Genomic DNA, 57,671 nt, shown 5'->3' with positions numbered 1-57,671 from the left:
GGTCTAACCTTTTCCCAGCTTGAGATTCGGTAACAATGGCTTCTAATTCAATGCTTTTGTTCATATATTGGGTTTCGACTGTCAAAGCCTTTACGGCTGCGTTAGAATGCAAGAACATGCTAGTGTAACCGTTTGCCGGTGCAGCGCCAAAAAAATAAAGGGAATCCTTCATAATATGTTAAATAATAAATTAGGCCGAAGCGTCGTTTTTTCATCGGCTCTTGGATTAATGTTAGCGGGTTGTTCCAGCCAGTCCGAACAAGAGCAGGTAGCAAAGACACAAATTGAAGCCATGTATGAGCAAGCTCAGGAGAGTATAGCTAGTGGTAATTTGAACTTGGCAAAGGAACAGTTATCAGGCCTCAATAAGCGTTACCCTTTCGGCCCTTTTGCACTTCAAATTCAGTTAGACCTTATTTATCTGCATTATAAACTCGATAATACAGATGAAGCCTTAGCGGCCATTGATCGCTTTATCAGTCTGAATCCAAATCATAAGGATGTCGATTACGCACTCTACCTACGAGGCTTAGTCAATCAACGTGCTGAACACAATGCCATACATGACCTGGCCGGTGTCGACCGCTCCGACCGCGACTCATCCATGGCGCAAGAAGCATTTAAAGATTTTGCTGAATTAGTACGCAAATACCCTGACAGCGAATACGCAGCTGATGCTAAACAACGTTTAATTGCTTTAAAAAGCCGTCTGGCTAAGAAAGAGCTTGCGATTGCCCAATATTATATGGAGCGTCAGGCTTACCTGGCAGCGGCTAACCGCGCTCGTTATATTTTAAAGCATTTTTCAGATACGCCGGAAGTTGAGAACGCATTAGCGATGATGGTAGAAAGCTATGAGCAACTTGAATTGCCAGAGCTGCGTGAAGACGCAATGAAAGTGTTGCGGACTAACTTCCCCGATAGCCGGTTAGTTTCAGCCCAGTAAAGTATCGAATATAGCAGACGCGGCGATTTACACCGCGTCTTCGTTTTCCTCGCCGGTACGAATACGAATAACTCGCTCAATATCGGTGATAAAAATTTTACCGTCACCAATTTTACCTGTTTGTGCCGTTTCCATAATAGCTTCAACGCAACGCTCAACTTCGCTATCCGCAACCACAACTTCCAGTTTTACTTTAGGCAGAAAGTCGACCATATACTCTGCGCCACGATAGAGCTCGGTGTGCCCTTTTTGTCGACCAAAGCCTTTAACTTCTGACACTGTCATACCCGCAATGCCAACTTCGGACAGTGCCTCACGCACATCGTCTAACTTAAACGGCTTAATAATGGCTTCAACTTTTTTCATCAGTACTTGTCCTATTGACCTTGTCGCTGTAATTCATGGCGATAGTGACTGGTAATGGGGTAACGACGATCTTTACCAAAGTTACGTGGCGTCACTTTAGGTCCAGTCGCAGATTGCCGACGTTTGTATTCATTCAGATCGACCAGACGAATCACCCGGCGTACGTCTTCCTCTGAAAAACCAGCGGCAATAATATCGGTTACCGACCAGTCTCTCTCTACATACAATGCCAGAATGCGATCCAGATCGCTATAGTCTGGCAGGGAATCCGAATCGACCTGATCCGGAGCCAATTCGGCCGAAGGAGGCCTGTCTATTACTCGCTGAGGAATACAGGCACCACGGGTATTACGAAACTCAGACAATTGATAAACCAGCAGTTTAGGAATATCTTTAATTGGCGCGAAGCCGCCGCACATATCGCCGTAAAGGGTTGCATAACCCACGGCCATTTCGCTTTTATTACCCGTCGCTAACACCAGTGAACCGGTTTTATTTGATAAAGCCATCAGCAAAACACCACGGCAGCGTGACTGTAAATTTTCCTCTGTGGTATCTGTTTCGGTTTCGCCAAACAACGGCGACAATTGCTTTATAAACTCGTCAAACATGGGTTCAATAGGCACAACGTCGTAACGAACTCCTAAAGTTTTAGCTTGTAGCTCGGCATCTTCCAGGCTCATATCGGAGGTATAACGAAATGGCATCATCACCGCATGGACTTTATCGGCTCCTAACGCATCATTGGCTATCGCTAAAGTCAACGCTGAATCAATACCGCCCGACAAACCAAGCGCAACGCCGGAAAAACCATTTTTAGTCACGTAATCTCGTACGGCTAATACCAGTGCGTCGTACACATGAGCCAGGTCATTTTGTTCCGGCTGAGCATCAAATTCGCTGCAGGTAACACGATTATCTTCGTAAGTTACTGATGCGGTGGTCATCTGGCAATGTGGCAGCTCAGCAACAAGCTCACCTTGAGCATCGATAACTAGCGAGTGACCGTCAAACACCAATTCGTCCTGAGCGCCACAATTATTCAAATACAAAATGGGTTTACCCGCTTCAGCGACACGTTGCTTCAGCACCCCCAGGCGTTGCTCATGTTTATTAAGCTCATACGGAGAGGCATTCATTGATAAAACCAGGTCAATGTCATCGTCCAGCAACTGCTGCAGTGGCTGTGGGCTCCATAAGTCCTCGCATATTTGCAGACCGATACGGACCCCCTGCCATTCAAATACCTGGCTCTGGTGGCCGGGAATGAAATAGCGCTGCTCATCAAAAACACCGTAGTTCGGCAAACGTTGCTTAAAATAACGCAACAAACATTCACCACGATGCAAAACCGACATAGCATTAAACAACTCTTCACCCACAGCCTGAGGGTGGCCAACGATAACGACACAATCAGAGGCCGCCGCGCTAATTTGTTCAACCGCATTGTCTACCGCCTGATGCAAATCTTCGCGGAATAATAAATCTTCCGGCGGATAACCGGTAATAGCCAGCTCCGGGAAAACAATAATGTCGTGTTGTTCACCCTGCTCACGCAAGGTTTTTAAAATTAAGGCGGTGTTGTTATGAATGGCGCCAACCGTAAAGTCCAGCTGTGCCAGGCACAATGAAAGTTTTGCCATAACTGCTCAGTCCAAATTTGCCATTGCCGATATCGGCCCGAATGGTGGCGAATGATATAGCAGCCCGGGCCAACGCGCAAATGATGGATTAATAACGAAGGTCATCAGGAATGTCTTTATCCGTCGGTGGCTTCTTCGGACGTTTCGCCTGTCCCTGTTTAAACATTCTCAACTGATAAACGTAAGCAAGAACTTGAGCTACCGCTATGAACAATCCTTTTGGAATTTCTTGTTCCAAATCAGTCGTATGATAAATGGAGCGAGCCAGTGCCGGGGAAGCCACCAAAGGAATTTCATACTCCAGCGCAATTTCGCGAATTTTCGCCGCTGTTTCATCGGTTCCTTTAGCCAGCATTACCGGAGCTTGTACGCCACCATCATCATACTTTAATGCCACAGCGTAATGGGTCGGGTTGGTCACCACTACATCAGCCTTAGGTACTTCTTCCATCATTCGACGATTTGCCATTTCCATTTGTAAGCGACGAATACGACTTTTAACCTCGGGACTCCCTTCAGTATCTTTATGTTCGTCCTTAACTTCCTGTTTGCTCATTTTCAAGTCTTTATTATGCTTCCAGAGCTGAAATGGGGCATCAATAACAACTATCAGAAAAATAGAACAGCACAGCAGCAAAAACATCCAGAGAAGGGTATCTAACGCGTTACCAATCATGGTCGGCATTTGACCCATCGACATCTGCAGAATGTCGACAAATTGCCACTTCAATAAGAAAAAAGCAGAAACAGCCACTACCATGAACTTGGCAATGGCTTTGACCAGCTCTACCAATGCCTGAACACCAAACATCCGTTTAAAGCCGTTAAGCGGACTCATGCGGTTAAACTTGGGTGCCATTGCCTGAGCAGAAAAGTTAATTCCGCCAAGCCAACTGTTCCCGAAAAAAGTGAAAACCACAATAAAGGCAAAAATAGTCAACATTGGCCACATCACTTCACCAAAGGCTATCGCTAAGGCATCATAAATTTTAGTGGTGTCAAAAGCTTGCTGTCGGTCAATGGTGAACATCGTTTCAAACACATTGCGAACGCCCAGATATAAAGCCCGACCAAACCAGAAAAAGGCAACTGCAGCACTGACCAGCACAAACGCGGTCCCCATTTCCTTAGAGCGGGCAATTTGCCCTTTTTCACGAGCCTGCTGTTTTCGTCGCTCCGTGGGGTCTTCAGTACGTTCCTGATCAGTCTCCGCCATACTTATTGCCTTGTATCAGAGAGAATCGATTTAAGCGCATTGACTGCCTAGTATTTCACACATGGTTTGTACAACACGTGCCCACTGGTTTTCAAAATGAAAAATAAAGCCCCCCATGGTCAGCCACACAACCACAAGACCACTCACCATGGTGATGGGGAAACCAATTGCAAAGATATTTAACTGTGGAGCTGCGCGGGTCATAACACCGAAGCTTAAGTTAATCAGCAATAGCGCAATAACACCCGAAAGCATTGCAGCTAAAGCAGCGGAGAACATATAGACACCCCACTCCGCGACCGCGAATAAAGCGTCGGCATCCAGCCCGGTCATGCCGACTGGTATTGCATCAAAACTGGCAACGACCATATGAATCATTAATAAATGACCGTCGAAAGCCAAAAAAACCAAACTTGCCAACATTAAGAAGAACTGGGCAATAACCGGTACTTGCTGACCGTTGGTAGGGTCCACCATAGAGGCGAAACCAAGACCAATTTGCATGGCGATAATTTGCCCGCCTAACACAAATGTTTGTAAGAACAAAATAGAAAGCAAACCCAGCGCAACCCCTATGACCACTTGTTGCGCTGTGACCAAAAAACCTCCCACCGACATCATTTCAACGCCGGGGTTCACTTCTGGTAAAGCCGGTGAAACCGCCATAATAATGGCTAAGGACAAAAAGATTTTTACACGAGAATTAACAATGGTACCGGAGAATAGCGCCATGCTCATTATCATAGAAGACACCCGGGTCAATGGCCACAGGTGCTGTTCTAACCATTCAAGCAGAACAGAAGTGACCAGATCCATCAGCCGACCACTTCAGGTATCCGGTTAAACATCTCAATAGTGAAATCCATCACGGTTTCCGTCAGGAAGTGACCACCAAGACCAATAACCGTAAGAGTGACTAATAAGCGAGGTAAAAAACTCAAGGTCTGTTCGTTAATCGATGTTGCCGCCTGAAAAACCGCAACAACTAAGCCGACCAGGAGCCCGGGGACAATGATAAAGGCCACCATAATGACAATGGTTTTCAGCGCTTCCTGAAAAATATCGAGAAACATTTCTGGTGACATAATGCCTCCTAGACCCCGAAGCTTCCGGCCAGGGTACTCATTGTTAAACTCCAGCCATCGACCAACACAAACAGCATCAATTTAAACGGCAGGGATACAATCATGGGTGACAACATCATCATACCCATGGCCATGAGAACACTGGCGACCACCAAGTCAATGATCAAAAACGGAATAAACAGCATGAAACCTATTTGAAATGCGGTCTTGAGTTCAGAGGTAATAAAAGACGGAATGAGTACCGACATCGGCACATCCTCCGGCTCCTCAACCCCTTCTGTTCCGGATATTTCTACAAAGGTTTCTAAATCAGTTAGCCGTGTTTGCGCCAGCATGAAGGCTTTTACCGGCGCTTTCGCTCTGTCGACAGCTTCCATCGACTGAATTTCTTCATTTAAGTAAGGTTGTAAGGCTTTGTCGTTAATTTCATTTAATACGGGCGTCATAATAAAAAAGCTTAAAAATAACGCGATACCCAATAACACCTGATTAGAAGGTGATTGTTGCAAACCAATAGCCTGGCGCAAAATAGCCAAAACGATAATAATTCGGGTGAATGAGGTCATCATAATGACCATAGCGGGAATGAAGGTCAGTGCCGTCATTATCGCCAGAATTTGCAGCGTCACCGAGTACTCTTCGCTGCCATCCGGGTTTGTTTTTACCGTAACCGCGGTAAGATCCTGCCAGGCAAAAGCTTGTTCAGGCAGCAAACACAAAACGGCTAAAATACTCAGCAACAACCAACGGTTCATTGTTCTTGTTTTCCTTTCAGGTTGATATCGTCAGGGAGTTCTTTCAGGCACTCTATTCGTTGTTGGGTAACGCCAAGCAATAACTTCTGCCCGCCAACGTCAACAATCACTAACCGCTCTTTGGTTCCTAAAGATACGCTGCTCAGTACTTTCATGCCAGACGCGCCCTGAAACTTCAAATTGAAGCGCTTTAACAGCGAAGCCAAAACCACGATCACCACTAAAACGGCAAAAAGCGCCAAAACCATGGCGCCTATGTCATTGCCCGAAATAAGGCCAGCCTTTTGTTCTGCTTGTGCAACAGAAGGTAACAGCAGCAAACTAGCGAAGCTTGCGAATACGTTCAATCTGACTAATAACATCGGTTAAGCGTATCCCGAATTTATCATTAACAACAACCACCTCGCCATGCGCAACCAAGGTGCCATTAACCAAAACGTCCAATGGCTCACCGGCAACCCGTTCCAGCTCAACCACTGACCCCTGGTTTAATTGCAGCAAATTACGAATACTAATTTGGCTACGACCCACCTCCATTGAAATGGTAACCGGAATATCAAGAATGGCATCCAGCTTGTGTTTTTCTTCTTCGGTAACGGGCTTATCTTCGCTTAGCTCTTCTAATTCAGCTGCTTGCACGTTATCCATACCAGAATGACTGGACTTTTTCTCAGCGTTTTCATCCGCTTTTGATTCACCACTTTCTTCATCCTCAGCAGATTCCTGTTCAGCCATTGCTGCTTCCCAGTCATCCATATCTTTATCATCATTACTCATGTTGCAACCTCACTTTCTCAAGCAGCAATTATTATAAATCAATATCTTCTTCCAGCTGTTTTAGCTCAGCATCACCACCAATTCGGCGACCGCCACGCGTCAACATGTGGATATCTGACTTAACTGTTTCCGGACGCCTAATCTTTTCCGAAACTTTCAACGCCACGTTGTCTCTTGAGCGTCCCATTTTCGCATGGAAACTGGGTAAATCTTCAATCAACACGGTAACATTATCCGGTAATTCAAGCGGGATAACATCGCCCTCTCGCAAATCCATCACTTCGCGTAAAGACATTTCGGTTTGCGCCAGTTTAGCGATCATTTCTACCGGAACGTCCATAATTTCGTCGCGTAGAGCTTTGCTCCAGCGCATATCGGTGTCTTCTTTATCAGACTGAACACCGGCATCCAGCAATTCGCGGATAGGTTCAAGCATGGAATAAGGCAGAGCAATGTGGAAATCTCCACCGCCACCATCCAACTCAATATGGAATGAGCTAATCACGATAACTTCGGTCGGACTGACAATATTCGCCATTGACGGGTTAACTTCAGAATCCAGGTATTCAAAACCCACATCCATAACCGGAGCCCAGGCTTCTTTGTAATCTTCGAAAATCAGCTTCAGCAACATCTGAATAATGCGTCGCTCAGTTGGCGTAAATTCCCGCCCTTCAATTTTCGCATGGTAACGCCCATCGCCACCAAAGAAGTTATCGACCAAAATAAAGACCAGACGCGCCTCCATGGTGATCAACGCCGTCCCCTTTAACGGCCGGAAACGCACCATATTTAAGCTGGTTGGAACGAACAGGGTGTGTACGTACTCACCAAATTTAATCATCTGGACACCGTTAATCGACACCTCTGCAGTGCGCCTCATCATGTTAAATAAGCTGACCCGCATATGGCGGGCAAAACGCTCATTAACAATTTCCAGCGTTGGCATGCGCCCTCGGACAATTCTATCTTGCGATGAAAAGTCATAATCGAGCGCATCCTCAGAGGCGGGCTCTTTCTCTGTGTCCTCTTCTTCAACGTCATCAACACCGTGTAAAAGCGCATCAATTTCGTCTTGGGATAGTAAGTCACTCACAGCCATAATAGCTCACTTATTGCATTACCAAGCTGGTAAATAAAACCTGTTCCACAACTGGGTTGCCGGTCACGTCTTCCAGCGCCGTGCGAACTTCTGCCAAAGCCAGCTCACGCAGTTGCCCTTTTCCCTCAGCTCTCTTTAGTTTGTCTGCTGTTGACGACGAAAATACTTCATGCAAGGTTCCTTCGATTAACGGAATATGCTTTTTCGCCAGTTCCTCATTTTGCTCACCGCGAACCATAAGTTGGGCTTTAATTTGCACCGTTCGTTCACGCGAGTCACCCGGAACAATAAACACGAAAGGTCTCGGCATTCCGACATACAGCGCATTGCCAACTTCCGGACGCGGCGATGACGACGGCGCTGTTGAATCACTTTCGCCGGACGCTGTCTGTTGCTGGGTCGAAGACCCTCCGAACAGCCATAAAACCAACACTACCGTAATGATTAAAACAACACCGATAATGCCGAACAGGATAATTTTCTTCTTTTTCCCGCCGGTTTTTTCTTCCGTTTGTTCAGCGTCTTTATCGTCCGCCATGTTCTATTTCCTGTATTCTCGTTCTCAGACAGTTACTATAGCTTGATAGCTAATTGAGTTATACCGTTTCAAACATAGAAATCAACTTGGCCATCAACAACAACCTGGCCTTGATCTAAAGCAATTTCACTTTCTACCGCCCAGTCTTCAGACGTTTCAGCTGCCCCCGACTGCCCACCGGCCGTTCGCTCACCTTCTCTACTTTGCTCGCCAACCTGAGTATCCGACAGGCTAATACCTTGCTGCTCGAGCATCTCACGCAAGCGCGGCATCGCCGTTTCTACGGCATCTCTGGCCTGCGCACTTTGCACCTGAAACTGCACTGAGGCTTGCTCGCCATTCATGTTAACGCGAATTTGAACACTCCCCAGTTCCGGCGGATCCAGACGAATATCTGCACGCTGAATATTCCGGCTCATCATAATATTGATACGTTCTTGCAGCTTCTGTGACGCCTCTGTTTGTTGAAGCTCTAATGGTCGCTGCAAAGCTTGTAATGTATTTGCCTGTCCGGATTCATTAGCCGTTACCGTCCCCTGTGACGTTGACACCATTTGCCCCTGTATTGCCCGCGCCGCAGTGGCATCTGTCAGCGCATCGGTATTATTGCGGAAGACCGGCCCCTGCTGAGCCGAATCAGACACTTTGGTTTCGGCTTCAACCGGCGCATTTGAGCCAGTCAGTTTATTCAATTGTTGCTTGACGTCATCGCTCTTAGCAGCACTTACGTCGGTTTCTGATTTTTCTTTACCCGTTGTTTTTGTATTTGTCGTACTAATTACCGGTTCTGCCGCTTTTTCAGTACTTCCGCTTTCGCGGCGACCCTTTAACAATTGTTTTACTTCAGCCAATAATTGTTCCGCTTTGGCCAACGGCTCTTTACTCAAAGTTTGAGACTTATCGGTATCGTTATTCTGACTGGCTAAAATTTGACGAAGTTCAGCAGTAAACTGTTGCAATTTTTTCTGCTCATTCAAACTTAGGTCACTATTTTCACCTTTAGACTGTTGTACTGAAACCTGTTGCTCCAGTTGTTTAAGCAAAGTCACTAATTCTTCAGAGCGTTGCGGGTTTTGCTTGCCGTTATCCACTGATAACTGCGCAATAGCCCGATCAGCCGCTTCATTCAATGCCTGGGTGAGTGCTTTCTCATTACCCACTAGTAACTTATCGGCATCTTCTTTGGGCAACATAGGTTCAAGCAAGTTAACAATAAACTTACCGGCGTTTTCAACCGCGGCATCGGGTTTCTTGCCCGACTCAACAGCTTGTATCATCTGTTGCAGTTTAGCCTGCAATGCTTGTTTATCATTTTCGCTCATGCCAGCTAACAGTTGATCGGCAAACTTCTGCCGCTCAGCATCCGTCATCACCGGTTCACTGTCGCCGTCACTTGCTGAATCTAACTTCGCTAATAACGCCTGCAGCATTTCCGACAACTGCTTATCGTCTAATTCAAGTTCACTGCCTTCGGTCTCAATTCGCGTTTCTTCAAGAGTAATTGCCGCGTCTTCAGTGTTTACATCGGCGGTTTCCTGCTTCATTTGTTGCAGCAGCTCCCATAAATTCCGGGTGACGGGTTCACCGACATTTTTGCGATCGATATCCCCCCCCTTACCTTCACTAGTGTCCGACTGATGCGCCTCTATCCTGGCGGCCAATTGTTGCAGCTCCTTATCACCGGAGTTTTGCTTTAACATCAACCGCGAAAATTCACTGCTATCGCCTTCAGCGGTCTTCAATGATAAGTCTTTGCCCTTACCCAGGCGCGCAAAGGTATCGGAGGATTCGGTTAAATTGAGCAGCTGTTGCATAATTTTTTTCCTGAATTAAGTGCCTATTGACGCTTCGCTTAATCTTCTTGCTCAATAAGCAAGCAATTTTTGTTCCAACTATTTCCTGTCACGAATAAATCGCTGACTGCTAAAGTCATCGAGGTTTTTCTGCTCCTTCCTGGCCTCAACTTTTTGCGCGCGCTTCTGCCTTTCTTTAATTAAGAAATTCACCGACTCGCGTTTACGTCGCTGGGCCAGCCAGCGCTGTTTGCGTTGCTGTAACACTTGTTGCAATTTAACAATGTCATGATGCAACTGCTCTACACCTTCATCCAGCTTTCCGACAAAAGCGTGATACTGACCAACCTGTATTGAAGCAATACCGCTCTGGCCGCGTTGCTGCAGCTGATTCAGATAATCGAGTCGATATTTTGACATACCGTCCAGACGCATTTGTTGTTCCTGCACTTGCTGCTGCACCTGGACAAAATCCTGAACCGCTTTCTCTTCCCGCCGTTGTTCCAACTCAAGCAGCATTTGCAACTGTGTCAAATCAGCCATAAATTACAGGCCTCCGGCTGGCGATTGTTTTTGATTCGGATTCAGTAATTGGTTAAGTAGCAATAAACTTTCATCATAACTCACAATCTGTTGCATCTTTTGCTGCAAAAACTGGCTCACCCGGGGTTGCATGGCAATGGCCTGATCAATCGCAGCATCACTGCCCCGTGTGTACGCGCCGATAGAGATAAGATCGCGGTTACGACGATAGTTCGAATACCATTGCCTGACCTGAATGGCCTGTTGCATATGCTCTTCTGAAACGACCTGCGGCATAACCCGGCTGATCGAGCTTTCTATATCTATCGCCGGGTAATGTCCGCTGTCCGCCAACTCGCGGCTTAAAACAATGTGTCCATCCAGTATTGCCCGGGCAGAATCTGCAATCGGGTCCTGTAAGTCATCGCCTTCGGTTAATACTGTATAAAACGCCGTCACTGAGCCCTGCCCGTCGCCGCCGTTGCCGGCTCGTTCAACCAAAGCCGGCAGCTTAGCAAACACTGAAGGCGGGTAGCCTTTCGTTGCCGGCGGCTCACCCACAGCTAATGCAATTTCCCGTTGCGCCATGGCATAGCGGGTCAATGAGTCCATTAACAGCAATACATTCAGCCCTTGATCACGAAAATACTCCGCCACCTGGGAGGCAGTTTCACAGCCGCGCAAACGAATTAACGGGGACTGATCGGCCGGAGCAGCAATAACCACCGCTTTTTCACGACCCTCCTCACCCAAAATTTCTTCAATAAACTCTTTAACTTCACGGCCACGCTCGCCTATCAAACCCACCACAATGACGTCTGCGGAAGTTCCCCGAGTCATCATGCCCAACAACACACTCTTACCGACACCACTACCGGAAAACAAGCCCATTCGCTGACCTTGCCCCACGGTTAAGCAAGCGTTTATTGCGGTTACACCAACGTCCATAGGTTGTTTTACCTGGCGTCGATTTAACGGATTCATGGGTTTGCTGCGGTAAGTTTTACCGTCAGAAAAAATAGGGCCTTTGTCGTCGAGAGGCTCGCCGCGTGCATCAATAACCCGCCCTAGCAGCTCCATACCCAAAGGTAATTGATTCTTTCGGTTCAGCGGGCGTACTTTAGCACCCGGTATTACACCCTGGGCATCTTCTGTTGGCATTAAATAACTAATGTTTCCCTGAAACCCTACCACTTCGGCTTCAATATCGCCGCTGTCAGCTTCAACCGCCACGCTCGACCCAATCGGTGCCCGACAACCCACCGCTTCAAACATCAAACCAACCACACGCGTTAAATAACCGGATACCGCCACCGATGGTTTCTGAATCCGTTCCCGCTTTTTGCGTAATTGTTCAACCAGGCGTTCAGAAGCACTCATGGGTTACCCTTTTAATTTGGAAAATACGTCTTCCATGCGGCTGCTCAGGGTGTAATCAATCGTCGAACTTTCGGTAGTAACGCGGCAACCGCCAGGTTCCAGTAAATCATCTTTATTCAGCAGCCAGCCTTTTTCTTTCAACTGATCATCGTCATAGATTGTTTGCAGCAGGGTTAAATCCTCTTCGCTAAGATGGATGATGACCCGTTGGTCAGTCACAGGCAGAACGGTTATAGCCTCATGTACCGCATTAACCACTAACTCTTTCGAGTTTTCCGCCACGTCCAGACAAATCACGCGCGTTAATTCGGTCACCATTTCAATCAATTCTTCCTGAACCGAGTCGGTGATCCGCTCATTGGGCCTGGACAAACTTTGTAATAGAGCACTCAACTGCTGCTGTTGTTCTTGCATCGCTTCTTTGCCGGCTTCTACCCCTTGCTGTTCACCGGCTTCATACCCTTCTTTTTTACCCGCTTCGTAGCCCTCGTCGTGGCCTTTTTTAAGACCTTCACTGCGACCTTCATCAAAGCCTTCTTTATAGCCTTCTTCGCGCGCAGCCTGACGAATTTCCTCCAACTGTTCTGCCGTTAGAGGCTTAAGTTCCTCTTCTTCTTCATTATCGGCTTCCGGCGGCTCATACTGCCAACGGCGGGGCTTATTTAACGCATTCTTCTGAGAACCCTGTCTGAATTCTTCAGATGTCATGTCCGGTAAATCCCAACGATGGGTTACGTGTTTGTCATCGGTCATTATACGCTAAGCCCTTATAAGAATTCGTCACCGCCACCACCACCAAGCATAATTTCACCGGCGTCAGCCAGGCGCCGTGCGGCAGCAAGAATATCTTTTTGTGCCACTTCCACGTCACTGATACGAACAGGCCCCATAGCCTCGAGATCGTCACGCAACATATCGCCGGCACGTTTAGACATGTTCTTAAAGATTTTCTCCTGAACACCTTCGTCCGCGCCTTTCATGGCTTTCTGTAAAACTTCACCCTCAACTTCACGTAGCAAGCTCTGAATCCCCCGATCGTCCACTTCGACCAGGTTTTCGAAGACAAACATCAGATCCTGAATATTCTGACTCATCTCTTCATCTTGCTCGCGGATAGAGTCCATCAACTGACTTTCAACATTGGTATCCAGGTAATTCATAATATTGGCAGCTGCTTTCAGACCACCCATCTTCGCAGCCTGAGCACCCGCCTGACCGGCAAATTGTTTTTCCATAATTTCGTTGAGTTCTTGCAGTGCCGCTGGCTGAACTTCTTCTAAGTTAGCGATGCGCATCATCAAGTCCAGACGCACTTTTTCCGGGAACTGCGCCATAATTTCGCCGCTCTGCTCAGGGTCGAGATAAGACATAACAATGGTCTGAATCTGCGGGTGCTCGTTACGGATAATGGTCGCGACTTGTTTGGAGTCCATCCACTTCAGTGAGTCCAGACCTTTTGAGCCGCTACCCATCACAATCTGTTCAATCAGGTTACCGGCTTTATCTTCACCCAGAGCTGAGGTCAGTGCTTTACGCACAAACTCGTCACTCTTGAAGCCAATGTTAGTGAACTTCTGAATCTCGTCCAGGAACAAGTGGTGCACAGCATTCACTTTATCCTGATTAAAGTCTTCCAGGCTCGACATTGCCGTACCCACTCTCTGCACTTGCTTCGGTTCCAAATGCTTCAGAATTTGGGCGGCATCTTCTTCTGACAAACTGAGTAACAAAATAGCCGCTTTTTCGACACCCTCTAACGTATCGACATCAAAATCAACTTTGCCACCCTGGGCTTTCATCTCTTGATCAGGCATCTTCGTTCAACCACGCTTTAACCACTTGTGAAGACAGTTCAGGTTCATTGGCAACCAACGCCCGAACCGCTTTCAGCAAATCCTCATCTTTGTGCAGATCGGGTAATTGCAGGCTGCCATCAGCACCAAACCCAACTGCACTCTCATCAAATTGTGAGGATAGCAGATCAATGGTTTCATCGCCCATTGATTCCTCATCCATGAAGGCTTCAGCATCATCTTCAACGCCCGATTCTGGGTTCATCAGTTTCTTCAGCATTGGCCGAACCACCGCCAGAATCAGTACTATGATAACCGATGCCCCCATCACCAGACGGAAAGCACGCCAGAACCAGGGCTCTTCCCAGACAGGCACTTCGCCAGTACCTAAATCCGGCAGTTGAGCAAAAGGCACTGACACCACTTCGATGCTGTCCCCCCGGTTAATATCAAAACCTAAACCGCCTTGTAACAAACGACGAATGTTCGCCATTTCTTCCGCGCTGGCAGCCTGTGGCTGATTTTCACCGGCCTCGTTCGTTATCAATTTTTGATTAACGGCAACTGACACACTTAAACGCTCAATCGTTCCAGTTTGATTCCGCGTATAGGTGACCGAGTTATCAAGCTCGTAATTGCGGGTCGCTTCGCGATGGCTACTGCCAGTTCCGCCGCCGCTGGCAGAACCCTCACCGGCTTCCTCGGGAATGTCAGACTCCAATGGCGGTTGGTTGGTCAAGGCACCGGGAATTCCGCCAATTGCGCTACCTACCGAGCGATTTTCTACCGTCATTTCACTGCGAATGGCGGGCATATCAGGATTAAACTGACGCTGAGTTTCTTCGCGCTGAGTAAAATCCATGGTCACATCAACTTGGGCGGTGTAATTGTCATACCCCAGTACAGGAATCAAAATGCTGTCTATTTTTTCCAGATATTTTTCTTCACGTTTTTGTTCAATTTGGTATTCGCGTGAACTCTGTGCCGCTAATGCACTTTGCGAGCCAGAGTTAAGCAAACGCCCGGCCTGATCAGTTACAGTAACCTGTTCGGTGTTCAGACCCGTAACCGAAGACGCAACCATATCAACAATTGATGCGATTTCTTCCTCACTTAATGAGGTTCCGCCACGCACATTCAGCATGACCGATGCTTTGGGTTGCTTTTCCCGGCGGGCAAACACATTTTCTTTTGGAACGGCAAGCAACACCTGTGCTCCCGACACTTTCTTAATTTCTTCAATCGCCCGCGCCAGCTGCACTTCACGGGAGTGAATGAGTCGCTCGCGCTCCAAACGTTGACTGACTCCAAAACCTGGTTCGCTCATTAATATTTCAGAACCGTTACTGCTTGAATTGCCATAGTCCACGCCGGCACGAGTTAACTGTAGCTTAACGGCTTCGTAATTTTCGTCCGGAACCGACACCGTATTGCCACTCACCTGGTATTCAATGCCATTGGCGTCCATGTAATCGAGCGTACTGATCAACTCCTGGGTTTCCAGTTTACCCAGCGGACGGTACGTTGATTCTTGCGCCCACAACATAATGAAAACAGCAATTGCAACGCAGATAGCCAACGCTAACACGACAATGACCTGACGCAGCATGTCAAAATTACCCAGCATGTTCATAATGCCGGCCTTTCCACCGCCGTCTTCATTGCCTGCGCTGTTGCTGTCCGGTAAATCGGTATCTTGTACCATTAGGTCTGTTGATTCAGCCACGACTCATATCTCCAGTGCTGCTGCGGTTATACCGGCATTGACATAATTTCTTTGTACGCATCGACAACTTTATTGCGCACCTGAACCGTTGCCTCAAATGCAATACCTGCTTTTTGGCTGGCAATCATGGTCTGCTCCAGAGTGACATTGGGGTCACCAAGCTCCATGCGTGTTTTTAGATCACCTGAGGTTTGTTGCAGTTCATTGACGTTATCCATTGCATTTTTCAGCATATTGGAAAAGTCAGCCTGAGCAGTATTGCCTTGCAGGGCATTAACATTCGCTGGCTGGTCACGCTGAGAAGCCTGCGTCGCCATCGACTGTAATTGTTGGTAAAGTGCGTTTGCTTCCACTTTCATAACTAACCCCGTCAAAAATTCATCAGTGACCGTATTTAAGGTTAACTATGCAAACTAAATGCCAAGTTTCAGGTAGTGTAAAAAAAGCCCTGAAAAACAGGGCTGGCAGAGTTTCGGGGGTATCTCAAACAAAACTCAGGAGCCAGTCAGAGTCAGCCCCTGTTCACGAATTTTCGCTAATTTATAACGTAAGGTACGGGGACTTATCCCCAATTCGTCAGCAACCGGCTGACGTTTACCCTGGTGGCGTTGCAGCGCCTCTTTGATAATTTGGTACTCTTGGTGAAACAGCGATTCATCCAGGTTTTCCGATTTATCGTCAGCAGCATTCACTTGTTCCGGAAACACACGGCTAGATTCAGCCACGTCGTTCAGTTCCAGCATCAAGTCACCGGGATGGATCTCTCCCTCACGATGCAGAACTAGCGCTCGTTGCACCACATTTTCCAATTCGCGCACATTACCGGGCCACGAATAGCCCTGTAATTGCTGTACTGCGGCTGCCGAAAAAATGACAGGCGTTTTAATACCAGAACGCTGCTTATGCCGCTGCAATAAATTTTCAGCTAAAGGAAGAATATCCGCTGGTCGTTCTCGCAGAGATTTCCAGTGCAGCGGAAACACGTTCAGACGGTACATTAAATCTTCCCGTAGCTGTCCTTCGCGCACGGCTTGTTGCAAATTCCGGTTAGAGGTCGCTATTAAACGTATATCAAGCTGTATGGTTTTCCGTGACCCGAGCCGCTCTACCTGACGCTCCTGAATAACTCGCAGCAGTTTTGCCTGCAAATGCAGGGCCATTTCAGTCACTTCGTCCAGCAACAGGGTTCCGCCCTGTGCCAACTCAAACTTACCGGGAGATGCCTGATTAGCACCGGTAAAGGCGCCTTTCTCGTACCCGAATAACATAGATTCCAACATGTTTTCAGGTATCGCCGCGCAATTAATGGCAATAAAAGGTTCGTCAGCACGATCAGAGTGCTGATGAATATAACGTGCCAACACTTCTTTACCGGTACCACTGGGTCCGGTCACCATGACACTGGCATCACTGGCTGCAACTTTGCGTGCCATATTAAGAATAGCCTGACTCGACTCTGCCTCTGCAACCGGTTCAATGTCGTTAATTGCGCCTTCGGGCAAGTAACGCTGCACCAATGTCTGTAACTTTTCAATTGAAAAAGGCTTGGTCAAATAATCAACCGCGCCTTCCCTCATGGCAACCACAGCATCATCAACCTTAGCAAAAGCGGTCATCATAATGACGGGAATGTTATACTGTTGATTGTTCATACTGCGCAACAGCTGCAAGCCATCAATTCCCGGCATTTGTACGTCACTGATAACCAAAGTCACGGGTTCTTTTTTCAGCGTCAGTAGCGCTTCTTCACCGTTAACCGCTTCAACACACTGACAGTCCGACAGTTCCAGCGTATCAACAATGGCTTCACGCAAGGAGATATCATCTTCCACAACCAGTACTTGTCGCTCAGCCATAACGCACCTCACTCAACAGGTTATCAGACCATTGATGTACCGGCAGTGACAGCGTAAACCGACTGCCTTTACCCGGCTGGCTCTCCCAGTCAATGTGACCGTTGTGGGCTTTTATAACGGTTTGGACAACCGCCAGACCTAAACCCGTACCATTTGACTTTTCGGTAAAAAATGGCGTGAACACACTGTCTTGCTTTTCAAGTGCAATGCCACAGCCGGCATCAATAATAGACACGCGCCAACTAGCGTCATCAGAATCCGTTTTTATTAAGACTTCCTGACCCTGCTCACTGGCATCAATTGCGTTATTAATCAGGTTTTGTATCGCCCCCGTCAACGCCGTTTGATTAACTCGTAATACCGCACCAGAACTTTCATCGAGACAATTAATTTTCACCTGGTTCTGGTCAGCGTGATTTTCGGTATTTGTCATCACTTGCTGAATCAAACTGTGAGTATTAAGCTCTTCCAGCATGGGTTGTTCACCGCTTTTGGCAAACAGCAGCATGTCATTGACCTGTTGCTCCAGTGAATGCAGTCGGGATAGCAGCTTCCCCGAGAAACGCTGTTGCTTCACAGTGGAAATAGTGCCCTGCTTCAAGTTTTGGGCATAAAGGATAGCAGCTGACAAGGGCGTCCGAATTTGGTGAGCCAGAGAGGCGACCATTTTGCCCATAGACGATAAACGCTGCAGATGACTGATACGATTTTGTAACCGCCGGGTTTCGGTTAAGTCCGTTAGGACAATTAACTGCCCCGGTTTTTCATTGACTACCGAAGTATCCAGCCGAACCCGGCGTCCGTTACGAAGAGACACCTCATGCCAGTCATCGGCTTTGGGCGCAAAAAATTCACTGACCAGCTCGCGCCACAGGTAACTTTTCAGCGGGTGTCCTAACAGGCTTGTTGCATTGTCATTGCAATAATCCACAACTCCATGACTGTCCAGTAAAATAACGGCATTAGGCATGGCATCAATAATTTGATGATAAGTGGCCATACTGACATCTCCAATTAACGACTATAGTCAAGTTAATGCAAAATAGATGCCAGAATATTTTCTATATTTATCAGTTGATTACGGAGCTTTTATGATTGTCAAAAGACTGACGTTACTGCTTTAGTCTTTCTGAATTCCATATTTTTTCATTTTCTCTACTAATGTGGTTCGTCGCATACTCAATAGCTCCGCAGCCTTAGCGACAACCCAGTCCGACTTCTCCAGAGCCTGAGCAATCATGCCTGTCTCAATTTCAGTCAGCATGTCTTTCAGGTTAACACCGTCATCCGGTAATTCAGAGTCACTGGTTTCCGGTGCCTCTTCGTCATCGGATTCATTAAAAATAGCACTGAGCGCTTCTCGTTCCAGCATTTCTTCCGGATAATCAGGGCTTGGAGCCGTATGTTCAACGTGCTGATATTTAGGCGGTAAATCGGGCACATCGACCAGACTGTCCGGGTGCATAATGGTCAAACGCTCAATCAGGTTAGTCAGTTCCCGTACATTGCCCGGCCAACGATGATACGACAATGACTCTAGTGCCCGCTCCGTAAAACGAACACCGACCCCACGTTCTTTTTTAAAACGTTGAGTCAGCTCCTGTAATAACAATGACACATCTTCCTGACGCTCCCGCAGCGCCGGAACTTCAATCGGAAAAACGTTTAAGCGGTAATACAAGTCTTCACGGAACTGACCGTCAATAATCATTTTTTCCAGTTCACGGTGGGTTGCCGCAACCACGCGCACATCAGCAATAATGCTTTTGCTCCCCCCTACCCGTTCAAAAGTTCGCTCCTGCAAAACCCGCAACAGTTTTACCTGCATAGGCATGGGCATATCACCTATTTCATCAAGAAATAAGGTTCCGCCCTGAGCCAGTTCAAAACGACCTTTTCGTGCGCCGATAGCGCCGGTAAAAGCCCCTTTTTCATGCCCAAACAATTCACTTTCGAGCAAGTCGCCCGGTATTGCCCCACAATTAACCGGAACAAAAGGCCCGTTGCTGCGTTCCGATAAATCATGAATTCCGCGGGCAACGACCTCTTTACCCGTGCCCGACTCGCCCAGAACCAGTACATTGGCGTCGGTTACAGCGACCTGCTCAATCAGCTGACGCACATGCTTCATTGGGCGTCCGTTACCAATTAACGTTTGCTCCAGCTTGCCACTACCCGGATGTCTTTTTCCAGAAGTCTTAACCGGCATTTGCTGGTGATAAGCCTGACAGTAGTGCAACATGTTCGACAAGCTGGTGTAATCAAAGGAGTCTTCTAAGGGACCAATAACATTGGCTTTTTGCAGCGCATTTTGCTGATCACCCGTGGCGCATATAAAGGGGAGGTGCGGCACATCGGCGGCTAATTGGTGTAAGTTACCCACACCGTTACCAGCAATAACACAAAGTGCCTCTGTAGCAGAAAGTTCAAGAGTGTCTGAAGGAGATATGACTTCAACGGTTTCACCAATAAAGGTTAATACCGTTTCAAAATGCTGACGACGCTCTGGTTGCTGTTCAACCAGGTAGACTATTCTTGTTTTTGTCATAGACGAGTTTACCGCAACGTCCTATTCCACATTTCCTAATACAAAGATTTCACCCGCGCTGGAAAGATACCATTGTTCCTGCCCGTTGAGAGTCCGGGACTGCGCATGCGAAACCCACTGATAGAATACATTGCGATGTACTCTCGCTGTCAATCCTCTTTGCATCAAAATGTAAGGTACACCCTGTTTCATTGTGAGTGGATGTTCAGAACTTAGTATCAGAGTATCACCGATGTTGGTGGTTAACAGCAATAATTGCTGACCATCTTGTTTTAATTGCTGCCAGTCGACAACCACAAAAGGAGTATCTTCAACCGTGATTTTAACTTTTTCTGCGGGTGTTATTAAAAAATATTCACCCTCTTCCACCACCAGTACCGACGCAAATAGTTTAACCAGCGCCTGCCGCTTTATCGGGCTGTTTTGATAAAACCAGTCGCCGTTAGTGGCAATATGGATAGGGAGCTCGCCACAATAGGGCGGGTCCCACAATTCCGTGGGCGCATGTTGATGTTTTTCTAACTCAGAAATTAAACGGTTTAACGACATAAATCGAAGTTTAATCCACCAGTTTCTTTTGTCTTAATAAATACCACAGCGTCGCTTCTGTACGGTTTGATACTTTTATGGCTTTAAATATCGCTGACAAGTGTACGCGAATAGTGCCTTCAGTAATACCCAGAATATTAGCGATCTCTTTATTTGATAAGCCCTGTGCCAGTAATTGCATAATTTCCAATTGCCGTGGTGACAAAAAGCTTTCTGCTCCACTTGACTTATCTCGGGGCTCATTCAGATGCGGGTCATCCGGAATGTAACGATCACCATTTAACAACGCCCGAATGGCCATTTTGGCCTGCTCGGCCGAACTGTCTTTGGGCAAATAGCTGCGTACGCCTACCGACAATACCTGGCGAACTTCAGAAATCGATCGTGGGCGCGTAAACAACACAATGTGTGTGCGCGGCGCCACTTTTTTCAAGCGTTGCAGCGCAGGTCGAATCTCTGCGTCCGGCAAATCCATCTCGAGAAAAATCAGATCATAATTATCGGCCGATAAATAATTTTCCGCAATCTCGAACGACTCTGCTTCATAAATTGAAGGCTGACTCGCATAATTAGTAAGAATTTGTATAAGACCGGAGCGCATAAAAAACTGCGGGTCAATAATTAGAACTTTCATCCTGAAATCCAAAATAATGATTATTCAATTAACTTTTAGCATACCTAAAATATAACAGACAGCAAGTTTTTTACAGATATCTGACCCGCAAACAGAACCCATGTTAACTGAATTAACAAAAACTTCCGGCAACGCCTAGGCGCTTGTATAGAAAAAACGCTATAGTAGCGCCTGAGTTTTCATTAACGGAGTTTTATGACTATGCGACATATTACTTGCCTGATTATCGGCCTGAGCTTATCAGCATCGGCTATTGCCGATGCTTTATATACCAACATGAAAGGCTACACCCTGACCAGCCCGGCCGGAGAACAAGCGGTATTACAAGAGTTCTCAAGTATGCTGGTTGAGAACGGAAAAATTCAGGCAATTGGCGGCGACGCTCTGGTTCAGCGTTTTACTGAAGCCGATAACACGGTCGATATGCAGGGTAAAACCGTATTCCCTGGTTTAACCGATGCGCACGGCCATATCCAGAGTCTGGGTAGCAGCTTATTACAGGTTGACCTGCGTGACACCAACTCCGTTTCTGCCGCGGTACAAAAAGTCAGAACGTACGCCGGTGAACACCCCAAAATGCAATGGATAACCGGTCGCGGCTGGAACCAGGAGCAGTGGCAGCAGAAAGTCTTTCCCACAGCGGCACACCTTGATGAAGTTGTCACCGACCGTCCGGTCTGGTTAATGCGTGTCGACGCTCATGCAGGCTGGGCAAACACAGAGGCCTTACGTCTGGCCGGCATTGATAAAGACACAGTTGCTCCGCAAGGCGGTGAAATTATCCGTGACGAACAGGGAAATCCGACCGGGGTGCTGGTTGATAATGCCATGCAATTGGTTGCGGATATCATTCCCGAGCCAACACTTGAGCAGCAGCGAGCGGCCTACGAGTTAGCGTTTCAGCATCTCATTAAATTAGGCATTACCAGCGTTCATGATGCCGGCATTAATTCCGATGAAATTTCGATTTATAAAGGACTGCAGAATCAAGGGCGCATGCCGCTTCGGGTTTATGGCATGATAGCCGCAACAGAACCGAAATTACCTCAGTTACTGGCAGAAGGCCCTTATGAAAGTAACGACCAAAAGCTAACCATTCGCAGTGTTAAAATATACGCTGACGGCGCTTTAGGCAGCCGCGGTGCGGCTTTAATAGAACCCTACAGCGATGACCACGATAATCATGGTCTGATGGTGACCTCTGAAGAGAAAATCCGTGACCTTTATGAGTTGATTATTCCACATGGTTTTCAGGTCAATACACACGCTATCGGCGACCGCGCTAATCGCATTGTACTGGATAATATGGCTGACATTTACCAAGAGCTGGGTGGCCGTAATTTACGGAACCGTATAGAGCATGCACAAATCGTTCATCCGGATGACTTAAAGCGCTTCAACGAGCTTAACCTTATCGCTTCAATGCAGCCGACACACGCAACCAGCGATAAAAACATGGCAGAAGATCGCCTGGGCTCGGAGCGCATGGTAGGTGCTTATGCCTGGCAGACATTGCTGGAGCAAGGCACCGTTGTTGCCGCCGGTTCTGACTTTCCGGTTGAACTGGCCAATCCATTTTACGGACTTCACGCCGCTGTTACTCGTCAAAGTCGCGATAACATGCCAGCTGGCGGCTGGTATGCCGAAGAGAAAATGAGCCTGAAGCAAGCATTGCGCTCATTTACTATCGATGCTGCCTACAGCGCCTGGCAGGAAAAGTCGCTGGGCTCACTTGAACCCGGTAAATGGGCTGACTTTATTGTGCTTGAACAGGACCCCTTTGCCGTCGATTCCAGTGATATCTGGCAAACAAAGGTAGAGCAAACCTATGTTGCCGGTGAACGAGTCTATTAAGAAGGATATATCAGCATGAACGATGATTTTTTATTTTCTGAAGACGAACCCGATATTGCTGAAGAAGAAATTGCAGAGCCTTATCACGTATTGATTGTTGATGATGACGAAGAAATACACACCATTACCAAAATGGCTCTGGGTGAGTTTAAACTGGATGGCCGCCCGTTAGAGTTCCATTCAGTGTATTCCGGCGAAGACGCTATTGAGTTTTTGCAGGACCATAGCGACATTGCCATGATGCTGTTAGATGTGGTGATGGAAACGGACCACGCCGGTTTGGATGTCGCACGCTGGGTCCGCGAAACACGGAAAAACCGCTTAGTCCGGATTGTTTTACGCACCGGTCAACCCGGCCAGGCGCCAGAGGAAGACGTTATAGCCCGTTATGACATCGACGACTATAAAGAAAAAACCGAGCTGACTTACCGAAAACTAGTTACTCTGATGTACTCCTGCCTGCGCGCCTATCGCGATTTGAAATCAATTGAACGTAACAAGCGCGGTCTGGAGAAAGTGATTAATGCCTCTGCCGAAGTGTTTTCCGCACGTTCAATGCAAGGCCTTTGCCAGGGAATACTTGAGCAGTTGGTAGCATTAATTACCTTATCTGACGATGCCATGTATTGCCGCATGGATTCGCTTACTGCCAGCTCCAACACTAATGAGCCTTTTGAGATCATTGGTGGAACCGGCGAATATCAGGATGCGGCCGGACAACCGGTCAAAACTGAAATTGACTGGGAAATTGTCCGCCCAATGCAACAAAACTCGCAGAATGTTGATTTTCGCATTGTTGAGGGCAACTACTACGGACTTTATAAGACCAGCAGTTCGCGTCAATATTTGCTCTTTATTCGTGGTGTTCGCGATTTATCTGAGCTTGATCAAAACCTGTTAGGTCTTTTTGTGAATAATAGCTCCATCGCTATTGATAACCTGCAAGCCACCGAAAACGAACGGCAAGCACAGCGTGAGTTGCTTTATAGCGTGGGTGAGGCAATCGAAAAACATTCCATTGATGAAATCAGTCATCATGTTAAACGATCAGCCGAAATGGCCGGCCAACTGGTTATTTTTTCGGGAGCAACACACGAGCAGGCCGAAGCCTTAAAACAGGCCGCCTCTGTGTACGATATTGGTAAAGTCTCAGTACAAATGGAATTAGCTCAACGCGCCGATGCGTTAAGCATTCACGATTATGAAGAAATCATGCAAAAAGTTATTCAGGGGCATGATTACTTAAACCAGACAGATAGCAACGTCGCAAAACTTGCCGCTGTTATTGCTCAGGACATTCATGAGCGCTGGAACGGCTCTGGCTTTCCAAACCAGAAGTCCGGCACAGATATTGATTTTAACGCTCGCATAATGAGCATCACCAGTCATTTCGATGCTTTACGCACGCAACGCAATTATCGTGACGCCGAGGAGTCAGAGGATGCCGCTGACTATCTGCTGCAGCACAGCGGTAAGTTTTTCGATCCTGAGTTGGTCGGACTGATGCTCGATAACCTGGATGCCATGGAAAAGATACGCCATCGGTACCTGGATAAACATTAACACAGCAATTAGGGAGTGGGCATGGATTTACAAACGATGCGTCGGGAATACGGGTTGGGCAGTCTGCATCGTGAGCAACTGCTGTCAGAACCGCTTAAGCAATTTGAAAAATGGATGCAGCAGGCTGTAGAAAGTGATGCGCTAAGCGACCCTACCGCAATGACATTAGCCACGGTTAATGCTCAACAGATACCCAGCCAACGAGTGGTTTTGCTGAAAGCTTATGACCATCAGGGGTTTCGTTTTTACACCAATAAAAACAGTCAAAAGGGTCAGGACATCAGCGCTAATGCTCAAACAGCTCTGCACTTTGCCTGGCTGCCATTAGAGCGACAAGTCAGTATTATTGGCAAGGCTGTACCGCTTGATGACGAAGATAACGATCGTTATTTTCATTCACGCCCTAAAGAGAGTCAGGTTGCGGCCCTTGCTTCGCAACAGAGTCGTCCGGTAGAAAGTCGCGATGTACTCGAAAGTCACTATCAGTCACTACTTAAGGAATACGAGAACACTGAGGTTCCGCGCCCGCGTCAGTGGGGGGGGTATTGTGTCGAACCACAGCAATTTGAATTTTGGCAAGGCGGCCAACATCGTCTGCATGACCGCTATCTGTACAGTAAAGATGGCGCTAACTGGCGTATTACTCGTTTACAGCCGTAGGCAGGGTCACACCACAGAATTCAGCGCAGCGTTGCAACACCTTTAACGTTGCGCTGCTGTAACGCACGCCCTTTTGCAATTGTTCCTTTTTACGCTGCTGCGCCGCTTCTCCAGGAATACGCACCGGTTGTTCCGGATCAACGGCCGCGCTTTTCCTGCTGTCTTCCAGTAAGTCATCAACCTGCTGTAAAAACATCTGTTTGTCGCCGAAGGCTTCCGGGTCAATCACCTGCACCCATACTGAATTTGCATCACCATCCTCAGTGCCCTGCCGACGGCCGTACTGACTCAGTGCCATGGACCAAATTTCACTGAATAATGTCAGGCCATAACCTTTATAACCGAGTTGCTCGCCGCCCAACGGCGCTATCGCACTGCCCGGCGTCTCAAAGAAGCTTAACGGATCATCGGTCCATTCACCGTCTGGCTTAATCAGTGCCTTATAGGGTAACGTTGTGCCGTTGGCTTTCGCCTGACGCACTTTGCCGGCGGCGGTCATCGAAAAACTGATATCACATAACAAAGGTTCATTAGAGCTGGGCACACCTACCGCAAAAGGATTGGGCGAGAACACCGCTTCTTTACCACCAAACGGCGCCACCGCACGCTGCCCCGGTGTTGAGCACATCAAACTGACGACTAAGTCCTGATCGGTGGCTATGGTTAAATACGCCGCTAACGAAGCCACATGCTGGCTGCGGCGCACAACAACGGTTCCGGTACCCGCCTGCTTTGCCATTTCACACGCCGAGTCAATGGCCTGCGGCACCACATAGGGTCCGGGCAGGAATTGGGCATCCCAGTTAGCCACGGCAGCCCGTTCACTCAGCACTACCGGCTCTCCTTTCGGCAGACTTTTACCGTTGTGCAGCCATTGGCAATTGTTTAACAGCCGGATTAATCCATGAGTGCTAAACCCTAGCAAGTCACCTTCCAGCAGGTAGTAACTGACATTACGCGCTACTTCACCCGAAGCCCCTGCTTCGGTTAAACAGGCACATGCCCAGTCCGATAATTCCGAATAATCAAAACGTACAACATCAGTGCTCATGAAATTTCCTCTTGGTCACGGCCTGTAGGTCGTTTAAGCTACGCATAAGACATTATCAAGGAGTAAAGATTGTGTCATCTGTAAACACAATAAACCGTATCGCCATTATCACCAGTGGTGGTGATGCTCCTGGCATGAATGCCGCTATCCGCGCCGTGGTTCTGGCTGCGGAAAACTATGGTATTGAAGTGCTGGGCTTTCGCCATGGCTATGAAGGGCTGCTGAATAACGACTTTGTAAAGCTGGATCGCGCCGATGTTGAGCACATTTTGCAATATTCCGGCACCATTATTAAAAGCGCTCGCAGCGAGCGTTTCAGAACCGAGGAAGGCGCCACGGAAGCAGCAACCAATTTAGATGCGCATCAAATTGACGCCTTTATTGTGATTGGCGGCGACGGCTCGTTCCGTGGGGCTGAACATTTAGCCAACTTTTGGAAAGGCCCGATTATTGGTATTCCGGGAACCATTGATAATGATCTCTTTGGCACCAATAACACTATTGGCTATGACACAGCAGTAGAAACCGCTATGGATGCGCTGGATAAAATACGGGACACGGCTGAAGCCATGGATCGTGTTTTTATTGTCGAGGTTATGGGCCGCAATGCTGGTTACATCGGCATTAGCAGTGCCCTGGCCTGTGGTGCCGAACGGATGATTTTACCCGAGCTGCAAAAAGATAAGCCATTAACGGTGGAGGCGCTGGTTAAACACATTGAATCGGTACAACGGGTTCGCGGCGATTCCAGTTACGTGATGGTGTTATGCGAAAACCAGTGGCCCGGTGGCGCAGTGCGACTGGCGGAACAGCTTGAAGACAGGCTTAACTTACCCTGTCGACCTTGTTTGTTAGGTCACGTTCAGCGTGGTGGCCGACCCACTGCTATGGATAGAATTTTAGGTACCCGATTGGGTGTGCATGCAGTTGAACTGGTGCGTCAGAATAAAACCGGCGTTATGGCCGGGGTTACCGCAAATGAGCTCAGCGAAACGCCTTTAGCTGATACCTGGACAAAGCGTAAGAAACTGAGCGAAGAGTTAATTAATATCCAACAAAGTCTGTTTAATCCGGTTAAAAAAGACCGTAAAAAATCGACACAGTAAGAGAGGTCAGCAACAACCATGCCCCTAACGCCACTGACAGCGTCACTACCTGTACCATTAAATGACCCAAGCCGCCCATTTTTTGGCGCAAAGCACAGCACCGACTTACACCCGGGACATACTCATATTCTGGGCTTTGGTTTTGATGGTACTGCCTGTTTTCGTAAAGGCACCAAAGAAGGTCCCGACGGTTTACGCGCGGTCTCTGAAGATATTGAATCTTACTCACCGTATCTCGATGCTGACCTAGAAGACCAAACCTTCTATGACCTGGGCAACTTGCGCTTGGGCTTTGACGAAGATGAAGAAAAACAGTGGCATCACGCCGTTCACGACTTTAATGCCATTTTTGACACCTGCGACTTAGCACAGGAAAACATCAAACTGCTGACCCTAGGCGGCGAACACTCTATTTCTTATGCGCCTATCGTTAAATATTTGAAACAGTATCCGGATTTAGTGCTGCTGCATTTGGATGCGCATGCGGATTTGCGCGACGGTTTTCTCGGTTACCATTATTCCCATGCTTCCATTATTCGCCGTTCCGTTGACCACTTTGGCCCGGAGCACGAGTTAATTCAGTACGGTATTCGCTCAGGTACCCGCAATGAATATCAGTGGATGAAAGAACACAAAACCATCCGCAGTTCGCGTAAAGACTTTCTCGATAGTGTTGAGGCTATTGCCCAAGACCGTCCGGTATACCTGACACTGGATTTAGACTACTTCGACCCCTCCTTCTTGCCAGGCACCGGAACCCCTGAACCCGGCGGGGAAGATTTCCACTCTTTTATCAGTTTAATGAAGCTTCTGCGCCAGAAAAATCTGGTCGGTGCTGATGTGGTTGAGTTGTCGCCACAAATAGACCCGACCGGCAATTCCGACGTGTTCGCGGCCAAAATTGTGCGCGAATTACTCCTCGTATTACAACAGTCAGGAGCCTGAGATGTCAGACTGGAATATTGATCAAGCAGAAGAATTGTACGGGGTTAACCGCTGGGGCGCAGGGTATTTTTCCATTGGCGAAAACGGCAACATTCAAATTTGCCCGAACCACCGTTTGCCGGATGTCACCATTGATATGAAAGAAGTGGTGGATGAAATTATCTCTGAGGGCATTCAGTTTCCCGCCGTTATTCGCTTTCACGATATTTTGCGCTCGCAGGTTGAAATTATTAACGAAACCTTTGGCAAGTTGATAGATGAAGCAAACTATCAGGGCAAATATTGCGGTGTGTTCCCAATTAAAGTGAACCAAATGCGCGAAGTGGTCGAGGAGATTATGGACGCCGGTGAACCTTATAATTACGGTCTGGAAGCCGGTTCTAAGCCAGAGCTGGTGGCGGTTATGGCGTACAACGATAACCCCGATGCACTGACCATTCTAAATGGCTATAAAGATAAAGATTATTTGACCCTGGCACTACTTGGCCGTCAGCTTAAACGTAAGATGATCATCGTTATTGAAAAGTTCAGCGAGCTGGAAATGCTGATTCCGCTGGCCAAGCAAATGGGCGTTGAGCCGATGATTGGACTGCGCTCAAAAATGATGGTGAAAAGCTCAGGTAAATGGGCCGGCTCCAGTGGCGACCGGGCTAAGTTCGGTTTGAGCATTGCTGAAATTTTGAATGTTATTGAACGCCTGCGTGAAGAAGACATGCTGCACTGCGCCAAATTGCTGCATTTTCACATTGGCAGTCAGTTGTCAGACATTCGCAAAATTAAAGAAGCTGTTAATGAAGGCGCGCGCCTGTACGCCAAACTCGTACAGGAAGGTGTGCCTTTAGAGTATCTGGATATCGGCGGCGGCTTAGGTATAGATTACGACGGTACCAGTACCACCAGCGACTCTTCGCGTAACTACTCCACGGAAGAGTATATTGCCGACGTGGTCTGGGGCGTTAAACAAATTTGTGATTTAGAAGAAGTACCCCACCCGAACTTAGTCAGCGAAAGCGGCCGCGCCATGACTGCGCACCACAGCTGTGTCGTCACCAATATCGTTGGTGAAATGAAGCCCGCCGGTACGCAGTACGATATCAGCGCCAGCAGCGACGAACACATTTTGGTTAAGAACATGCGCGAGCTGCATAATTCCGGCGACCAGTTTCATCCGCAGGAACGTTACAACGACGCCGCCGGTTATAAACAAAATGCCTATGAAGCTTTTAAGCTGGGTATTTTGTCGCTAAATGAGATGGCCAAGCTGGACACCATGTACTGGCAAATACTGGCAGATATCCATCATGCGCTGGATAAAGATACCTATGTTATTCAGGAGCTGGAAGAGTTGGAAGACATGCTCGCCAGCCAGTATCTGTGTAACTTTTCAGTATTTCAGTCAGCGGCAGACACCTGGGCCATAGGGCAAGTATTACCTGTAGTGCCTATTTCGCGCCTGAACGAACAACCCGAAGTACGTTGTTCTATTGTCGATATTACCTGCGACAGCGACGGTAAGCTCAGTAAATACATTGAAGGCACCGAAATTAGCGACCATATTCCCATGCATAACCTGCGCAAAGGCGAGAACTACCATGTGGGCTTATTCCTCACCGGTGCCTATCAGGACGTTATGGGCGACATGCACAACCTGTTTGGCCGCTTAACCGAAGTGCATGTTTACTGTCACGACGACGAACCCGGCGACTTCTATATTGAAGAAGTAGTACCGGGTACATCGGCCGAAAAAGTACTGCAAACCATGCAGTATAATACCGAGTACATGGCCAAAACCGTGAAGAAACAAATTGACCGTCAGGTACGCAAAGGCTCATTGGCTCCCCGTGAAGGCGTCCGCTGGACCAACTTTTACGAGCAGTGTCTAGCCGGCAGCACCTACCTGAGTGTTGAATAATCCACCGAAACAACCGCTTAATGTGCAATTACTGAGCAAACAGTAGAAAAGGTACAAAAAGCGGTTGACTCGAAACTGAAAAAAACGTTTAATACGCCTCGTTGCCCGGATAGCTCAGTCGGTAGAGCAGAGGATTGAAAATCCTCGTGTCGGTGGTTCGATTCCGCCTCCGGGCACCACTTCCCCCTCCTAAGTGGTCCTCATTTGTACTTTAATCCCTTATTAAACAAAAGCTTTAGCGGGTTATCGGTCTTTTGCCGTCCTTTATGGTTCAGTAATATCCACACTTTTTAGTACACTGTTTAGTAACACAGAATGAAGTGTACTAAAGGCCTATTACTAAAATGGCTAGAATCACCAAACCACTAAGCGCTCGAGAAGTTAGCGAGGCTAAGCCCAAACCCAAACATTAGAGGTTTGCTAACCGTAAGCTTGTTTGAGAGGGTAGCTAACCATTTTTACGGTATCCGTTTGACCACAGGAATACAGAAACCAATCCATATCAGCATTGCCCAATTGGTTATTTACTTTACGTGGAATATTCGCTTTATATAATCTCTTAGAGACTCACTGTCGTAGCCTTTATCCGCACAGATGAGACAGGCTTGACGTGCATTGGCTATCAAGCTCTCGGCATGTCCGATGTCATTTACCTGACCATCGGACAGCTCAAAATAAACAGCCATTCCGGATCGCCGTCCGACGCTAAGCTTTCTGGTCCGATCCCTCATTCCAGACTCCCTAAGCTATTGCGTCTTATATTGTCCCACTAAACTCTCGATATCACCGGACAGCTTACTGAGATCATCGGCTATCTTACGAGCGTTATTGGTACCCTCTACCGACTCCTCGGTAATGCTGACTATGGTATGCAAGTTCTCATTAATGGATTCGGACACCGAGGTCTGCTCTTCAGCGGCAGTAGCAATTTGACTATTCATATTATTGATAGTGGATACGGCTTCATAAATTTCCTTAAGGGATTTATCCACTTCCTGAGTCTGCGACACCGTGCGGTCACTGCCGTCTCGTATCTGGTCGATGGCGCTCACCGCCTCTTCAGCACCATTTTGCAAACGACTGATCATCTGGTTGATTTCTTCGGTGCTTTCGGCAGTTCTTGACGCCAACGTGCGTACCTCATCAGCAACCACGGCAAATCCCCGGCCTTGTTCACCGGCCCGTGCTGCTTCAATTGCCGCGTTTAATGCCAGTAGGTTAGTTTGCTCGGCAATGCCGCTTATCACTTCTAACACGCCACCTATGCTCTTGGACTCTCCGCCGACTTTAGAGATCACATCCACACCCGTATTCACATTCTGCTCCAGACCGCGAACCACATTAATGGCATTATCAATGCGTTGGCTGGCTTCATGCACCTGTCGTTCCACTTCACTGGTGGCACCGGCTGCATTACTGGCACTGGATGCCACGTCCTGAGCGGTCGTTGACATCTCGTTCATAGCAACAGCCACTTGTTCGCTCTCATCATGCTGGCGTTTTACGCCCGCATCCGCCTGTTCCATGATCGTACTGAGCTCTTGACTGGATGTGGCCAGTGTTTGCACCGAGCCCCGAAGCTGCTCCACCATATTGGCCACTTTAGATGCGAAGGTATTAAAGGCCAGCGCCAAGGTTCCCAGCTCCTTCACCTCATCCTCATCCAGGCGTCGGGTCAGATCCCCTTCGCCGCTGGCGATATTCCTCATCGCCTCGACCGCCCGGTTCAATGGCGTAATAATACTACGAGCTAAAATAAGCCCCAGTCCAATAACCACAACCAGTGATACAATAGCCACTATAACCGTAAAAGCGGCACTTTTATTGGTGCTGGACTGAAGTTCCGATTCCAGCTCTGACAACTTCTGCTGCAAGTCATCGATGTAAAATCCGGTTGCAATAACCCAGTCCGTACCCGGGTATTTGATAGCTTTGGCTAGCTTAGGGCTGGCCACTGAGGAGCCCGCCTTAGGCCAATTGTATTCTACATAACCGCCGCCTTGCTTAGCCGCATCAATATATTCGCGTACCAGGTAGCGCCCCTCCGGGGAGCGGCTATCGTAGTAATTTTTACCTTCACGGCTTGGGTCATCCGCACTGACAACCTGTACTCCTTCCATGTTATAAACAAAGAAGTAATTCTGGTCATTGTCATAGCGCAGTTCACGTAAAATATCCTTTAGCTCGTTTTGGTTACTGGCCTTTTTACCAGCCGTTATCGCCAACTCCAGCAGTCTGTCTAATTCCTGGCGTTTTTGTTGATACAGAGCTTCCTGCTGCTGCTCTACACTGGTTTCGCTAATATCATTTGCTGATATTACCGAGATAAGAATCAGTACAACGCCCAGCAACGAGGTAGGTACAGCCGCTAACAAGAGAATACGAAGTTTTATCGAAAGTCTGGCCATGTTTGTGCCTCTTCGGTTAAAAGTGGAATTTGACTAACAGATTGACGTTGGACTCATGGGTAGGAAAGCCCAGCGTATCAGCAATGCCGAACTTATTGCGCCAGTACACGTATTCAATGCCCAGATACAAACGATTATCCAGCCCTATAGCTTCGCCGGCATTCCATTTAAGCTGAGACGTCCAGTTAAGGCTCGCACGCTGATCTTCAGTGCTGGAAAACCAGTCCAGAAAACCGTCGTAAAGAAATGACTGCTCAGCAATGGAAAAAGGGTAGGCCCAAGTCGCTGTCAGCTGCCAGTTATCCTCTACTCCATCATTATTACGACGATAGGTATTCAATTCCAGGTAGTTAAAGCCGTGTAGGTTCAGGTCCACACCTACGCCGTGTAAAAAGTGAGTTGCTTGTTGGGACATCTCAACAGTATTTGCAAACAACACATCTTTAATCAGCCCCTCTTCTTCAGGGCAGTAAATACCTAATTTGCAGCCACTCAAACGCGGTGACCATTCGGCATAATTTTCGCGGCTGCCGCTGCGAGAACGCAAATGATCCAGGAAAAAAAAGCTATCTCCCCAGCTGGCTCCTGCAGCGTGTTCAAAGGTCAATACTTCGCGGCGATTGTCTCCAACACGGTAGTTTTCTCCGTATAAATAAGTGGCGCTAACATCCTGCCACAATATTTTTGCCTGTGCCGGTGTGGCTAAAAAAAGTGCCCCAAAGGCAAGAAGTTCAATTCTCATTGTTTTTCACTATCCGTTTGTAAAAAGTTACGAACCTATCTCAGTTTATCGGCAGTTTTTAGCTTTTATTAACAAGAAAGCTCACAAACAGCTCAACTGCTTAAGGTCACCTTTTTGCGTCATCCAAATGCGGGGCAATGACCGGAAGAGTCAGAGCAAAACAACTGCCTTTACCTTCGTCGCTCTCCACATCAATATGCCCTCCCAAAATGCCTGTTACTAAATTAAAGGTTATATGCAGTCCAAGCCCCGAACCGCCTTTGCCTAATTTCGTTGTATAAAACGGATCAAAAATTCGTTTTTGTTTATCTGCCGATATACCGCAGCCATTATCTATCACGGCTAACCGTACCTTACCGGCTTTCTCCTGGCGGGCCAGAATGCGAATAGTGCCAGCATCACGCTCATTAAAAGCGTGGATCACTGCATTATTAATCAGGTTAATTAATACTTGTGATAACTTACCTGGGTGGCTGTCAAGATGGATTTTATAGGGAATTTCAATTTCCAGGCTATACGGCGTTTTTTGTAATGTGGGGCGCATTGACAGGCTAACTTCCTGCACTAATCCGTTTAACTCAAATTCACGCCGATGAGAGCTGGTCTGATCAACCGCCAGTTGCTTAAACGCCCCGATTAACTCAGCTGAGCGAGTCAGGTTACGTTCAATAATGTCAGCGCCTTCTGTAATATCTTCAATATAGTTTATTAAGTCACGCCGAGTCATTTTTTGGTTCATTTTCTTCGTAAACTGTTTATTGGCATCCCGTATATAGGTCGATGACATTAACGCATTGCCTATGGGGGTATTCAACTCATGTGCGACTCCTGCCACCAGCGCTCCAAGAGACGCCAACTTTTCACTTTGTACAAGCTCATCCTGTACCTCTTCTATATGTTGTAACAGAGACTTAAGTTTGTCGCCGTAAGCATTCACCGCCTGGCGTAATTCACCAATTTCGTTCATGGTTCCCGGTCTGAGTGTTCGCCTGGTTTCGCCCTCGGTGAGTTCGCGCACTTGCGTTGTTGTTTGTCGAATTTTGTAAAGCAAATTACGAAACAAGAACGCGGCGACGACACCGAAAGCGACTAATAAGCCGCCAATAGCCAGCATCAGGAAAACCCCCATATTATCGGCCATGGCAGTCATCCGGCTTTTGGGCACCACTAAGCCAATGATCCATCCAGTTTCGGGGTTCTTAATTACGTCTAAGTAAGCCGCTTCTTGCAGAATAGCGTCTTGCTGTAATTCAATCAGGTTCCTTTCCTGTGAAGCACTCGCCTGGGTTAAACTGTTTTTAAGCCAGGGTAGTTGCTGACTCAGCTCACTGACAGACAACAGTGAATCCCTCTTTTTTTCAATTTCCACCAATGACTGAGAAAAGCTTATAATGTGCCCTTCTGAATCAATAGCAAAGGCGTAGCCGCCATTTTCATTACCGTGACTCTCTAATATCCGCGTAATATCATCAAGCTTCACATCAATGGTAGCCACTCCGGCAAAATCGACACTTTCATGCATAGGCACCGTGCAAGTCACCATGGGGGTCTTAGTGTAAGGATCAATGTAAGCTCCCGACCAGAGACATTTATCGGCAGCTACATCTAAACCGGCCAGATACCAGTCTTCGTTATGATAGCCGGTACCGCTGGGATCGTTATAGTCGTCAACATACTCCAGCTTGCCGTTTTTCCGGCCCCAAAAAAAACTTCGCCGCTCCACCCCTTTAGTGAAAGCTCCGGGCTCTGGCCAAACCCCTCCTCCGGCTATGGACGCATCGCCACGATTATCCATAACTGAGGGTAGTAGGTCTTTGAATATGTCTTCGTCATGTGGAAGCGTCGTAGTCACAACCGCCAGTGTACTGGCCAGCACTTCAACCTGACCCAGGCGCGCATTAATTAAGTCGACCAGCTCGTTTTGGTTTGCAGCAATTTTTTGCTGCTGCTGTTCAATTAAATTGGGTTTCACTTTTAGCTCTACTACCGCAACAATGATCAAAATCGCCATGATCAAAACAAGCACAAGCCCAAGGTTGATTTGCTGTCGAATCATCAAAAACGGTTTACTTATCATTAATGCCACCCTCGACATAATCCAAAACCTTAGTCACATCGTAAACTAATATTAGAAATTTTGTTAAAATATAAAGTCAAAACTCAACTTTTAACCGTTAACTAATAACATTTAGTTAATTACCTGTTAAATATAATTTAAATTGAAATGATTTTAGCGTGCGTATCACTTCCTTGCTTGCTTTTAACTTTCAGTAAGCCAGAATTTCCATAGCAGCTCTAAAAATTGGTTTTGAGGGTAGAATTATGATTGATAACAACGACGAACTGATCGAGTTTGCTGACGAAGTGGAAGAAGCGCCCGGCCTGAAGTTAACGCCATGGAAAATACTCATTGTCGATGACGACCCTGATGTTCACGTTACAACAAAGTTAGCCTTAAAAGACTTATCGATCGAAGATGCTGAGCTTACTTTTGTGGATGCCTATTCGGCTGTAGAAGGACTCAGGCTTCTTCGCCAGGAAAACGACTTTTCCGTTGCCCTGATTGATGTGGTTATGGAGAATGACGACTCAGGTTTAAGTTTAGTGCAGGCCATTCGTGACCAACTTCATAATCACAGCATTAGACTCATTTTACGCACAGGACAGCCGGGGTTTGCGCCCGAAAGTGACACCATTCGTCTGTATGATATTAATGATTACAAAACCAAGTCCGAACTCACCCGTACGCGACTTATTACCAGTATTGCTATCGCAATACGCTCTTACTCACAAATTAAACAGCTTGAGGCTAACAGCAAAGGTCTGCAAGAAACGCTAGTCGCTACCGCAGCACTGAGTCGTCTCTCCAATATTAATAATTTCGCCGCTGATGTCATCACCTATCTGTGTACGTTGCTCGACATTGAAAAGGAATGCCTGATTTGTGCGGCGCTTAACCCGCCAAAGGAAGCCCCTTTTATTCTCTCAGCAGCCGGGCATTTTTCAGACTGGGAAGGTGAACCTCTGGCGAAGTTACCGGAAGAACGTGTCCGTAAACAGTTAACTCAAGTGTTAGAATCAAAAAAGCATATCTTTGATAACGGTATCTGTGTGTATTTCCCCGGCGCCAATAACCAAGCTTTAGCGGCACTGGTTGAGCCAGAGCATACCATCACAGCATCAGAGCAACGGCTGCTGGAAGTGTTTTGTAGTAATATTGCTGTGACTTTCGAAAACCTCCAGTTGTACAGTTCTATTGAACAACTCGCGTTTCAGGATTCGCTAGTTAAGCTACCCAACCGAAACGGTTTTATGACGGAAATTGGGCGCCAGCTGAACCACAGCCCACGCTCAAAAAAAGCCCTAGCACTTATCGATTTAGACGGTTTTTCTTACATGAACAGCGTGTTGGATGATGCGTTTGGCGATGAAATACTCTGTGCCGTGGCACAACGATTGTGTACACATCTACCACGCAGCCATTGTATTGCGAGAGTCGGTGGAGATATTTTCGGCGTATTTGCCAATCACAAGGATCTAACGCCTCAAATCATTGAATCCGTTTTCTCCGAGCCTTTTACGCTTCATAAAAATGAGTCGCTTCGAATTTCAGCGACCAGCGGTCTTATTTTAGTTGACGATGACTCACTCTCAGCGGCGGAACTCATCAAAAATGCGGGGGTCGCTCTCAAACAGGCAAAATATTTTAACCGCGGCAAAACCGTTTTATTTGCCACAGAGCAGGCCGATAAAGCCAGAGACAGAATGCAAATGTTAAATCGTCTGCGAGCGGCCTTTTCAAGTCAGCGCTTGAAATTGCATTTTCAGCCATTTATTCGTCTTCAGGATGGCGTCACTGTTGGCGCGGAATCCTTACTACGCTGGGAAACTGACGACGGCAAATTTATTCCCCCGGACAGTTTCATACCATTAGCAGAACAATCCGGCATGATAGTCGCTATTGGCGAGTGGGTGCTCAGCACAGCTTTGCGCTGGCGTTCAAGTCTTAGTGGAAAAGTTGATGACACCTTTCGTGTTGCCGTTAACGTATCCCTGGTACAACTCAAAGAAGACGATTTTGTTGAATCGGTCATTCAGCATATGCAGGCGCAAAGGGTTGCAGGCCATCAAATTGAAATTGAACTGACCGAATCTATTGCAGCAGAAGACATTATCAGCGTAACTAAAAAATTACAGAAACTGCGCGAGCATAACATCAGTATTTCGATGGACGATTTTGGCACTGGTTATTCATCCCTCAGCGTTTTACGCAACTTACCGTTCAACCGACTAAAAATTGATCGCAATTTTATTAGCGGCAGCGCCGCCGACCAACCCAACTACACTATTGCGCGCACTATTAAAGAGCTTGCCGGTAACTTTAAAATGCACACCATTGCCGAAGGCATTGAGACCCAGGGGCAGCTAGACGCATTGCGACAGACGGGTTGTGAGGAAGGACAAGGGTACTTTTTCGCACGCCCCATGGACGCGTATCAATTTGAAAGTTGGCTAATGCTTAGTGCTAATGAGTAAACAGGTTCGTGAAGAATGCATAGTGGGCTTCCCGGCATTCACCCGGCAATTTGTAGATTGTCAAAGTGAGCCTTTTCAAATAATAGAGTTTCACTGTACGAATGAACCAGCCTGGTCTAATTTTACATCACAACAGCATGCAGGTGGAACGCAATGAGCAGACAAAGTATTACCTTAACCGAACAAAATGATCGTTGGCTTTGCCAGCACGTACAGGAAGTGGGTGAATACAACAGCAAGAGCGAATTAGTTAATGACCTCATTCGACGTGCTCGCCGTGCTGAAGCAATTAATAAAAAGCTCGAGTCAGCAGAGGTCAGCGGATTCACCGAGCAGTCCCCTGAAGAAATGTTGCATGAGTTCAAAGCTAATTTAGCGCGTTAACTCGTGGCGTCGTATAAATTAAGTACTAACGCGAAAGCTGATATTAATCGCATTTATAATTATGGTTACCTGACGTTTGGCGAACGGCAGGCGGACAACTATTTCTATCGTCTATTTCAATCCTTCGAAACAATAGCCAATAACCCACTAAACTATCCTTCTGTCGATCACATTCGAAAAGGCTAAAGAAGATGCGTTTGCGGTGCCGATAGCATCTACTTTCGGATTAACGGCAACCAAGTAGAAATAATGGCCATTCTTGGCGGTCAAGACGCAGAACAGTGGTTATGACGACATAACACCCGAACTTTTTTCAAACGCCGGAGCAATTAAGGTTACGCTTCCTCGGCTTGCGCAATTCCCACACCGTGCGCCATAAAAGTGCCTCTTCGCCATTGTTGGTTTAACAAAATTCTTATCGACTCGTCGATTTTGCTAAAATTTAGTCGATTAAAACAGCTAAGTTAAACATCGATATTTTAACCTATTGATTTTATTTAATATTATTTTTGGCCTAATAATTGCTTTGTTGTCCATAATAAGAAGATAAGAACAACAAGGAAGCAACATGAGTGTAAAATTTGAAGACCGCCCAATAGAAAAAGTGCGTGAGGAAACCATTGACCAACTGGTCATGAATTACAGCCACGGCGAGCTATCCGCCGAAGCGTTCGAACGTCGGCTTGATCAGGCTATGGACGCCACCGCACACGCACAACTTGCTGAACTGGTCGAAGACCTGGAACTTAAACCCGATTCGTCATACGATAACATAAAAGAGCAGCAGTTTTCGCCACATTACGGCAAGGGGCGTGTTCAGCCAACGGAAAATGTGGTGTCTATCTTATCCTCCAACGAGCGTAGTGGTGTCTGGACAGTTCCGCGGGAAATAACTGTCTATGCGTTACTCGGCTCGGTCGAACTCGATTTTACTGATGCCATATTTCAGCAACCGGACGTCACCATAAAAATTATCGGAGGCCTTTCCAGTCTCGAAATTTACGTACCTGAAGAAATCACTATTAGCACCAACGTATTTAATATTTTGGGTTCAACGGAAAACAAGGCCCCTTCAATGGGTAGTCTAAAGCAAGCACCGCACCTTCGTATTGAAGGTCTGCAAGTTCTGGGGTCTGTCGAGGTTAAAATAAAACAAACCATTAAAGAAAAATTTGTCGCCTTCGCCAATAGCCTTAAGGACACCTTTCAATCTCGGTAAAGTCGGAGTAAATTGGAACTAACATTCAATTTAACAGAGAGTTAGCTCAATGAAACTTTATGAAATGGCTAAAGCCCCGAACCCACGCCGGGTACGAATGTTTCTTGCAGAAAAAGGATTATTGGACAAGGTTGACTGCATTGAGCTGAACCTGTCCAAAGGCGAAAACCTAACGCCGGAATTTGAGCAAAAAAACCCGATGAAAAAAGTACCGGTGCTGGAACTGGATAACGGCACCTGCATTGGCGAAACCATGGCCATTTGCCGGTATTTTGAAGCCGCCTTTCCCGACTCTGAAACGTTGCTTGGTAATACCGCTGAAGAGCAGGCCATTATTGAACAATGGACACGCTGGGTAGATTTCTATTTATTCCTGCCCATTGGCAATTGTTTTCAGCACACCACTGATTATTTCAAACACCGTATAAACCCCATTAAAGAGTGGGGAGAAACCAATCGCGAAGCGACCCTCAACTTCTTTGACTTTCTGAACAAGCACTTAGCCGAACATCAGTTCGTTGCACTCGAACGTTTCACCACGGCCGATATTAACGCCTTCTGCACAGTGGATTTTGCCAAGGTGATTCAGCTTCGCGTTGATGACCGCTGGCCTAATCTAAAGGCCTGGTACGAGCGTATGAAAGAGCGTGATTCATCAAAGGTTTAAGGAAAAACATGATTGAACTCTACACAGCTGCCGGAGCGTATGGGCGACCCTGACGAACCGGTCAAAAGCGCCCCAAAAATGGTGCAGCGTTAAGCCGCTGCCAGCTGTTTCAGATACTCGTCGTAACTACCGGCAAAGTCGCGTAAGCCTTTGTCGGTTATCTCGATAATACGGGTAGCTAATGACGACACAAACTCGCGGTCATGACTGACAAACAGCAAGGTGCCTTCAAACTGTTCCAGCGCCATATTCAATGACTCGATAGATTCCATATCCAGGTGGTTGGTCGGTTCATCCATCACCAGAATATTCGGCTTTTGCAGAATCAGCTTGCCGAAGATCATACGGCCTTTCTCACCACCGGATAAAATCGATACCGGCTTTTGAATGTCGTCCGAAGAGAACAACATACGACCCAGTACACCGCGAATGGCCTGCTCGTCATCACCCGGTTTTTTCCACTGATACATCCATTCGTAAACGGTAATATCCTGTTTAAAGAGGTGTGCGTGATCCTGCGCGTAGTAACCTATATTGGCGTTTTCAGACCATTTGATAGTACCGGAATCCGGTGTGTACTCGCCCATCAGACACTTCAATAAGGTGGTTTTACCAATACCGTTCGCGCCGATAATTGCGACTTTTTCACCCACTTCTATCGAGGTACTCAGGCCTTTCAGAACCGCTTCATCATCAAAACTTTTACGCACATTTTCAGTCTCAAGCGCCAGCCGGTAAAGCTTCTTCTCTTGCGTGAAACGAATATAGGGGTTAACCCGGCTAGAGGCTTTAACCTCTTCCAGCTGAATTTTTTCCATTTGCTTTTGACGCGACGTTGCCTGTTTAGCTTTAGACGCATTCGCTGAGAAGCGGCTAACGAAGCTCTGCAGCTCGGCAATTTCCTTTTTCTTCTTGGCGTTATCGCTCATCAGCTGCTCACGTGCCTGAGTGGCGGCAAACATGTATTCGTCGTAATTCCCCGGGTACACACGCAATTCGCCGTAATCAATGTCCACCATATGCGTACACACCGAATTCAAAAAGTGGCGGTCGTGCGAAATAATGATCATGGTGCTTTGTTTTTCGGCCAAAACACCTTCCAGCCAGCGAATGGTATTGATGTCCAGGTTGTTGGTCGGTTCGTCCAGCAGCATGAGATCCGGCTCAGAAAACAGAACCTGCGCCAATAACACTCGAATTTTTACGCCCGGTGCCAGCGCCGACATCAACCCAAAGTGCTGTTCTACGGGAATGCCCAGGCCCAGCAATAATTCACCGGCGCGTGACTCCGCCGTGTAACCATCCATTTCCGCAAATTCGGTCTCCAGATCAGCCACGCGCATACCGTCTTCTTCGGTCATTTCGCCGCTGCTGTAAATACGATCACGCTCTTCTTTGACGGCCCAAAGCTCTTCATGCCCCATAATAACGGCATCGACTACACTGTACTGTTCAAAAGCAAACTGATCCTGACGCAGTTTACCGATACGAATGTTTGGCTCCAGCGACACATTGCCCGCCGAAGGCTCTTGTTCACCGCTCAAAATGCGCATGAACGTCGACTTACCGCAGCCGTTGGCTCCAATCAGACCATAACGATTACCGTTACCAAATTTAACAGAAATATTTTCAAAAAGAGGCTTCGCACCAAATTGCATGGTGATATTTGCAGCAGAAATCACGTATTCAACATCCAGGACTATAGGGTAAAAATTGAGCGCGCAATGTACGTGTTTTTTGCGTAAATTACAAAGGAAGATTGAGAAATCGGTAAAAATGATGCCGTCTGACTTTATCGCCAAAACAGTTGCAATGAACTATCGAGAAGGTGGGCAGCGCCATGGATAGCACTGCCCAGGCTACGTATCTTCTAGAAGTCGTAGCTGTAACTCAAACTCACCACAGTTCCGACTTCTTTACTGCGCACCAAAATATCGGATTGGGTAATTTCCTGATCTTCACCAAGAATATTCTTTACCTTTAAGCCAATTTTGGAACTGAAAGTCGGATAGTAGTTGTACACCAAATCCAATGAGTTAAACGGCTGTTCGTAAGCATCTTCACGGCCACCGATACCGGCGGCCAGAATACGTTCACCGAATACGTTGTACACCAACGAGGTAGAGTGTTCGCCGTTTGCGGAATCATAGTTCAACTGGAAGTTTGCCACGTATTCCGAATGCCCGGTCATCGGTTTGGTCGGGTTGGTTAAGTTCCCCGCCAGCGCCGGATCAATCACCGCTTCCGAATCACTCCAGGTTAAGTTACCCGACGTAAAAAAGCCGTTTGCCAGGTAGCCTAAATCGTGCAGCCACTCGAATTCGACACCGTAAACCTCGGCAGATTCACCGTTCGTATAGGTTAAGGTGTAATCTTCATCACCCACCCTCAATACCGACTCAATCGGATTTTCTATGTCCTTATAAAAAGCCGCAAGTGTGTAGTTGTCGCCGTTATCGGCATAGTATTCAAATCGCGCGTCATAGTTGCGTAAATCGCTGCTCTCTAAACCGGCGGTACCGAACGTCCGAATGTCCGTGGTTGGGTCGAAATAGGCAACCGGCACGGTTTCGCGTAAATCAGGGCGAACAACAGTTTCACCATAACCAAAGCGAACTTGGTAGTTCTCGCCGGACATATAAGTTAGGGATAATGCCGTGTAGATATCATCCTCAGAAATAGAGCTGTTAACAACGCGCTCAGGGTTAAAGAAGTTGTTCAGGTCCTGCTGGTCAAAAATTAAGCTCGATGTCCCTAAAGACACTTGCTTAAAGTCTTCGTAACGAAGACCACCGCTAACCCGCCAGGTGTTATCGAAAATCGCATCGAATTCACCATAGTAAGCGTCAATTTTCTGAGCCGCCAGATAATCATCCGCGCTCGGGGCACTGGGTTCACGGTAAGTAATACGGAAATCGTTCTGCTCAATAACACCATCCGTCAGATAACCGGTTGCATCCAGTATATCGTCTAAATTATCAATGGCTGTCAAACGCGTTCCGGAAGCGTTATCCAGGCTAAATCGGCTGGTGTTGTAGTATCGTGCTTTATCCATAAAGTCGTAACCGGCTTTGAACTCAAGCTCCATGCCTGACAACATAATAGGCAACGAGAAATTACCGCCATACGATTTAACGTTATCTTCCATATCCACAAATTGAAAAATGGCACGGTTATCGTCACCCGTTACCCGGGTTCTGTCGAAACTACCGTCGTTGTTATAAATATCATCAAAACGATAGGAGACTTCAGTAGGAATTTCGGTTTCAGCTTTTGACTCCGTATACTGCCAGTCAAAGCCAATGCCCCAGTAATCCAAGAAGGTGTGCTGCCCACGCAGCTGATCGACATTTAACACGCGCTCTTCGTATTTAAACTCATGTTCACGGTTGGCCGTGTTACTACCTGCAATGGTCTTCAGGTTACTGCCGTTGGGGCTTTGCTTAATACCAAATTCAGACTCATCTTCGGTATCTTCCAGATAAATTTTTGTATAACTGATGCTGTGGGTATCCAGTTGATAGCCCGCAGTAAAGAAACCGTTTAAGCGTTCAGTTTCTTTTGTAACCGTTGTTTCTGAAAGTGTGTTGTAACAAGAGTTTTTCACCTTTTCCAGTGTATCCAGAGTGGTTGCACAGCCCTCCGTTGCGTTGTTACTGATAACCGCATTGCGGCGCTCAGAAACGTCCCAGTCATTGTCATAAGAGGCCGCTGCCAACACACCTATGGTGCCGCCAAAAAACGATTCATCGAAGCTGTTACCCAAAGTTGCTTTTAAATCCATATTCGGATCTAAGGACTCTTTTTTCAACACCATGTCACGCGGTAACTGTTTTGCCAGTGAGGCATTAATTGCCCGGGCCTGATTACCGGCGCTATTACCCGCACCCGTTAAGCCATCGGTATTAATAATGTTGCGTAAGCTAAAATCACCTTCGTAGCGACCAATCGCATTCTTAACTTCTGCCGGAATACCATTATCGTTACGGTTATAAGTAAAACCCTCGTCAGCGTTGCTGTTCATGCCAACGCCGGCTTCAATGTTAAAAACAAACTCATCGGGCAAAGAGCGTGTGCGGATATCAATATTACCACCACCAAAAGCCGCTGGCATGGAAGGAGAGAACACCTTCTGCACAGCCATACTTTCAATAATAGTGGATGGAATAATATCCAGCGGAACCACGTTGCGGCTTAAATCGGGACTGGGAATACTGGCGCCGTTAATACGGGCACTGGAATAACGTTCACCCAAACCTCGTACATAAATAAACTTACCATCGACCAGAGTTAAACCGGTCACACGGCGTAAAGCCGAAGCGGCGTCACTGTCACCAGAGCGTGACAGTTGCTCTGCTCCCAGAATATCAGCAACAAAAGCCTGATTTCGGCGTTCTTCAATCACTGCCGCTGCGCTGCCCTGCAAACGGCTGCCGGTAGTAACCACTTCTTCAATGGTCGACTCACGCTCAATTTCGGCTTCATCGGCTTGTTGAGCCATCGCTGCCGGAATACCGGTCAACAGGCTTAAACCAACTGCCAGAGCAACAGGTTTGAGTTTGTATTGATTGTTCATAACCAACTCCTGCAATAAAATCGGAAAATAGGCGCAACCGTGTTGCGCCTATTCATTCGCATTCCTACTCAAATTAGTCCTGCTCAGAGGTTGCTACCGCAGTTTGAACCCACTGGTACCATTCAGAGCTGGTATCGTTGTCAGAAAGTGCGCCGATGAAATCAACTGAGTTAAAGAAGTCATCATTTAATGATGTCAGGTCATTCGCTGCAATGGTGATAGAAGAGGCCATATCGGTCGAAATACCATCATCATTCAACACCATAGCTGAACCATCAAGAATTTCGTTAACACCGCCATTTTCATACCATTGTGTGTAAGTTTCACCGTCAGCAAAGAGGCTATCACCGGTATTCTGGAAGTTGTTGACACAGGCTAATACTGAGTTGAAGTAATCCAGCTCGCCGTTATCAACACCCGCTTCACCGTCTGTGGTGAAAGAGATACAGCCATCGTTCGCTGTGCCGTTTTCTTTAATGGTCAGCACGTTGTACATTTTGCCCTGGAAATTATCATCAAACTTGGCACCCAGCGACGGGTCATTATCACGAACCGAAGTACCATCTGTAGTGATAGTCGTCACATTAGCAATAATGGGTGCAGACGCTGGCGCTTGCGAGTAATCGGGACCATTGTTTTTCTCGCCATCGGCCTCAAAACCACCGTTACCCATGTAGTTGGTGTTACCGTCAACATCCACTTTGCCATGTTTAATGAAGACAAACTGAGCACGCCCCTGCCAGCCGGCATCCATATCCAGTGAATCATCCTGAGTATCGGTTACCACAATGTTTTTCAAATCAGCAGCGCCACCAAAGAATTCGATACCGTCATCGAAACCCTGGTGAATGTGAATAAACTCATAAGAAGAGCCTGAACCCACAGCATTTAGAGTCAATGAGTTCAAATCATCACCGTCGCCACCGTCACGCGGACCAGAACCAGCGTACCAAATTTGAGCATACTTCATGGAGCCGCTGTCGTCAGTGTTGTCGTTACCGCCGTAAAAACTGACAATACCCTCAGATTCACGGTTACAGGTTCCACCGTCACGCTCTGCGTCGGTACATTCGTTAGTAATACCGTTACCATTAATGATTATACCACCCCAGTCAGCGTAACGAGGCGCATTACCAGAGACATTCAAACGGTCAAACTCATTGGCAGAAGTGAATTTAATGGGTTTTTCAAAGGTACCAATAGCGTTTAACTGAGCGCCGCGGGCAACCTGAACAATGGCTTCGCCTGAGGTAAAGGCTAATGTTGCACCCGGCTCAACCGTCATTACCGGACCGTTTTGGTTAATTTCGCAATCGGTAGTGGTGTCACAGTCTTCGCCAATTTGAAGCGCTTCGTTGATAACATGAACACCACCGTCCGATAGCTCTTCGAAGGTAATGTCTTCTGTTATCTCGATAGTCGCGCTGGCAAAATCGCTGTCGTAAGAGCAGTCCTGACCGTCATATTCACCCTGAATGTCAGCATAACTTGCACAAGGGTTTGAAGCATCGGTATCTCCGCCACCTGTATCACCACCGGCATTTGAACCGCCATTGTTATTATTTACGGTAGGTGTCACATTAATATCGCCACCACAGCCTGCTAAGAAAAGTGCCGCTGTTACTGCAGAGATTTTGAATAACGTATTAAATTTCATTGGGTTCTCCCGACTTGGATGTTGTCCAGTTGTGATTTAAGTCGGGATAAGACTAAGACGATTGCATGACAAGATTGTGACAACACAAAAGTGTCACAAAATATTCACCATTCGGTAACCTAACTCTTTCGCTTTGATCTTTGCGCTTGTCGAAGAAGTAATCTATTTCAGCAGTTAAAAACTAACAAAGGAAATACCATGCGTAAATTATTACTCAGCTGCCTACTGGTGACCCTGCCAGTATTTGCCAGTACAGCAACAGCCAATCAACTCGAAGACGTAACCATAGAACACAACGAAGTCGCCGATAATATCTATATGCTAACCGGTGCGGGTGGCAACATGCTGATATCATCCGGCGAGGATGGTGTTTTTCTGGTTGACGACCAATACACTCAGGTAGCAGAAAAAATTGCCGCCAAAATTGAAGAGCTCAGCGGTGAAGGAGTGAAGTATATACTCAATACGCACTTCCACGGTGACCACGTTGGTTCAAATATGTGGTTCGCAACCAACCAAAGTTCAACTATTTTTGCTCACGACAATGTCCGCAAACGCTTAAGTAACGACGACAGCTTTGCCGAAATGGGGTTGCCGGCCATTACTTTTGACTCAGGCATTACCTTCCACTTAAACGATGACACCATTTATGTGTTCCATCTGCCGGCAGGCCACACCGACGGTGACAGTGCCGTGTGGTTTGAAAGCGCCAATGTGTTGCACACGGGCGACTTATTATTTAATAAACGCTTCCCTTTTATTGACCTTAAAAGCGGAGGTGATGTCGACGGGTACATTGCTAACGTCGAAACTTTATTAGATCGCATAACGGATGACACCGTCATTATTCCCGGTCACGGTCCTTTAGCCGACAAAGCCGACTACCGGGGGTTTCTGGCTATGCTGAAAGAAACCAAAGCGGAAGTCGATACCATGAAGCAACAGGGAATGACCCTTGATGACATCAAAACCCAGGGCCTGAGCGATAAATGGAATGACTGGAGCTGGTCTTTTATTAGCGAAGAGCGCTGGATAGCAACGCTCTATTAACTTATCGCATCAGGCACTGGTGCTAAAAATGAGCTGCTCATCCGGCGGCTCAAGGTGATATTCCATGGCCAACTCATCGCAGTTGGCCAGCCTTGGGCAAATCTCACAGTCTTTCATCACCTTTTCCGGCAAGCTGTCTTTAGAGCAGTGATTGAAACCCTGCTGTTCAAAAAAGTCCGGCACCCGGGTCAGCACGATGACCCGGTTCAGTTCCAGTAACCGGGCCTTCTTCAATAAATAAGCCACCAGCATACGGCCCTGCCCCCGCACTTCAGTATGCGGATGAACACCCAGCGACCGGATTTCAGCAAGCCCGGTGGTGTATATATAAAGTGAGGCGCAACCCATGACTTTGCCGTCCACTTCTGTCACAGCAAACTCGTTAATCGAATGCACAATATCGTCTTTCGCCCGCGGCAAGTTCTCTCCCGCACCCGCCCAGTGCTGAACCAACGCCAGAATGGCAGCAATGTCACCCAAATTAGCGTCCCGCACTTGAATTTTCTGTTGCTGCTGTGCCGCTTTCAGAGCCTCGCCCACCCGTTGCGGTGAGGTTCCGCCAGGCGCACAGCGCTTGTCCAGCAAGGCTTCCAGCGTCAACCAGTCATAAACATCTTTTTCTATAACCGGTACCACCGCCTGAAACGCCTCCAGCGGCATTTCTTCCAGCGGTTTTTGCGCCTGTATTGCCAATTGCACCAATTCGCCGACATGATGATGTGCCTGCCGGAAGGGAACACCTCTAGACACCAGATAATCCGCCAGCTCAGTGGCATTAGCATAACCGCCCTGTGCGGCTTTACGACAGGCTTCCCGATTTACTGTTAAACCCTGCAGGCTGGCTGTCACCATTGCCAACGAGGCCTGCCAGGTAGTAAACGCGTCGAACAGCCCTTCTTTGTCTTCCTGCATGTCTTTGTTGTACGCCAGCGGTAAAGCTTTTAAGGTCATCATTAAGCCGGTTAACGAGCCTACTACCCGACCACTTTTTCCGCGCACCAGCTCCAGCGCGTCCGGATTTTTCTTTTGTGGCATCAGCGATGAACCTGAGGTCACATTATCGCTCAGCTCAATAAAGCCGGCTTCCCCGGAATTATAGAAAATCAGATCCTCCGCCAAACGCGACAAATGCAGCATCGACAAGGACGCCGTACTGAGCAGTTCCACTACAAAGTCCCGGTCTGAAACCGAATCTAAACTGTTGTGCGTTGCCTCACTAAAACCCAGTTCACTGGCAATGGCTTCACGATCAATCGCATAAGCGCTACCCGCCAGTGCACCGCAGCCCAGCGGACTTTGATTCAGTCGCTCAGTCGCATTTTGTAAGCGCTCACTATCACGCTGTAGCATCTCCACGTAAGCTAAACACCAATGCGCCAGCAATACCGGCTGCGCCCGTTGTAAATGCGTATAGCCGGGTATCACCGTGCCCTGTTCGCGCTCAGCTAAATCCAGCAGAGCCTGCTGACTTTGCTGCAAAGCCTGTTGCAAAGCACCCGCCTGCTCACGGCACCACAAGCGTAAATCGGTAGCCACCTGATCATTACGGCTGCGCCCCGTGTGCAGCTTTTTCGCTAAATCACCCACTTTAGCTATCAGCGCCGCTTCCACAAAAGAATGAATGTCTTCCTCGCCGCCAACCGCCACGGCGGCCGGGTTTTCACGAACCTCGCTTAACAGCTCGTTTAAGGCTTTTTGCAACTGTTGACACTCTTCGCCGCTCAACACACCCACCTTGTGCAGCGCATTGGCCCAGGCTTTCGAACCGGTAATATCCTGCTCAGCCAGAACATAATCAAACGGTAAGGAATCATTAAATTGCTGAAATGCGACATCCGGGCCTGCCGCAAAACGTCCGCCCCATAGCGCCATAACCTACCCCTTCTGCTGCTTTTGTAGCGCCGCTATCCGGCTGGGAAGAGAAAACAACCGAATAAAGCCTTCGGCGTGCGCCTGGTTATAGACTTCGTCCGCACCAAAGGTGGCAAAGTCTTCGCTGTACAAACTGTGCGGTGAACGCTTCTGAACCGCCGTGATCGAGCCCTTATAGAGTTTCAATATCACTTCCCCACTAGCGGTTGAGCACAAGGACTGCGCTGCCGCCATCAGCGACTGCTGCAGCGGGGTAAACCAGCGTCCGTCGTATAACAACTGCGCGAATTGCTCGCTCAATTGTGACTTCCAGCTGCGGCTGACTTTATCCAGCACCAGCTCATCAATAGCCTGCAGAGCGGCCATCATCACCGCACCACCCGGTGTTTCGTAACAGCCCCGGCTTTTCATACCCACTAAACGGTTTTCAACAATATCCACCCGGCCCACGCCGTTTTCTGCGGCTATTTCATTCAGCACATTCAGGCATTCAAAAGGCGACAACGCTTTGCTGTTTACGGCAACAATTTCGCCATTTTCAACACTCACAGAAACATACTCGGTTTTATCCGGCGCCTGTTCCGGTGACACCGTCATGGTCCAGACTTTTTCTGTCGGCTCACACCAGGGGTCTTCCAGCTCACCACCCTCGTGCGAAATGTGCCAGGCATTGGCATCCCGGCTGTAAATTTTGGTTGCCGACGCTGAGCACGGAATGTTGCGCTCGGCTAAATAGTCCAGCAAGGATTCACGGCTAGTCAACTCCCACTCACGCCACGGAGCTATTACCTGTAAGTCGGGCGCTAACGCGGCGTAGCATGACTCAAACCGAACCTGATCGTTACCTTTACCGGTGCAGCCATGCGACAGCGCATCGGCCCCAACTTTGCGCGCTACTTCAACCTGCGCTTTGGCGATTATTGGCCGGGCCATGGCGGTACCCAGTAAATACGTTCCTTCGTAAATGGCACCGGTTTTCAGTGTCGGATACACGTAGTCTTTAACAAATTCGTCTTTTAAAGACACCACATGGCATTCAGACGCGCCGGACGCTTTGGCTTTTTCTTCAACGCCTTCAAGCTCTTCCGCACCCTGCCCAACGTCAGCCACAAAAGCCACCACTTCGCAGCCGTAAGTTTCCTTTAGCCAGGGCACTATGGCCGATGTATCCAGGCCACCGGAATAGGCCAGTACCACTTTTTTGACGTTGCTCATGAGGCTTTCTCCATAGATTCAGGCAGTACCGCTGCCGTTGGGTTGAGTAATAAGGTTAATAAGGCGTTTTGCGCGTAAAGACGGTTTTCGGCCTGCTGAAAGCAGCGCGACAAGGGCCCGTCCATTACCTCGGAGGTGATTTCATAGCCCCGGTGGGCCGGCTGGCAATGCAATACCGAGGTGGCACCACTGTGTTCAACCAACTGCGCATTAATTTGATAGGAATGGAAAATGTCTCGCACTTCATTGAGTGGCTTATCGTCACCCATCGACACCCAGGTGTCGGTGTAAAGAGCATCTGCTCCCGCTACCGCAGCAATATCGTCCGTGACCACAATGGTTGCTTCGCTTACTTTTGCCAGCGCTTGCGCCTGTTCAACAAGAGCTAAATCGGGTTCATACCCTTCAGGGCAAATAATGGTGCAGTCTGTGCCCACGGTCGCGGCGGTTAGCATCAATGAATGTGAAACGTTATTGCCGTCGCCTAAATAGACCAGCTTCAGCCCTTTTAACTTGCCGTATTGCTCCTGCAACGTCAAAAAGTCCGCCAATGCCTGACAGGGGTGAAACCGATCGCACAGGCTGTTGACCACCGGTACCGATGCGTGTTGCGCCAGCTCTTCCAGAGTGTTGTGTGACATCACCCGGGCGACAATGGCGTCGGCCCAGCAAGAAAGGTTACGGGCATAATCAGCAACGCTTTCGCGAACGCCTATACCCTGCCCTTGTTCGTTCAGATAAACCGCATGCCCGCCGAGTTTTTGCAGGCCAATGTCAAAAGACAACCGCGTACGCAGGCTGGGCTTTTCAAATAGGGTGACCACGCTTTTGCAGGCCAGGGTGTGCTGATAGTTTTCAGGGTGCGCTTTTTGTGCCTGCGCTAAAGCCAATAACTGCAACGTGTCAGCTGAAGATAACTCCAGCCCGGATAAACAATGTTTCATTATAATTACTCACTAATCTGTGTGCCTGAATGGGGGTTACTCATTAAGTTCCAACTGCCTATTCGCACACATCGTCGTAAGCGTTTTTCCGCTTCCAGCGCAGCGCGGACTTTCACTAACATGCCGTCTTTAATGACGCCGTTTTGGGTGAGTTCCTGAATGGAATCTGAAGTAAGATGACTCAAGGGGTTCCCACTGCCGTCCAGAACCGCTTCAACATCCGTCAAAAACAGCAAGTCGGCACTGTAGAGCGCTGCAACAGCAACAGAAGCATCGTCCGCATTAACATTAAACCACTCGCCGTTTTCGCTAAATCCGATAGAGCTGACAATAGGTACATAGCCCTGCGCCAGTAAGTCACTGATAAATCTGGGGCTCGCTTCACCTTCAGAAAACTGGCAAGCACCCACCTGACCTAAGGTGTCAGATTGTTGTACGCAATGAATGCCGGCTTCATAAAGCGTGATGCCAACCGGTTTAATACCCCCGGCAATGGCGTATTTCATTAAGGTTTTGTTTGCCGCCCCCGCTAAACCACCAACAATGTAGGGCATGTGCGGCTCCGGGCTGACTCTTAAACCGTCCTGCTTTTCGCTATGCAGATCGGCTTTTGCCAGCCACTGTTGCACTAGTGCGCCACCGCCATGCACCAACAGCGTGTCGTCATTGCTTTGCTTAAGCGACTGAAACAACGCACTTAAAGCCTCCGGTTGCTCCAACAGGCTGCCACCTAACTTGAGCACTTTCACAGCAAGCCCTCCTCAAGCGAACGTCCCAGCTGCAAGTTAATGCACTGAATAGCCTGACTGGCAGCGCCTTTTAGCAAATTATCAATGGCCGACAACACAATTAACTGGTTCCCCTGCCGGTGCCACCCTATATCCGCAAAAGGCTGCTGCACCACATTTTTAATCGCCGGACGTGCCTGCTTTTCAAAACGCACCAACGGTTGCCGGGCATAGCACTGGTACGTGTTATCCAGCTCTGCTTCGCTAACATCGTCTTTGAGTTCAGCATACAGAGTGGCCAGAATGCCGCGGGGAAACTGTGCAAGATGCGGCGTAAACAGAACCTCATGTTGCAGCTGCTGCGCTATTTCCGGCGTGTGCCGATGCCCAAATAATCCGTAAGCCTGTAGAGAAAGTTCAGCACCATGGCTGGTCAATGACGCTTTACGTCCGGCACCGGTCACACCGGATACCGCATTAATAATGATTTTACTGTCGCTGAGTAAGCCCGCCTGTTTTAACGGAAGCAGCGCCATTAGGCTGGCCGTAGGGTAACAACCCGGTACGGCAACTAACCGGGCCGCCGCTATCTCGCCCGGATACCATTCTGCCAGGCCGTAAGCAGCCTGTTGTAACCACTGATGTTGTTGGTGCTCAAATCCATAAAACGCCGGATAATCCTCGGCTTTTTCTAAGCGAAAGCCACCCGACAGGTCGATGACTTTTAAGCCCGCCTCAAGAAGCTCGGGAGCCAATGCCACACTGACACGATGATCCGTGCATAAAAACACAGTATCGGCCTGGTGCTTGATACGGGACTTTTCGCTATCGCTCAGGCCTTGTAAGGGGAGCTTTAAACACTGTGCGTGTTGTGGGTATAAATCACTCAACAAGGTGCCGGCATCGCTGCTATGCTCAGACACATAACAGCCTGACAAACTCAGCGCCGGGTGCTGTTGCACTAACCGGGTAAGCTCGGCGCCGACATAACCACTGGCGCCGATAATAGCGACTGTCTGAGACTCTATTGATTGAGAGTATATTGATTGAGACGGCATAGCACCAAAAAACCTGTTGCTGTTTCTGAGTAAAAATGCAGAATAACCGAATATATATACTTATGCAATAATAATGAATAATTATATTAAGGATAAACCATGATAACCGCCCGTTCTTTACCGTCTTTTTTCTCCATGTATCAACAGCTCATTGCATTGCCCTCTATAAGTGCCACCGACCCTAAGTGGGACACCAGCAATAGAAAAGTGATCTTTCTACTGGCGGAATGGCTTGAGCTTCTTGGCTTTGAGTGCGAAATCAACGAGCTGGAAAGCCAGCAGGGCAAGTACAATTTACTGGCCAGGCGAGGTGCGGGAAATGGTGGTTTACTGTTGTCCGGACACACCGACACCGTGCCTTACGACGCCAGCCGCTGGAACTATGATCCATTTAAACTGACGGAGCAGGACAACCGCTGGTACGGTCTTGGCAGCATTGATATGAAAGGTTTTTTTGCTTTTGCACTGCAGGTGCTGAATGAGTTAGATGCGTCGCAACAGATCAAACCCATTATGATTTTAGCCACGGCCGATGAAGAAACCACCATGAACGGTGCCCGCGAAGTCAGTCGCTTTGCCAACCTGAAACCTGACTATTGCGTTATTGGCGAGCCCACAGAAATGCACCCGGTCTATGCCCACAAAGGCCACATGAGTGAGGTTGTCCGTATTACCGGGCGTTCCGGCCACAGCTCCGATCCATCCTTGGGTATTAACGCAATAGAACTGATGCATGAAGTGATTTCGGCGCTGATGAAATTAAAAGAAACATTTAAGCATAAATATTCAGATTCAAGCTTTGCTGTGCCGCAACCCACCATGAACTTTGGGCACATTCACGGTGGCGATAACGCCAATCGAATTTGTGGCTGTTGCGAGCTGCATCTGGACATTCGTCCGTTACCCGGCTTATCCGTTGACGAACTTTACCTTCACCTGCACAAAGCCACCGAGGGTATTCAGGCTCGTTATCCCGGCTCTGTAGAGCTGCTTTCACTGCATCACCCGGTGCCGGCTTTTCAGCAAACCATTGACTCAGCATTGGTGCAACTTGCCGAAAAAATCTCGCAAAGCGAAGCACAGGCGGTAAACTACTGCACTGAGGCACCGTTTCTGCAGCAACTGGGCTGCGAAACACTGGTCATGGGGCCGGGCTCAATTAAGCAAGCACATCAGCCCAATGAGTATTTATCAACCAACACCATAAAACCCACCCAGGAAAAGCTAAAAAGTTTATTAAAAAGCTATTGTTTTCAGCACTAGCTGCCGATAGCAACTTTATCTAATAGATTTGATTTAACCAAGGATTACGACATGATACGACAGCTCTCTATTGGTGCTCGTGCGAGCGCGGCTTTTGGACTCATTGGAATACTCACACTCATTCTGGGCCTTTTTGCACTCAACCGCATAGGAGCAATAGAAACTCAGTTGAGTATCATTAGTGAAGAACAAGTTCCTGCCGTTGATAACGTCAACGACTTAGACCGTGAGTTTCTGCGGGTACGCATTCATTCGGCGGATATCGCGGCGTATATAGACGACCCGCAACGTTTGGAAAGATACAAAGGAGAACTAACGGCGGCGATTGATGCTTTAGAAAAAAATCAAAATGAGTATAAAGCCACAATTAATGATCCCGAAGCGAGACGGATTTTCGAAGAATACATGGCGTTAGATAAAGAATATGCGAAGCTCAATGAACAATTCAACAAACTGGTTGATGCCGGCCTTGGCGGCGCTATCGATTCCATACGCGAAAACAGTATTCTTCCGCTGACCGATAAAATCTCTGCCAAGTTAGATCAGTTGTTAGCTCGTGAAATGTCACTAATAGACGAAGCCAAGGTCGAAGCCCAGGACGTCGCATCAGCCGCTACTGTTGGCGTTGTCGTTGTGCTGGTGGTTGTTATTGTGCTGCTTACTCTATTCGCATGGATACTGACTCGCAGCATCGTCCAGCCGATAGGCGACGCCGTAGATTTTGCCAAAATCATCGCTTCTCGAGACTTAACTCAGTCAATTGAAATTGAAGGTAATGACGAACCCGCACAGTTATTATACCAACTGCGCACCACGCAAGAGCAGCTGCGTGAATCCATAGGAACCATTTCTGAATCGTCAGAACAACTGGCTTCAACCTCTGAAGAGCTCAGCTCGGTTACTCAAGAATCGACCCGAACCATACAACAACAATCTGAAGAGCTTGAACAAGCGGCAACGGCCGTTAACGAACTGACAACCGCTGTCGAAACGGTTGCCTCAGACGCTCAAAACGCCTCAGAAGCCTCAGAAGAAGCCAACAAACAAGCAAAACACGGTGACGACCGAGTCCGGGAAACCGTACGTGCCATTGAAGAACTGTCCCAGGAAATTGGTGATTCGTCAGGTAGCGTTACCGAACTTGCTGAAAAAGTGAAAAACATTACCAAAGTACTGGAAGTCATTCGCGGTATTGCCGAACAAACTAATTTATTGGCATTAAACGCAGCTATTGAAGCGGCACGAGCGGGTGAGTCAGGCCGCGGCTTTGCCGTTGTTGCTGACGAAGTGCGCTCACTGGCACATAAAACTCAGCAATCTACCGTTGAAATTGAAGACATGGTTAAAGCCATTAATGAATCCAGTGACCGCTCAGTATCCACCATGGATAGCAGCTTGGAACGTGCGACTAAAACTCTGGATGTCGCCCGTGAGTCAGGTGAAGCACTGCAACTTATTGCAACCGCAGTCGGTGAGATCAATAATCACAACACCTCCATTGCCAGCGCCGCTGAAGAGCAGGCTAATGTATCTCGTGATGTTGATAAAAACTTAGTCAGCATTCGCGACCTGTCTAACTCAACCGCCTCTGGTGCGGAACAAACCAACTCTTCCAGCGAAGAGCTCTCGCGCCTGGCTGTTAACCTTAAGGAGCTGGTTGAACGGTTTAAAGTTTAAATGGATATTGGATATCGAACCTGACATAAATGTGAGGTTACAAATCTCAACAATGAACGGGGCCAGACTGGCCCCGTTCGAATTTTAGTCACAAAATCACCCTCTACTAAAATAATCCTAATAAATATTGCCAATCAACCGCATAAATTAGACTAATGGTGAGACCAGCGACTAACCTTAATCCGTGTTAACAAACCCATAACAACGGATTTAAAAATGAACAATTTTTTTCAGTTCAGCCAACCGCTCGATAACAACGCTGAAGTGTTATTCAGCGACGAGCATCAAGAGTTTCTTGCGGAGTTAGTGGATACTTTTCAGCCACGCCTAAACGAGCTACTGGAAAAGCGCCAGCAACGTCAGTCTCAGTTTGACCAGGGCACGCTACCCAGTTTTGACCCGGCCACCAAAGATATTCGCGAAAGCAACTGGCGCATTGCCGAACTGCCCGCCGACTTAAAAAAACGTCGCTTAGAAATTACCGGCCCGGTCGATAGAAAAATGGTCATCAACGCGCTGAATGCGAATGTTGACTGTTACATGGCCGACTTTGAGGATTCTCAGTCCCCCACCTGGGAAGGCATGATCAACGGTCAAATTAACCTGCGTGACGCCAACATTGGCGGCATGGCTTACACTGACCCTGACAGTGGCAAACATTATGAAGTCGGCTCTGATCCTGCACTGCTGATTGCCCGGGTCCGCGGTCTGCACTTACCGGAAAAACACGTACAACGAAACGGTAAGGACATTCCCGGTGCATTGATGGATTTTGCCCTGTACTTTTTGCTGAACTACCAACAGCGCCTGCAGCAAGGTTCTGGTGTGTATTACTACTTGCCGAAACTGGAGCACAGCGATGAGGCTAAATGGTGGGCCGAGGTTTTCCATTTTACCGAGCAAAAATTCAACCTGAAAACCAGCTCCATTCGCGCCACCATACTCATTGAAACCCTGCCGGCGGTGTTCCAGATGCATGAAATACTGCACGCTATGAAAGATCATATCGCGGCGCTTAACTGCGGTCGCTGGGACTACATTTTCAGTTACATTAAAACATTGAAAGAACATCCGGAGCGGGTTCTGCCGGACCGTCAGGTGGTCAGCATGGATAAGCCGTTTCTCAATGCCTATTCACGTTTGTTAGTGAAAACCTGCCACCAGCGCGGTGCTTTGGCTATGGGCGGTATGGCGGCCTTTATTCCGAGCAAAGACGCGGCTGAAAATGAGAAAATCCTTGCTAAAGTTCACGCCGATAAAACCATGGAACGTGACAACGGCCACGACGGTACCTGGATAGCTCACCCTGGACTTGCCAATACCGTGCGCAAGATTTTTGTCGATGGTATTGAAGG

Annotated in this window: 52 protein-coding genes and 1 tRNA gene (2 of these 53 only partly in view); 17 read left to right on the top strand and 36 right to left on the bottom strand. The window is 47.8% G+C overall.

The annotated features are described in order from the left end of the window. Positions 1-64, bottom strand: the start of a protein-coding gene (rluD, locus tag L8G48_RS06515) for a 23S rRNA pseudouridine(1911/1915/1917) synthase RluD (RefSeq protein WP_248263790.1). The gene continues 905 nt to the left of window position 1, outside the view; the window shows 64 of its 969 coding nt (coding positions 1-64); it begins with the start codon at positions 62-64; the stop codon falls past the left edge of the window. A 111-nt stretch (positions 65-175) separates the two neighbouring features. Between rluD and L8G48_RS06510 the strand changes: the two genes are divergently transcribed. After that, the gene (locus L8G48_RS06510) at positions 176-946 is read left to right on the top strand and encodes an outer membrane protein assembly factor BamD (RefSeq protein WP_248263789.1); all 771 of its coding nucleotides are present in this window, start codon (positions 176-178) and stop codon (positions 944-946) included. A 27-nt stretch (positions 947-973) separates the two neighbouring features. Here the strand turns inward: L8G48_RS06510 and glnB are convergent, their stop codons facing one another. The 22 genes from glnB to L8G48_RS06400 form a co-directional block, all read right to left on the bottom strand. After that, entirely contained in the window at positions 974-1,312 is a 339-nt protein-coding gene (gene glnB, locus L8G48_RS06505) for a nitrogen regulatory protein P-II (RefSeq protein WP_248263788.1), read from the bottom strand. Between the two features lie 11 nt (positions 1,313-1,323). Then, entirely contained in the window at positions 1,324-2,955 is a 1,632-nt protein-coding gene (locus L8G48_RS06500; RefSeq protein WP_248263787.1) for an NAD+ synthase, read from the bottom strand. A gap of 88 nt (positions 2,956-3,043) precedes the next feature. Further along, on the bottom strand, positions 3,044-4,171 hold the full coding sequence (gene flhB, locus L8G48_RS06495; protein ID WP_248263786.1) for a flagellar biosynthesis protein FlhB: 1,128 nt from the start codon (positions 4,169-4,171) through the stop codon (positions 3,044-3,046). 30 nt (positions 4,172-4,201) lie between these two features. Further along, complete coding sequence (fliR, locus tag L8G48_RS06490) at positions 4,202-4,987, bottom strand: flagellar biosynthetic protein FliR (protein ID WP_248263785.1); 786 nt, start codon at positions 4,985-4,987, stop codon at positions 4,202-4,204. Then, a complete protein-coding gene (fliQ, locus tag L8G48_RS06485; protein WP_248263784.1) occupies positions 4,987-5,256 on the bottom strand; it encodes a flagellar biosynthesis protein FliQ in 270 nt (89 codons plus the stop codon). Before fliQ ends, fliR begins: the two co-directional genes overlap by 1 nt. A gap of 8 nt (positions 5,257-5,264) precedes the next feature. Next, positions 5,265-6,011 (bottom strand): flagellar type III secretion system pore protein FliP, encoded by a 747-nt coding sequence (gene fliP, locus L8G48_RS06480; RefSeq protein WP_248263783.1) that lies wholly within the window; start codon positions 6,009-6,011, stop codon positions 5,265-5,267. Then, positions 6,008-6,373: a flagellar biosynthetic protein FliO gene (gene fliO / locus L8G48_RS06475; RefSeq protein WP_248263782.1), complete on the bottom strand. Its 366-nt coding sequence runs from the start codon at positions 6,371-6,373 to the stop codon at positions 6,008-6,010. Before fliO ends, fliP begins: the two co-directional genes overlap by 4 nt. Beyond that, positions 6,333-6,788 carry a flagellar motor switch protein FliN gene (gene fliN / locus L8G48_RS06470; protein ID WP_248263781.1) on the bottom strand — a complete coding sequence of 152 codons (456 nt, stop codon included), beginning with the start codon at positions 6,786-6,788 and terminating at the stop codon, positions 6,333-6,335. Before fliN ends, fliO begins: the two co-directional genes overlap by 41 nt. Before the next feature lie 31 nt (positions 6,789-6,819). Next, positions 6,820-7,884 carry a flagellar motor switch protein FliM gene (gene fliM, locus L8G48_RS06465; RefSeq protein ID WP_248263809.1) on the bottom strand — a complete coding sequence of 355 codons (1,065 nt, stop codon included), beginning with the start codon at positions 7,882-7,884 and terminating at the stop codon, positions 6,820-6,822. Between the two features lie 16 nt (positions 7,885-7,900). Continuing rightward, positions 7,901-8,428: a flagellar basal body-associated protein FliL gene (gene fliL / locus L8G48_RS06460; RefSeq protein ID WP_248263780.1), complete on the bottom strand. Its 528-nt coding sequence runs from the start codon at positions 8,426-8,428 to the stop codon at positions 7,901-7,903. Between the two features lie 68 nt (positions 8,429-8,496). After that, positions 8,497-10,242, bottom strand: coding sequence for a flagellar hook-length control protein FliK (locus L8G48_RS06455; RefSeq protein WP_248263779.1), 1,746 nt, complete (start codon positions 10,240-10,242; stop codon positions 8,497-8,499). Between the two features lie 78 nt (positions 10,243-10,320). Next, the gene (gene fliJ, locus L8G48_RS06450; RefSeq protein ID WP_248263778.1) at positions 10,321-10,764 is read right to left on the bottom strand and encodes a flagellar export protein FliJ; all 444 of its coding nucleotides are present in this window, start codon (positions 10,762-10,764) and stop codon (positions 10,321-10,323) included. Positions 10,765-10,767: 3 nt separating this feature from the next. Then, positions 10,768-12,123 (bottom strand): flagellar protein export ATPase FliI, encoded by a 1,356-nt coding sequence (gene fliI / locus L8G48_RS06445; RefSeq protein WP_248263777.1) that lies wholly within the window; start codon positions 12,121-12,123, stop codon positions 10,768-10,770. 3 nt (positions 12,124-12,126) lie between these two features. Then, positions 12,127-12,876 carry a flagellar assembly protein FliH gene (gene fliH, locus L8G48_RS06440; RefSeq protein ID WP_248263776.1) on the bottom strand — a complete coding sequence of 250 codons (750 nt, stop codon included), beginning with the start codon at positions 12,874-12,876 and terminating at the stop codon, positions 12,127-12,129. 14 nt (positions 12,877-12,890) lie between these two features. Then, a complete protein-coding gene (gene fliG / locus L8G48_RS06435) occupies positions 12,891-13,937 on the bottom strand; it encodes a flagellar motor switch protein FliG (RefSeq protein ID WP_248263775.1) in 1,047 nt (348 codons plus the stop codon). Continuing rightward, entirely contained in the window at positions 13,930-15,621 is a 1,692-nt protein-coding gene (gene fliF, locus L8G48_RS06430) for a flagellar basal-body MS-ring/collar protein FliF (RefSeq protein WP_248263808.1), read from the bottom strand. Before fliF ends, fliG begins: the two co-directional genes overlap by 8 nt. 47 nt (positions 15,622-15,668) lie before the next feature. Continuing rightward, on the bottom strand, positions 15,669-16,001 hold the full coding sequence (fliE, locus tag L8G48_RS06425) for a flagellar hook-basal body complex protein FliE (protein WP_054490644.1): 333 nt from the start codon (positions 15,999-16,001) through the stop codon (positions 15,669-15,671). A gap of 135 nt (positions 16,002-16,136) precedes the next feature. Continuing rightward, on the bottom strand, positions 16,137-17,498 hold the full coding sequence (locus L8G48_RS06420; RefSeq protein WP_248263774.1) for a sigma-54-dependent transcriptional regulator: 1,362 nt from the start codon (positions 17,496-17,498) through the stop codon (positions 16,137-16,139). After that, on the bottom strand, positions 17,491-18,498 hold the full coding sequence (locus tag L8G48_RS06415) for a sensor histidine kinase (protein WP_248263773.1): 1,008 nt from the start codon (positions 18,496-18,498) through the stop codon (positions 17,491-17,493). Before L8G48_RS06415 ends, L8G48_RS06420 begins: the two co-directional genes overlap by 8 nt. Positions 18,499-18,618: 120 nt before the next feature. Further along, entirely contained in the window at positions 18,619-20,046 is a 1,428-nt protein-coding gene (locus tag L8G48_RS06410) for a sigma-54 dependent transcriptional regulator (protein ID WP_248263772.1), read from the bottom strand. Positions 20,047-20,067: 21 nt separating this feature from the next. Next, entirely contained in the window at positions 20,068-20,595 is a 528-nt protein-coding gene (locus L8G48_RS06405) for a DUF1285 domain-containing protein (RefSeq protein ID WP_248263771.1), read from the bottom strand. Positions 20,596-20,605: 10 nt separating this feature from the next. Then, positions 20,606-21,229: a LuxR C-terminal-related transcriptional regulator gene (locus tag L8G48_RS06400; protein WP_248263770.1), complete on the bottom strand. Its 624-nt coding sequence runs from the start codon at positions 21,227-21,229 to the stop codon at positions 20,606-20,608. A 201-nt stretch (positions 21,230-21,430) separates the two neighbouring features. Between L8G48_RS06400 and L8G48_RS06395 the strand changes: the two genes are divergently transcribed. Genes L8G48_RS06395 through pdxH form a run of 3 tightly spaced genes read left to right on the top strand, consistent with a single transcriptional unit; the run spans position 21,431 to position 25,306 of the window. After that, the gene (locus tag L8G48_RS06395; RefSeq protein WP_248263769.1) at positions 21,431-23,083 is read left to right on the top strand and encodes an amidohydrolase; all 1,653 of its coding nucleotides are present in this window, start codon (positions 21,431-21,433) and stop codon (positions 23,081-23,083) included. Positions 23,084-23,098: 15 nt separating this feature from the next. Continuing rightward, a complete protein-coding gene (locus L8G48_RS06390) occupies positions 23,099-24,646 on the top strand; it encodes a response regulator (protein WP_248263768.1) in 1,548 nt (515 codons plus the stop codon). 21 nt (positions 24,647-24,667) lie between these two features. Beyond that, positions 24,668-25,306, top strand: a complete 639-nt coding sequence (gene pdxH, locus L8G48_RS06385) for a pyridoxamine 5'-phosphate oxidase (protein ID WP_248263767.1) — start codon at positions 24,668-24,670, stop codon at positions 25,304-25,306. On the opposite strand, the gene L8G48_RS06380 is transcribed toward pdxH, so the two are convergent. Continuing rightward, on the bottom strand, positions 25,287-26,357 hold the full coding sequence (locus L8G48_RS06380; protein WP_248263766.1) for an Ldh family oxidoreductase: 1,071 nt from the start codon (positions 26,355-26,357) through the stop codon (positions 25,287-25,289). The two genes, pdxH and L8G48_RS06380, sit on opposite strands and share 20 nt — an antisense overlap. 71 nt (positions 26,358-26,428) lie before the next feature. On the opposite strand from L8G48_RS06380, the gene L8G48_RS06375 reads away from it, so the two are divergent. The 4 genes from L8G48_RS06375 to L8G48_RS06360 all read left to right on the top strand — a co-directional run bounded on the left by L8G48_RS06375 (position 26,429) and on the right by L8G48_RS06360 (position 30,499). Continuing rightward, complete coding sequence (locus L8G48_RS06375; RefSeq protein ID WP_248263765.1) at positions 26,429-27,463, top strand: 6-phosphofructokinase; 1,035 nt, start codon at positions 26,429-26,431, stop codon at positions 27,461-27,463. 18 nt (positions 27,464-27,481) lie between these two features. After that, on the top strand, positions 27,482-28,408 hold the full coding sequence (speB, locus tag L8G48_RS06370; RefSeq protein ID WP_248263764.1) for an agmatinase: 927 nt from the start codon (positions 27,482-27,484) through the stop codon (positions 28,406-28,408). A 1-nt stretch (position 28,409) separates the two neighbouring features. After that, a complete protein-coding gene (speA, locus tag L8G48_RS06365; protein ID WP_248263763.1) occupies positions 28,410-30,320 on the top strand; it encodes a biosynthetic arginine decarboxylase in 1,911 nt (636 codons plus the stop codon). 103 nt (positions 30,321-30,423) lie between these two features. Next, positions 30,424-30,499 (top strand) — tRNA-Phe (locus L8G48_RS06360). Positions 30,500-30,844: 345 nt separating this feature from the next. Here the strand turns inward: L8G48_RS06360 and L8G48_RS13610 are convergent. The 4 genes from L8G48_RS13610 to L8G48_RS06345 form a co-directional block, all read right to left on the bottom strand. After that, a complete protein-coding gene (locus tag L8G48_RS13610) occupies positions 30,845-31,006 on the bottom strand; it encodes a transposase (RefSeq protein WP_443986712.1) in 162 nt (53 codons plus the stop codon). Positions 31,007-31,066: 60 nt separating this feature from the next. Then, on the bottom strand, positions 31,067-32,728 hold the full coding sequence (locus tag L8G48_RS06355) for a methyl-accepting chemotaxis protein (protein WP_248263762.1): 1,662 nt from the start codon (positions 32,726-32,728) through the stop codon (positions 31,067-31,069). 16 nt (positions 32,729-32,744) lie between these two features. After that, positions 32,745-33,470: a nucleoside-binding protein gene (locus tag L8G48_RS06350; RefSeq protein ID WP_248263761.1), complete on the bottom strand. Its 726-nt coding sequence runs from the start codon at positions 33,468-33,470 to the stop codon at positions 32,745-32,747. 106 nt (positions 33,471-33,576) lie between these two features. Further along, the gene (locus L8G48_RS06345; RefSeq protein WP_248263760.1) at positions 33,577-35,547 is read right to left on the bottom strand and encodes a sensor histidine kinase; all 1,971 of its coding nucleotides are present in this window, start codon (positions 35,545-35,547) and stop codon (positions 33,577-33,579) included. A gap of 245 nt (positions 35,548-35,792) precedes the next feature. Between L8G48_RS06345 and L8G48_RS06340 the strand changes: the two genes are divergently transcribed. From L8G48_RS06340 to L8G48_RS06320, 5 genes are all read left to right on the top strand, one after another. Then, on the top strand, positions 35,793-38,006 hold the full coding sequence (locus tag L8G48_RS06340) for a putative bifunctional diguanylate cyclase/phosphodiesterase (protein ID WP_248263759.1): 2,214 nt from the start codon (positions 35,793-35,795) through the stop codon (positions 38,004-38,006). 153 nt (positions 38,007-38,159) lie between these two features. After that, positions 38,160-38,390, top strand: coding sequence for a ribbon-helix-helix domain-containing protein (locus L8G48_RS06335; protein WP_248263758.1), 231 nt, complete (start codon positions 38,160-38,162; stop codon positions 38,388-38,390). 3 nt (positions 38,391-38,393) lie between these two features. Next, positions 38,394-38,576: a type II toxin-antitoxin system RelE/ParE family toxin gene (locus tag L8G48_RS06330; protein WP_248263757.1), complete on the top strand. Its 183-nt coding sequence runs from the start codon at positions 38,394-38,396 to the stop codon at positions 38,574-38,576. A gap of 382 nt (positions 38,577-38,958) precedes the next feature. Beyond that, positions 38,959-39,609: a DUF1707 SHOCT-like domain-containing protein gene (locus L8G48_RS06325; protein ID WP_248263756.1), complete on the top strand. Its 651-nt coding sequence runs from the start codon at positions 38,959-38,961 to the stop codon at positions 39,607-39,609. A gap of 49 nt (positions 39,610-39,658) precedes the next feature. Next, complete coding sequence (locus L8G48_RS06320) at positions 39,659-40,276, top strand: glutathione S-transferase family protein (RefSeq protein WP_248263755.1); 618 nt, start codon at positions 39,659-39,661, stop codon at positions 40,274-40,276. A gap of 89 nt (positions 40,277-40,365) precedes the next feature. Here L8G48_RS06320 and L8G48_RS06315 read toward each other — a convergent pair whose 3' ends face one another. From L8G48_RS06315 to L8G48_RS06305, 3 genes are all read right to left on the bottom strand, one after another. Then, the gene (locus L8G48_RS06315; protein ID WP_248263807.1) at positions 40,366-41,958 is read right to left on the bottom strand and encodes an ABC-F family ATPase; all 1,593 of its coding nucleotides are present in this window, start codon (positions 41,956-41,958) and stop codon (positions 40,366-40,368) included. Between the two features lie 188 nt (positions 41,959-42,146). Beyond that, positions 42,147-44,852, bottom strand: a complete 2,706-nt coding sequence (locus L8G48_RS06310) for a TonB-dependent receptor plug domain-containing protein (protein WP_248263754.1) — start codon at positions 44,850-44,852, stop codon at positions 42,147-42,149. A gap of 73 nt (positions 44,853-44,925) precedes the next feature. Next, complete coding sequence (locus L8G48_RS06305) at positions 44,926-46,509, bottom strand: beta-helix domain-containing protein (protein ID WP_248263753.1); 1,584 nt, start codon at positions 46,507-46,509, stop codon at positions 44,926-44,928. A gap of 198 nt (positions 46,510-46,707) precedes the next feature. Between L8G48_RS06305 and L8G48_RS06300 the strand changes: the two genes are divergently transcribed. Further along, a complete protein-coding gene (locus L8G48_RS06300; RefSeq protein WP_248263752.1) occupies positions 46,708-47,559 on the top strand; it encodes an MBL fold metallo-hydrolase in 852 nt (283 codons plus the stop codon). A 9-nt stretch (positions 47,560-47,568) separates the two neighbouring features. Here the strand turns inward: L8G48_RS06300 and argH are convergent, their stop codons facing one another. Genes argH through argC form a run of 5 tightly spaced genes read right to left on the bottom strand, consistent with a single transcriptional unit; the run spans position 47,569 to position 53,376 of the window. Further along, a complete protein-coding gene (argH, locus tag L8G48_RS06295; RefSeq protein ID WP_248263751.1) occupies positions 47,569-49,431 on the bottom strand; it encodes an argininosuccinate lyase in 1,863 nt (620 codons plus the stop codon). Between the two features lie 3 nt (positions 49,432-49,434). Beyond that, positions 49,435-50,646 carry an argininosuccinate synthase gene (locus tag L8G48_RS06290; RefSeq protein ID WP_248263750.1) on the bottom strand — a complete coding sequence of 404 codons (1,212 nt, stop codon included), beginning with the start codon at positions 50,644-50,646 and terminating at the stop codon, positions 49,435-49,437. Further along, positions 50,643-51,593 (bottom strand): ornithine carbamoyltransferase, encoded by a 951-nt coding sequence (locus tag L8G48_RS06285; protein ID WP_248263806.1) that lies wholly within the window; start codon positions 51,591-51,593, stop codon positions 50,643-50,645. Before L8G48_RS06285 ends, L8G48_RS06290 begins: the two co-directional genes overlap by 4 nt. 2 nt (positions 51,594-51,595) lie before the next feature. Next, positions 51,596-52,339 carry an acetylglutamate kinase gene (gene argB, locus L8G48_RS06280; protein WP_248263749.1) on the bottom strand — a complete coding sequence of 248 codons (744 nt, stop codon included), beginning with the start codon at positions 52,337-52,339 and terminating at the stop codon, positions 51,596-51,598. Beyond that, complete coding sequence (gene argC, locus L8G48_RS06275) at positions 52,336-53,376, bottom strand: N-acetyl-gamma-glutamyl-phosphate reductase (RefSeq protein ID WP_248263748.1); 1,041 nt, start codon at positions 53,374-53,376, stop codon at positions 52,336-52,338. Before argC ends, argB begins: the two co-directional genes overlap by 4 nt. Positions 53,377-53,475: 99 nt before the next feature. Here argC and argE point away from each other — a divergent pair, with 99 nt between their 5' ends. The 3 genes from argE to aceB form a co-directional block, all read left to right on the top strand. Next, positions 53,476-54,639 (top strand): acetylornithine deacetylase, encoded by a 1,164-nt coding sequence (gene argE, locus L8G48_RS06270; RefSeq protein WP_248263747.1) that lies wholly within the window; start codon positions 53,476-53,478, stop codon positions 54,637-54,639. Positions 54,640-54,690: 51 nt separating this feature from the next. Beyond that, entirely contained in the window at positions 54,691-56,316 is a 1,626-nt protein-coding gene (locus L8G48_RS06265) for a methyl-accepting chemotaxis protein (protein WP_248263746.1), read from the top strand. A gap of 216 nt (positions 56,317-56,532) precedes the next feature. Next, a protein-coding gene (gene aceB, locus L8G48_RS06260; protein WP_248263745.1) for a malate synthase A crosses the window boundary here: on the top strand, positions 56,533-57,671 show its 5' portion. It continues 445 nt past the right edge of the window; 1,139 of the gene's 1,584 nt are visible here — the first part of the coding sequence; the start codon lies at positions 56,533-56,535; its stop codon lies beyond the right edge, outside the window.

This window comes from Idiomarina aminovorans (genome assembly GCF_023155095.1).
Classification (GTDB): domain Bacteria; phylum Pseudomonadota; class Gammaproteobacteria; order Enterobacterales; family Alteromonadaceae; genus Idiomarina; species Idiomarina aminovorans.
The sequence above is the reverse complement of the archived record's forward strand: the minus strand, read 5'-3'. Positions and strand labels throughout refer to the sequence as shown.

Excerpts from the sequence above, each read along its gene's own strand:
- L8G48_RS06400 (WP_248263770.1), bottom strand. The coding sequence starts at position 21,229 with ATGAAAGTTCTAATTATTGACCCGCAGTTTTTTATGCGCTCCGGTCTT.
- L8G48_RS13610 (WP_443986712.1), bottom strand. The coding sequence starts at position 31,006 with ATGGCTGTTTATTTTGAGCTGTCCGATGGTCAGGTAAATGACATCGGA.
- L8G48_RS06345 (WP_248263760.1), bottom strand. The coding sequence starts at position 35,547 with ATGATAAGTAAACCGTTTTTGATGATTCGACAGCAAATCAACCTTGGG.
- fliJ (WP_248263778.1), bottom strand. The coding sequence starts at position 10,764 with ATGGCTGATTTGACACAGTTGCAAATGCTGCTTGAGTTGGAACAACGG.
- L8G48_RS06265 (WP_248263746.1), top strand. The coding sequence starts at position 54,691 with ATGATACGACAGCTCTCTATTGGTGCTCGTGCGAGCGCGGCTTTTGGA.
- L8G48_RS06500 (WP_248263787.1), bottom strand. The coding sequence starts at position 2,955 with ATGGCAAAACTTTCATTGTGCCTGGCACAGCTGGACTTTACGGTTGGC.
- fliN (WP_248263781.1), bottom strand. The coding sequence starts at position 6,788 with ATGAGTAATGATGATAAAGATATGGATGACTGGGAAGCAGCAATGGCT.
- fliQ (WP_248263784.1), bottom strand. The coding sequence starts at position 5,256 with ATGTCACCAGAAATGTTTCTCGATATTTTTCAGGAAGCGCTGAAAACC.
- L8G48_RS06300 (WP_248263752.1), top strand. The coding sequence starts at position 46,708 with ATGCGTAAATTATTACTCAGCTGCCTACTGGTGACCCTGCCAGTATTT.
- L8G48_RS06420 (WP_248263774.1), bottom strand. The coding sequence starts at position 17,498 with ATGGCTGAGCGACAAGTACTGGTTGTGGAAGATGATATCTCCTTGCGT.
- L8G48_RS06415 (WP_248263773.1), bottom strand. The coding sequence starts at position 18,498 with ATGGCCACTTATCATCAAATTATTGATGCCATGCCTAATGCCGTTATT.
- fliI (WP_248263777.1), bottom strand. The coding sequence starts at position 12,123 with ATGAGTGCTTCTGAACGCCTGGTTGAACAATTACGCAAAAAGCGGGAA.
- L8G48_RS06305 (WP_248263753.1), bottom strand. The coding sequence starts at position 46,509 with ATGAAATTTAATACGTTATTCAAAATCTCTGCAGTAACAGCGGCACTT.
- L8G48_RS06510 (WP_248263789.1), top strand. The coding sequence starts at position 176 with ATGTTAAATAATAAATTAGGCCGAAGCGTCGTTTTTTCATCGGCTCTT.
- L8G48_RS06380 (WP_248263766.1), bottom strand. The coding sequence starts at position 26,357 with ATGAGCACTGATGTTGTACGTTTTGATTATTCGGAATTATCGGACTGG.
- fliH (WP_248263776.1), bottom strand. The coding sequence starts at position 12,876 with ATGACCGATGACAAACACGTAACCCATCGTTGGGATTTACCGGACATG.
- pdxH (WP_248263767.1), top strand. The coding sequence starts at position 24,668 with ATGGATTTACAAACGATGCGTCGGGAATACGGGTTGGGCAGTCTGCAT.
- L8G48_RS06340 (WP_248263759.1), top strand. The coding sequence starts at position 35,793 with ATGATTGATAACAACGACGAACTGATCGAGTTTGCTGACGAAGTGGAA.
- argE (WP_248263747.1), top strand. The coding sequence starts at position 53,476 with ATGATAACCGCCCGTTCTTTACCGTCTTTTTTCTCCATGTATCAACAG.
- L8G48_RS06395 (WP_248263769.1), top strand. The coding sequence starts at position 21,431 with ATGCGACATATTACTTGCCTGATTATCGGCCTGAGCTTATCAGCATCG.
- L8G48_RS06325 (WP_248263756.1), top strand. The coding sequence starts at position 38,959 with ATGAGTGTAAAATTTGAAGACCGCCCAATAGAAAAAGTGCGTGAGGAA.
- fliO (WP_248263782.1), bottom strand. The coding sequence starts at position 6,373 with ATGTTATTAGTCAGATTGAACGTATTCGCAAGCTTCGCTAGTTTGCTG.
- speA (WP_248263763.1), top strand. The coding sequence starts at position 28,410 with ATGTCAGACTGGAATATTGATCAAGCAGAAGAATTGTACGGGGTTAAC.
- L8G48_RS06455 (WP_248263779.1), bottom strand. The coding sequence starts at position 10,242 with ATGCAACAGCTGCTCAATTTAACCGAATCCTCCGATACCTTTGCGCGC.
- argC (WP_248263748.1), bottom strand. The coding sequence starts at position 53,376 with ATGCCGTCTCAATCAATATACTCTCAATCAATAGAGTCTCAGACAGTC.
- L8G48_RS06410 (WP_248263772.1), bottom strand. The coding sequence starts at position 20,046 with ATGACAAAAACAAGAATAGTCTACCTGGTTGAACAGCAACCAGAGCGT.
- fliL (WP_248263780.1), bottom strand. The coding sequence starts at position 8,428 with ATGGCGGACGATAAAGACGCTGAACAAACGGAAGAAAAAACCGGCGGG.
- argH (WP_248263751.1), bottom strand. The coding sequence starts at position 49,431 with ATGGCGCTATGGGGCGGACGTTTTGCGGCAGGCCCGGATGTCGCATTT.
- L8G48_RS06290 (WP_248263750.1), bottom strand. The coding sequence starts at position 50,646 with ATGAGCAACGTCAAAAAAGTGGTACTGGCCTATTCCGGTGGCCTGGAT.
- L8G48_RS06335 (WP_248263758.1), top strand. The coding sequence starts at position 38,160 with ATGAGCAGACAAAGTATTACCTTAACCGAACAAAATGATCGTTGGCTT.
- fliE (WP_054490644.1), bottom strand. The coding sequence starts at position 16,001 with ATGAAAGTGGAAGCAAACGCACTTTACCAACAATTACAGTCGATGGCG.
- fliP (WP_248263783.1), bottom strand. The coding sequence starts at position 6,011 with ATGAACCGTTGGTTGTTGCTGAGTATTTTAGCCGTTTTGTGTTTGCTG.
- L8G48_RS06320 (WP_248263755.1), top strand. The coding sequence starts at position 39,659 with ATGAAACTTTATGAAATGGCTAAAGCCCCGAACCCACGCCGGGTACGA.
- L8G48_RS06390 (WP_248263768.1), top strand. The coding sequence starts at position 23,099 with ATGAACGATGATTTTTTATTTTCTGAAGACGAACCCGATATTGCTGAA.
- glnB (WP_248263788.1), bottom strand. The coding sequence starts at position 1,312 with ATGAAAAAAGTTGAAGCCATTATTAAGCCGTTTAAGTTAGACGATGTG.
- flhB (WP_248263786.1), bottom strand. The coding sequence starts at position 4,171 with ATGGCGGAGACTGATCAGGAACGTACTGAAGACCCCACGGAGCGACGA.
- fliG (WP_248263775.1), bottom strand. The coding sequence starts at position 13,937 with ATGCCTGATCAAGAGATGAAAGCCCAGGGTGGCAAAGTTGATTTTGAT.
- L8G48_RS06350 (WP_248263761.1), bottom strand. The coding sequence starts at position 33,470 with ATGAGAATTGAACTTCTTGCCTTTGGGGCACTTTTTTTAGCCACACCG.
- L8G48_RS06355 (WP_248263762.1), bottom strand. The coding sequence starts at position 32,728 with ATGGCCAGACTTTCGATAAAACTTCGTATTCTCTTGTTAGCGGCTGTA.
- fliR (WP_248263785.1), bottom strand. The coding sequence starts at position 4,987 with ATGGATCTGGTCACTTCTGTTCTGCTTGAATGGTTAGAACAGCACCTG.
- L8G48_RS06405 (WP_248263771.1), bottom strand. The coding sequence starts at position 20,595 with ATGTCGTTAAACCGTTTAATTTCTGAGTTAGAAAAACATCAACATGCG.
- speB (WP_248263764.1), top strand. The coding sequence starts at position 27,482 with ATGCCCCTAACGCCACTGACAGCGTCACTACCTGTACCATTAAATGAC.
- L8G48_RS06310 (WP_248263754.1), bottom strand. The coding sequence starts at position 44,852 with ATGAACAATCAATACAAACTCAAACCTGTTGCTCTGGCAGTTGGTTTA.
- fliF (WP_248263808.1), bottom strand. The coding sequence starts at position 15,621 with ATGGTACAAGATACCGATTTACCGGACAGCAACAGCGCAGGCAATGAA.